Below are 57,671 nucleotides of genomic sequence, written 5' to 3' on the forward strand. Positions count from 1 at the left end.
CCTGTGATTATGCCGATAACATCCACCCGGAGGCCAGCAAAGACAAGGGCTCCACCGTCAACATCGGCATAATCCGGACATCGGAATAATGCCCCTTATGCCGATATCGGCATAAGCGGCACAAATGGGCAAGGTTGTAGTGCGCTGTCGGATGCTGGTGCTGCCACTGCAGGGTGTGGTCGATGTCGCACAGCTCGGCTTGCCGGGAGCAGCCCGGGAACCGGCATGTCTCATCACGCACCCGCAGGAACGCGCGCAGATCTGCGGGCACCCGGTACCGGTCCCGCCCGATCGAGAGGATTGCTCCGGTCTCCGGGTGGGTGAGCAGACGGATCATGCTCGGCGCACCGGCGGCGAGCAGCCTGGCGGTGTTCGCATCGATCGGTCCGTACCCGTCCAGGGACCCCGGCTCCTCACTGAGCCCGAGGAGCACCAGAGCGGGCACCGTCACACTCAGCCTCGGGCGCGTTTGGAAGTACCGGTCCCGCAGCGACCCGCCCCCGCGGATCCCGGACCACCCCGCACGGGTCAGCGCAACCCTGACCGCCCGATTCCGTCGGGTAGCAGCACGCCGAGCACGCCGGGTACGCCGCGTGCGGCGGGCCACCGTGTCCAGCGGGCGGTCGTCGGCGTTGCTCGTGCCGGCGCTACTGACCGTGTTGGTGCCGTCGAGCATGACCTCGCTGAAGATGTCCGCGCGCAGCTGCGCCAGAGTGCGCACCTCGGTGGGTCCTTGCAGGGCGGTCGCGGCATCGGTGAGGCGGTTGAAAATAGCGATGGCCTCCGGCGCCGGGAGCAGCTGGGAGAGCAGGGCAAGGCCGTCCTGCTGCGGATCCAGACGTACCTCCCGATCCTCCCGCGCCCGCGCGTGGCGCTGCGTGATCGACTCGGGATCAAGCAACTCGGTAAGGATCCGGGCCTTCTGCTTGAACTTCGCCACCGTCAACCGAGCCGCATGAGGCAGAGCCTGCCCCTCCAACACCGCACGGGCCTCGCCCGGCAGTCCGGAGGCGAAGTCGACCATCACCCTCGCATGCCCGAAGCTTATGGTCCCCGACCGCAGAGCCTCCAGCGTCGCCGGGAGCTCGTGGACCAGGATGTGGCTGACACCGAGGAAGGCGTCGATGGTGCGCTCCGGGATCCGCAGCGCCGCACCCAGTTCGGCCCGCAGACTCCGCAACGCCAACTGCCGGCTGCCTGCCCGGCTGCGCTCATCCCCGGTCAGCCCGAGTACCCGGGCCTGCTCGAACAACACCACCCGATCACCCATCAGCCCGGCAATGCCTCGCTCGACCCGCTCGAGGGCATCGATGACCCGCCCCATCGCCTCACCCGCACCACCCGGCCCCGCCGCGACCCCATACGGGTACCCACGACTGGCATCTAGCCCCGCACCGGGCCGGCCGGCCTCCTCGGGCGGGCCTGAATAGTCGGGCTGCCCTGAATGGTCGGGCAAGTCGTCCTCGTCAGCCCAGCGCGGATCATCCAGATCAGGATCATGCGGGAACAACTCCGCCGGCATCCCCTCGAACGGCAAACCAGCACCCGGACGGTACCCCTGGGCGGCCATCTCCGCATCCGCCTCAATATTGAACTGCAGCATCGACGCGGCCAAATCCGCCGCCTCCTCCACCGTCCACCGATAGCCGCTCATACCCATAGCGAACACCCACCCACCGACATCCGACGCACCCGAAAATGGCCGCGCGCAGAAGACCGGAGGCCCTGCACCGACACCCCGAATCCGTTCATGGACACAGTCGACACCCGACCACCGACATTGGTCCGACAATCCCGTTGTCGCCGTGAAACCAGCGGAGAACGAGCGCCGCGGCGGCCCGTGGGAGGACAGGATGAATCGCGGGCCCGCACCCTGTGGCCGGGAGCACGAAGTCAGCGCTCGGCGCTGGCCCTTCTCGCGGCGCGCGGCTAAGCCGAGTCGCGCACGACGAGCCGGGTCGGCAGGATGCTCTGACGCTCGACCTCTTCGCCGGCAAGGAGTGCGAGGAGGTTGTGTGCCATCCGCAGCCCCATCTCGGTCGAGGGCTGGTGCACCGTCGTGAGCTGCGGGTCGGTGCTCGTCGCGGCGGGACTGTCGTCGAAGCCGACGAGGCTGACCTGGTCGGGCACCGAGATGCCCCGTTCGCGGAGCACCGAGATGGCCCCCATGGCCATGAGGTCGCTCGCGACGAAGACGGCGTCGAGATTGGGGTCGCGATCGAGGAGGTCGCGCATGGCGCTCGCCCCGCTGGCCATGGTGAAGTCGCCGTGCGCGATGAGGTCGGTGGGCAGCCCGGCTTCGGCGAGGGTGCTGACCCAGCCCTTGGTGCGGTCGATTGCCGCCTGCATATCGACGGGACCGGAGATCGTCCCGATCCGGCGGCGCCCCTTTTCGAGGAGGTACTCGGTGGCGAGCGCGGCACCTGCGGCGTTGTCGACGTCGACGAAGTAGTTGCTGTGTTGCTCCGGGTGGAAAGGCCGGCCTCCGAAGACGACCGGTATCGTCGCGTCGAGCTCGGAGAAGAACTCGACGTCGGAGTGGTGCGAGACGACGATTGCCCCGTCCACGTTGCCGCCAAGCAGGTATTTCTTCGTCTTGAGCGACGTGGACGTGCGGCTCGCGAGCTGGAGGTTGAGAACGTAGTCGCTTGACTCGAGCCCGCGGGTGATTCCTTGGACGATCGCCGCGAAGAACGGGTCTCCGAAGAATCGCGCCGCCTCCTCGGGCACGATGAGCGCGATTGCCATCGTCTGCCGACTCGCGAGCGATCGAGCGGCGCGGTTCGGCACGTAGTCGAGGCGGGCAATGGCCGCGTTGACAGCATCCACCACGTCCGGGCGCACCTGGGTGGAACCGTTCACGACGCGCGACACGGTGGAGCGCGACACGCCCGCCGCGCTCGCAACGGCCTCGAGGGTCGGTGCGGCGCGACGGGTCGCCTGATGGGCAGCAATCATAAGGGAATTCTAGTTCAGCCGTCGGTCCCGAATGATGGCGCCGTACTCGAGCGCGCTGTCCTTGAGCGTGCGCAGTTGCGTGTCGTAGTCGACCCTCACGATGCCGAACCGCTTCTCGTAGCCCCAGGCCCACTCGAAGTTGTCCATGAGCGACCAGTAGAAGTAGCCGCCGACGGGCACGCCGTCGTCGATCGCGTCCAAGATCGCCGCGAGATGATCGCGGAGGAACTCGACGCGGTCGGCATCATGCACGCTGCCGTCGTCGGACACGACGTCGTTGTAGGCCGCGCCGTTCTCGGTCACGTAAATGCCTGTTCCGGTCGGCGACGTGTACTCGCGGTGCACCCGCCCCAGCAGGCGGGTCAGGCCCTCCGGCTGCACCTCCCAGTCCATCGCGGTCACAGGCAGGCCGCGCGGATGCCAGAAGACGCCGTCCGCGGCGGGGAACGGTGAGCGCTTCGGGCGCTCGGACGGCGCCGCCGCCCTCTCCCCCAGCGGTCCCGGATGGGCGCTCACCGATTCGCCGTGGTAGTAGTTCACCCCGAGGACGTCGATCGGGGTGGAGATGATCTCCAGGTCACCGGGCCGCACGACACCCTCGAAGCCGAGGCCCGCGACATCATCCAGCACATCAACCGGGTAGGAGCCGCGAAAGAGGGGATCGAGGAAGAAGCGGTTGAACTGGCCATCGATTCGGCGGGCCGCATCCAGATCGCCGGCATCGTCAGGGTCCACCGGGTCGGCGACGGTGAGGTTGAGCGTGATGCCCAGCTCGAGGTTCGAGTCGCGCGAGCGGAGTTCCTGCACCGCGAGGCCATGGCCGAGAAGCAGGTGATGGGCTGCCGCGAGGCCGGCCGCGGGATCCTGCAGGCCCGGCGCATGCTCGCCTGCGATGTAGCTCAGGAACGAGGAGCACCACGGTTCATTGAGAGTCGTCCACGAGTCGACCCGGTCGCCGAGCACATCGTGCACGGAGGCGGCGTACTCCGCGAAGAGGTACGCGGTGTCGCGGTTGGCCCAGCCGCCCCTGTCCTCGAGCGCCTGGGGGAGGTCCCAGTGGTAGAGGGTGAGCCAGGGCTTGATGTTCTTCTCGAGCAGCTCGTCGACGAGCCGCGAGTAAAACGCGAGGCCCTTCGCGTTGACGGGGCCGCCGTCGGGCCGCACCCGTGACCACGATGTCGAGAAGCGGTAAGTCTGCAGGCCGAGATCGGCCATCATCGCCACATCCTGCGCGTACCGGTGGTAGTGGTCGCAGGCGACGTCGCCGTTCTCCGCGCCGACGACCGCTCCCGGCACGCGGGCGAAGGCGTCCCAGATCGAGTCGGTGCGGCCGTCTTCGTGCGCCGCCCCCTCGATCTGGTAGGCAGCGGTCGCCGCGCCGAACAGGAAGGCCGGCGGGAACGTCCGCGTCTCGACCTGCCGTGTGAGGTTGGTTAGCTGAGTCATCCCTTGACCGCTCCCTGCATGATTCCGGAGACGAGCTGCTTGCCCGCGACCACGAAGAGGATCAACAGCGGGATGGTCGACAGCAGCACCCCGGCCAACACGATCGAGTAGTCGATGAAGAAGTTGTTCTGGAGAAGCGACAGCGCCACCGGGAGGGTGGGGTTGTTGCTGTCGAGGATGATGAACGGCCAGAAGAAGTTCGTCCACGTCGCGATGAAGATGAACAGCGCGAGCATCGCGGCGGCAGGGCGGGAGGCGGGCACGCCTACGTGCCAGAAGGTGCGGATCATGCTCGCGCCGTCGACTCTCGCGGCCTCGATGAGCTCATCCGGCAGCGTCTGGGTGAGGTATTGCGTCATCCAGAACACCCCGAAAGCCGAGACGAGCGCCGGCAGTATGACCGCCATGATGTTGCCGCTCAGTCCGAGCCACTGCGACATGGCGATGAACAGCGGCACGATGCCGAGCTGGGTTGGAACGGCCATTGTCGCGATCACGAAGATCAGCAGTCCCTTGTTGCCGCGGAACTTGAGCTTCGCGAACGCGTAGCCGGCGAGGGTCGAGAAGAAGACCACCGACGCGGAGACGACCGTCGAGACGATGATGCTGTTGGTGAGCGCCTTCCAGAAGTTGACGCTCGGGTCGTTCACGACCTTCGCGGCATTGCTGAGGAAATTGCCGCCCGGCAGCCAGTCGATGTCCTGCCTGTTGATGGTCGACGAGTCGCCGCTTCCGATGAGGAACGACCAGTAGAGCGGGAAGAGGGACGCGAGGATGACCAGGACAAGGAACACATAGCCGAGGGTGGATGGCTTATTGGACGCGATCGCCTTGGCGCGGCGCTTGGCGCTGCGGCTGGTCTTGTAGGCCTTCACCGGAGGGCCTGCGGGGGTGAGGGGAGCGGGACGCTCGGTTGTGGCGGTCATTTGCTGCTCCTGCTTCCGCTCGTCGCGATGGTGCGGGTTGCCGCGAGGTTGATGAGCCCCACGACGATGATGATGAGGAAGAGCAACCAGGCGGCGGCGGCGGCGCGGCCGAATTGGCCGCCTCCCGCTGGGCCGAACCCCAGGTTGTAGATGTACATCGTGATCGTGAGCCACTGGCTGCTCGCGCCGCCGGCTCCCGTCGTGTCGTACATGCGCGGCTCGTCGAAGATCTGCAGTCCGCCGATGGTCGAGGTGATGATCACAAAGATCAGCGTCGGGCGCAGCGAGGGAATGGTGATCGAGAAGAACTGCCGGATGCGGCCCGCGCCGTCGAGCATGGCCGCCTCGTAGTAATCGCGGGGCACGGCCTGCATGGCCGCGAGGAAGATGAGCGCGTTGTAGCCGGTCCAGCGGAAGTTCACCATCGTCGCGATCGCGAAATGGCTGGGCACGACCTGCGAGTGCCAGCCGACCGGGTCGACGCCGATGCGTCCGAGCGCATTGTTCACCAGACCGTACTGGTCGCCGAACATGTTGCTGAAGATGAGGGCGACGGCGACCGGGGCGACGACGTAGGGGACGAGAACGCCCATGCGCCAGAAGGTCTTGGCGCGGAGGTTCTGGTCGAGGATCGCCGCGATGATCAGCGCGAGGATGACCTGCGGAATCGCAGAGATCAGGAAGATGCTGAAGCTGTTCCGGAGGGCGACCCAGAACTTGTCCTGGGCGAGAACCCACTGAAAGTTGCCGGCGCCGGCGAAGTCACCCTGGCCGCCGATGATGTGCCAGTCGTAGACCGAGACGTACGCGGTGTAGAGCAGCGGGAACAGGCCGGTGAGGATGAAGAGGATGAAGAACGGGGAGATGTAGAGGTAGGGCGAGACCTTCACGTCCCAGCGGTTCAGCTTGTGACTGAACGTGATGCGCCGAATCTCTCGATCCTCGGCTAGCGACTGCGTTGTCATTACTGCTCCTCGCGGTAGAGGGGGTGGAACTCAGGGGAATGGGCCGGGTCGCGGTGAATCGCGACCCGGCCCATCGAGGAGGGTGTTAGCCGATCGCTTCGACGTCGGTCACGAACTGCTCCCATGACGCGTCCGCATCCTGGGTCTTGTCGACATCGACGCGGGTGATCGCGTTCTGCAGGGCGTCCATGACCGGGAAGTAGTTCACGCTCTTGAACGGTGCGACGGTGATCGCGGCGGAACGGTCGGAGAAGATCTCACCGGTCGGTGCCTCGTTGAAGTACGGACGAGTCACGCTGAGCAGTTCCTCTGCCTCGTAGAGGCTCGTCTGGCTCGGGAAGTTGCCGGTGGCGACGAAGGCCTTGAGCTGCTGCTCCGGGTCGGTCAGCCAGTCAGCGAAGGCCTTTGCGGCTTCTGCCTTCTTGCTCTGGGCGGGAACGGTCAGGTACGAACCGCCCCAGTTGCCGCCGCCGTTCGGGAAGACGTTCGCGACGTCCCAGCCCTCGACCTCGGGAGCGTTGCCCTCGATGACGCCGAGCATCCAGCTCGGGCAGAGCATCGTGGCGAAGGCGCCGTTGGCGAATCCAGCCGACCAGTCGTCGCTCCACTGCGCGAGGTGCGCGGAGAGCTCGGGGCTCGCATCGAGAACGGTGTTGTAGGCGTCTTCGACGACGGGGTTGGTCGTCGCGATGATCTCGCCGTCGGTGGACTCGAGGGTCTCCTCTTCCTGGTTCAGGATGCCCTGGAGGATCGCGCCGCTCGAGTCGAACCAGGCGGCGTCGCTGTTCGCGACGAACTCGTCGCCGGCGGCGAAGTAGGTGGCCCAGTCGCCGTCGATCATGGCGGCGACTTCCTCGCGGTCGGTCGGCAGGCCGGCCTCGGCGAACAGGTCGGAGCGGTAGCAGATGGCCTGCGGGCCGATGTCGGTTCCGTAGGCGATGAGGCGGCCGTCGGCGTCGGTGGCCGCGTCGGTCTTCCACTGCACCCAGCGATCGGCGACCTCGTCGTTCGAGAGGTCGTAGAGCTTGTCGGAGTACTGGAGCAGCTCGGCGAACCAGTCGATCTCGACCGCTTCGACATCGGCGAGGCCGGAGCCGGCGCCGAGCTTGGTGAAGTAGTTGGTGCGGGCGTCGCCGGACGTGGCGGCCTTGTTGTGCACGATCTTGATGCCGGTGAGCTCGGTGTACTCGGCGAGCATCTCGTCGGTGTACCCGAAGTCGTTGAAGGTCGCGAGGGTGAGCTCGGTCACCTCGTCGTCGGCGCCGGGGGCGCCGCCGCTGCTGCAGCCCGCTGCGAGTAGTGCGAATGCGGCCGCGCCGGCGATGGCTGCTGCAGCGGTTGTGCGTCGTGATTTGCTCACGGTCACTCCTTTGTGTGCGTGGGGATAGGGAGATCGTGGGAGCGCTCCTAGTTCTTGCCATGGGAGCGCTCTCAGTGGATCGTGGCCACACTAGCGCAGGGATCCCACCAGCTGTCAACCCTTTTTGGGAGCGCTCCCAAATTGATACCAAACGATCCCCCGCAGGTCGGCTTTCATCATTCAGGAGTGGACAGGTCGGTCGGGGCGTGGACACGCACGAATCTGCCGCAATCTGTACTTATTCCGCGATATTGCGGCGTTTGAGGCACGTGCGCGCGGAATTTTGGATGCCGCCACCGCCAGCCTCCTGAATAATGAAAGCAGTGGCAAGCAGTGGCCAGCAGTGGTGGTCAGTCCCGGTCGCGCGGCCGTGACATCGATGGCTCGATCAGGGCGCCGGTCTCGTTCGCCGCCTTCTGGGCCAGCACCGCGGCATCCGCTTCGGCCACCTCCTGCTGCGCCGACTTCTCACGCAGCGGCGTCGCCTTGAGGAAGAAGCTGAGCACAAAGGCGACGAGCACGACCGTGAGGCTGACCCAGAACACGGAGACGGATGCCGTCGCGAAGCCCTCGAGGAACGGGGCGGCGAGGCGCGGGTCGGCCGTGTTCAGGAACGAGGTGTCGCCGTCGAGCGCGGAGCCGACGCCGGAGGGGTCGGCCAGGAGCTCCAAAATCCGGGCGTTGGCCGGATCCGCCCGCACCGAAGGCTGGCTCGCGACCGCGCCGAGGGACTGCTGGGTGGCGGTGTTGGAGAAGATCTCCTGGAGCACAACGGGGATGCGGGTGAAGAGCACCGAGAAGATGACCGCAGTGCCGAGGGTGCCTCCGATCTGCCGGAAGAAGGTCGACGACGACGTGGCGACGCCGATGTCCCGCGGGCCCACGGCATTCTGGCTCGCGAGCGTGAGGGTCTGCATGAGCTGGCCGAGCCCGAGCCCGACGAGCAGCATCCCGATCATCATGAACCACACGGGCTTGTCGTAGGTCGCGAAGGTGAACCAGCCGAACCCGGCCGACATGAACGCGGTGCCGATGATCGGGAACGGCTTGTACTTGCCGGTGCGGCTGATGAGTTGGCCGCTGACGATCGACGAGACCATGAGGCCGAGGATCATCGGCAGCATCAGGAATCCGCTCTGGGTCGGGGTCGCCCCGTTCACGAGCTGCAGGTACAGCGGCACAGTCATCATCGCGCCGAACATGCCGAAGCCGACGAGCACGCCGAGCACTGTGGCCATCGAGAAGGTCGGCGACGAGAACAGCTTGAGGGGGATGAGTGCGTCGTCGCCCATAAGCTTCTCGGCCAGGATGAAGCCCGCAATGCCCAGCCCGCCGATGGCGTAGCAGGCGATGGCGATGCCGGAGCCCCAGCCCCACTCGCGGCCCTGCTCGGCGACGAGCAGCAGCGGAACGGCGGCGAGGATGACGGTGGCCGCCCCCCACCAGTCGATGCGAACCGGGCGCTTGGAGTGCGGAACGTGAAGGAAGCGCAGAACGATCGCGAGCGCGGCGATGCCGATGGGGAGGTTGATCAGGAACACCCAGCGCCATCCGGTGACGAACAGGATCTCGGTGGTGCCGGCGAAGAAGCCTCCGATGAGCGGTCCGATGACGCTCGAGATCCCGAACACGGCGAGGAAGTAGCCCTGGTATTTGGCTCGCTCGCGCGGCGCGAGCATATCGCCCATGATCGTGAGCGGCAGCGCCATCAGGCCGCCTGCGCCGAGGCCCTGGATTGCGCGGAAGATCGCGAGCTCGTACATGCTCGTGGAGAACCCGGCGAGCAGCGAGCCCAGGAGGAAGATCGTGATCGCGATGATGAACAGGGGCCTGCGGCCGAAGATGTCGCTGAGCTTGCCGTAGATCGGGGTGCTGATCGTCGCCACGATCAGGTAGGACGTCGTGACCCAGGCCTGCAGGCTCAAACCGTCGAGGTCGTCGCCGATGGTGCGCATCGAGGTGCCGACCACCGTCTGGTCCAGCGCCGAGAGGAACATGCCGGCCATCAGGCCGAAGATCACGAACAGGATCTGGCGGTGGCTCATGACCGCGCCGGGGTCGGCGACGGCGGACTTCCTCGCGCTGGAACTCGCCTGGGACTTGACGCGTGACATGGAACCTCGTTCTGGTGGCGTTGGTAAAATATGCTCAGGCAAGCGGCGCACGTCGTTGGCGCAAAACTTTGCGGAGACTGCAAAGTTACACCTTGTGCAAGCGTGCTGCAAGTGCGCTGCTGATACCGAAACCCCGGATGCGTCGCCTCGTGAGGAGCCGTGGAATGCACGATCGAGTGACACGCCGAGTGACTCGTCGGTTGGCCCGCGCACTCGTCGCGGCCGCCACGGTCACCGTCGTCTCGTTCGGCCTCACTGCCTGCGAGTCAGAGTTCCTCTCCGCGCAGGACGGTTGGCAGTATTCACTGTCGCGCTCGGCCTCGCCGACACCCTCGGTCACGCCCTCCCCGTCCCGTGCGCCGGCACCGTCGGCATCCGCCTCCCCGGTCGAGCCCACGCCGGCACCCACGCCCGCTCCCGTCGACCCGGGCTTCAACGCGGCGCTCCACTCGATCGACGACCCCGCGAGCCGGTGGGTCGTGAGCAACAAGCTCCGACCGCTCAGCCCGGTCGGGTTCGTGCCCCCCGACCTCGTTGCGGCCACGGTGCCGTTCGTCTCGAATCCGTACATGAGGCCGGATGCCGCCACCGCGATCGCCGTGATGTTCGCCGCGGCGGCGGCAGAGGGCGCCGGCGCTTTGCAGATCCAGAACGCGTATCGCTCCTACGACACGCAGGTGCGCGTCTACGGCGACTGGGTGTCGCGCGTCGGCCAGGCGAGCGCGGATGCCCAGAGCGCGCGCCCCGGGCATAGCGAGCACCAGACCGGCTTCGGCGTCGACATCACCTCGCTGCCGGCGCGCTGCTCCATCCAGGAGTGCTTCGGGCAGACGCCGGAGGGAGTCTGGCTCGCCGGCAACGCCTACCGGTTCGGCTTCATCCTGCGCTACCCGGCCGGAATGACGGATGTCACGGGCTTCATCTACGAGCCGTGGCACTTCCGCTACGTCGGCACCAAGCTGTCGACCGAGATGCGCGAGCGCGGCGTCGAGACGCTCGAGGAGTTCTTCGGCCTGCCCGCCGCCGCAAACTACGCCGGCTGACGTCGCTTTCATTATTCAGGAGTGACTGTCAGAAATCAGGACTGGCAGCGGAGGGGTAGCCAGGCGGTGGATCGCAGATGCCGAAATCACGGCGCAGGGTCGAGGCCGGTGACCTCAGCCCGGCCCCGGTACTCCTGAATTCTGCTGCCCACTCCTGAATAATGAAAGCAAGCGCTGCTAGCCGGCGAGGGCCGCGTCGACGATGAGCTTCGCCTCCGCCTGCACCTGCCGCAGGTGCTCGGTGCCCTTGAACGACTCGGCGTAGATCTTGTAGACGTCCTCGGTGCCGCTCGGCCTGGCCGCGAACCAGGCGTTCTCGGTCACCACCTTCACGCCTCCGACCGCCGCGCCGTTCCCGGGCGCTTCGCTCAGGCGCGCGAGGATCGGCTCGCCGGCGAGCTCGGTCGCGGTGATCGCGGCACCGGTGATCTTGCCGAGCGCTGTCTTCTGCGCCTTCGTCGCCGCGGCATCCACCCGCTCGTAGACGGGCGCGCCGAACTTCTCGGTCAGCTCCGCATAGAGCTGCGACGGGGTCTTGCCGGTCACCGCGAGGATCTCGCTCGCGACGAGGGCGAGGATGATGCCGTCCTTGTCGGTTGTCCAGGCGGTGCCGTCCATGCGCAGGAAGCTCGCACCGGCCGACTCCTCTCCGCCGAAGGCGACCGATCCGTCGATCAGGCCGGAGACGAACCACTTGAAGCCCACCGGGACCTCCCAGAGGCGGCGGCCGAGCGACTCGGCGACCCGGTCGATCATGGTGCTCGAGACGAGGGTCTTGCCGATCGCGGCGTCCTCGCTCCACTGCGGGCGGTGCGTGTAGAGGTACTGGATCGCCACCGCGAGGAAGTGGTTCGGGTTCATCAGCCCGCCGTCGGGCGTGACGATGCCGTGCCGGTCGGCATCCGCGTCGTTGCCGGTGAGAATGTCGAAGTCATCTTTGTGGGCGAGAACCGATGCCATTGCCGACGGCGACGACGGGTCCATCCGGATCTTCCCATCCCAGTCGAGCGTCATGAAGCCCCACGCGGGGTCGACGACGGGGTTCACGACGGTGAGGTCGATGCCGTAGGTGTCGGCAATGAGCTGCCAATAGTGCACGCTCGCCCCGCCGAGCGGGTCGGCGCCGATGCGGATGCCCGCCTTCTTGATGGCGTCAAAGTCGATGATTGTGGCGAGGTCGGCGACGTACTGTCCGCGGTAATCGTAGGTCTCGACTCCGCTCGGCTCTGCGGCCTTCACCTCGCGGTTCTCGTTCGCGATGAGCTCGTTCGCCCGGTTCGCGATCCAGCTTGTCGCGTCGCTGTCGGCCGGGCCGCCGTGCGGCGGGTTGTACTTGAAGCCGCCATCACGGGGCGGGTTGTGCGACGGGGTGATGACGATGCCGTCGGCCTGATCGTCGTGTCCAGCGCGGTTGTAGGCGATGATCGCGTGGCTCAGCGCCGGCGTCGGCACGAAGTCGTCGAACTCGTCGACGAGTGCGCGAACCCCGTTGGCGGTGAGCACCTCGAGCGCCGTCGTCTCGGCCGGGCGGGAGAGGGCGTGAGTGTCCTTGCCGATGAACAGCGGCCCGGTGATCCCCTGCGAGGCGCGGTACTCCAAAATCGCCTGGGTGATCGCGAAGATGTGCGTCTCGTTGAAGGCGCTGTCGAGCGACGAGCCGCGATGGCCGGATGTTCCGAACGCGACCTTCTGGTCGGGATTGGTGACGTCCGGGACGAGTGCATAGTACGCGGCGACGAGCGCCTTCACGTCGATGAGGTCTGATTCCTGGGCCTGCTGGCCTGCGCGAGCATTCATGCAGACAGTCTGGCACCGCCCCGCCCCGCCGCGCCCGGTTGCACGGCATTTATCCGACGAGGAGGGCCGTTGGCGTGGGCTGCCCTAGGCTCGACGCATGCCCGAGAGCGACCTGCCGACACGCGACCAGCCGACCAGCCGACCAGCGACCGCAGCATCCGACACCTACAGCTTCCTGGGCCCCGCCGGCACGTTCACCGAAGCCGCCCTCGCGCAGGTCCCCGAGGCTGCCGGCAAGCCGTGGCGCTCTGTCAACAACGTCGGCGAGGCCCTCGACGACGTGGTCTCCGGTCGCAGCGTCGCGGCGATGATCGCGATCGAGAACTCCGTCGAGGGCGGGGTAAGTGCGACCCAGGATGCCCTCGCCAACGTGCCCAACCTCCGCATCATCGGCGAGTACCTCGTGCCGGTCAACTTCGTGTTCGTGGCCAGGCCCGGAACGACCCTTGCCGACGTGAAAGTCGTGAACGCGCATCCGGTCGCCTACGCGCAGTGCCACCTGTGGCTCGACGCCGTTCTTCCGTCCCACGGGCACATCCCCGCCACGTCGAACGTCGCCGCAGCCGCATCGCTGTTCGAGAACGGGCTGGCAGACGCCGCGATCGCGCCGCGGAACATCACCAAGCACCACGACCTCGTCGTGCTCGCCGAGGATATCGGCGACAATCCGAGCGCGGTGACGAGGTTCGTGCTGGTGAGCCGCACCGTTCCGACCCCCGCGGCGACAGGGGCGGACAAGACGAGCCTCATCGCCGAGCTGCCGGACGACAGGGCAGGGGCGCTGCTCGAGATGCTCGAGCAGTTCGCCACCCGCGGCGTGAACATGAGCCTGCTCGAGTCGCGGCCGATCGGCGACGCACTCGGCCGGTACCGCTTCGTGATCGACCTCGACGGCCACATCCTCGACGAGCGGGTGGCCGACGCGCTGCTCGGGCTCAAGCGGTTCAGTCCCAACGTGATCTTCCTGGGCTCGTACCCGCGGGCCGACCGCATCCGCGTCGAGGTCACCGACCGCTACGGCGACGACGCCTTCGCGGACGCCCGCGACTGGCTGCGCGGGCTCATCGCCGGCGAGAGCGACTAGGGCGTGTCTCCCTATCCTTGGTCTGATCGTTTGGCATCATTTTCGGCATGACGCGTGATGCTGTGTTGTCGGATGACCAGTGGGCTCGAATCGAGTCGTTGATGCCTTCCTCGGGAGGTCGTGCCGGGCGGCCGTTCCGGGACCACCGGCGAGTGATGGAGGGCATCATCTACCGGTATCGGGCCGGGATTCCCTGGCGGGATCTGCCAGAGAGTTTCGGCCCGTGGCAGACAGTCTGGAAACGTCACCGTCGGTTCTCCGGCGACGGGACCTGGGACGAGATCCTCGCGAGACTGCTGGGCGATGCCGAATCTGCGGGCCTGATCGAGTGGGAGGTGTCGGTGGACTCGACGGTGAACCGGGCTCACCAGCACGCCACCAACCTCCCGCGCCACACAGGGGGGTCTGTCGAATTACAAGAATTATCAGCTCGAGCCTCCTGATCATGCAATTGGCCGGTCTCGCGGGGGTTTGACCACGAAGATCCACCAGTTGTGTGATGCGAGACTGCGCCCTCTGGTGGTGATCATCGCTCCAGGTCAGGGCGGTGACGCCCCGATGTTCCCGCACCTGCTGGACTGCTTGCGGGTTGCCGGAGCCGGTCGGGGGCGGCCGCGGACGACCCCGGACCGGACGTTGGGCGATAAAGCGTATTCCTCCAAGGCAATCCGCAAGTTACTCCGGGATCGCGGCATTCAGGCGGTCATTCCCGAGCCTGCGGACCAGATCGCGAACCGGAAGCGACGCGGCAGCAAAGGCGGCCGACCGCCGTCTCTCGACCGGGAGATCTACAAGCGCCGCAACGTCGTGGAACGGTCCTTCAACGACATCAAGCAGTGGCGCGGCATCGCGACCCGCTACGACAAACTCGCCATCACCTACCGCGGCGGAGTCGTCCTGCGCGCGATCATCATCTGGCTCAAGGCATTACGAGACACGCCCTAGCCGCGGCGCGGTCTACCCGGCGGGCACCTTCACGGTGAGGCCGAGGTGCTCGACAGTCGCCTTGACCGCGACGACCTTGCCGAAGCCGTCGCCGTCGAGCTCGAACTCCTCCGCCCGGTCGAGGCGCATCACGAGCTCCTTGCCCTGCAGGTAGCGCAGCGTGCGCACCTCCTTGGTCATGCCCATGAGCTTGCGGCCGACCTGGCTGCGCCGCAGCACGCCGTTCTCCCACACGATCTTCACCCAGATCTGCACCCAGCCAAAGAAACCCTCGGGACGCAGCGCCACAATGTCGAACATACCGTCGTCGACGGCGGCATCCGGCAGGAGCAGGATGTTGCCGGGCAGCGACCCGCAGTTGCCGATCATGACCGTGTGCACCCGGACCGTGCGGTTGCCCTGCCGGTCGAGGTTGTAGCGGATGTTGAGGCTGTTGTCGCCCCTGAGGGACTTGCGGATCGCGTCGACGTACGCGATCCAGCCGACCTTCTTCTTGAGGTCGGGGTCGGTGTTCGCGATCATCTGCGCGTCGAGCCCGAGCCCCGCCATAACGAGAAACACGAATCTCTCCTTGGTGGCGTCCTCGCGCTCGACCTCAACCAGTCCGAGGTCGATCGATCGATCGGTGCCCGCGAAGGCCGTGCTCACCGCGTGGTCGAGGCTGTCGAGGGTGAGCTTGAGGTTGCGGGCGAGCAGGTTGCCGGTTCCCGAGGGGATGAGCCCGACGGGAACATCGGACCCGCGCACCGCCTCGGCCACCGCGCGCACGGTACCGTCGCCGCCGGCGATCATGATCACGTCGACATCGTGGCTGAGGACCTCGGCGGCGACCTTCTGTCCCGGGTCCTCCTTCGAGGTCTCGAACCACAGGGTCTCACGCCAGCCCGCGGTCTTTTCGCCCGCGGCGACGGCCGCCTTGAGTAGCGGCAGGTCGACCTTGATCGGGTTGTAGATGACGGCCGCAACCTTCTCGAACGCCGCATGTCCGGTCTTCTGCGCCTCTGTCTTCACCGCCGTCCTCTTGGCGATCTTCTTCTCCGCTGGCCCGGCATCAGGGGCGAGCACCTCCTCGGCAACGTCGGCGGGGTCGGCGGGCTGAGCTGTCGAGTCGTTCTCGGGAGCGATGGTCACGAGTAAACGCTAACCCATGCTCCAACTAGAATCGGGGAGTGATCGATGCGCAGCTACTACGCGAAAATCCCGATATCGTCCGGTCCTCGCAGGCCGCGCGCGGAGCATCCGTCGAGCTGGTCGACGAGGCGCTCGTCGCGGATGCCGCCCGCCGAACGGCAATCAACGAGTTCGAGACCCTCCGTGCGAGCCAGAACCTGTTCGGCAAGCGCGTCGCGCAGGCGGCCAAGGACGAGAAGAAGCAGCTCGTGGCCGAGGCGCAGGACCTCGCCGCGCGGGTGAAGGCCGCGAGCGCGGCGGCGGCGGATGCCGATGCGGAGTTTGACCGGATCGTCGGCAGCATCGCGAACCCGATCCTCGACGGTGTGCCGGCCGGCGGCGAAGATGACTTCGTGCTGCTCAAGTCGGTCGGCGAGAAGCCGCGGTTCGACTTCGAGCCGCGCGATCACCTCGAACTCGGCGAGCTGCTCGGCGCGATCGACATGGGTCGCGGCGCGAAGGTGTCCGGGGCGCGCTTCTCGTTCCTCCGGGGAATCGGGGCGAGGCTCGAACTCGCGATCATGAACATGGGCCTCGACCGCGCGCTCGCGGGCGGCTTCATCCCGCTCATCACCCCGACCCTCGTCAAGCCGGAGATCATGCGCGGCACCGGGTTCCTTGGTGAGCATGCCGACGAGATCTACTACCTCCCGGCCGACGACCTCTACCTCACCGGCACGAGCGAGGTGGCCCTCGCCGGCTACCACTCCGACGAGATCCTCGACCTCACCGCGGGCCCGCTCCGCTACGCGGGCTGGTCCACGTGCTATCGCCGTGAAGCCGGCTCCGGCGGAAAGGACACCAGGGGGATCATCCGCGTGCACCAATTCAACAAGCTCGAGATGTTCAGCTACGTGCTGCCGGAGAATGCCGCGGCGGAGCACGAGCGCCTGCTCGCCTTCCAGGAGAACATGCTCGGCGCGCTCGGTCTCAGCTACCGCGTGATCGACACCGCCGCCGGCGATCTCGGGTCGAGCGCGGCGCGCAAATACGACGTCGAGGCGTGGGTTCCCACCCAGGGCGCGTACCGCGAGCTGACGAGCACGAGCAACTGCACGACGTACCAGGCCCGGCGCCTCGACATCCGCTACCGCACCGAGTCAGGCAAGACCGCCCCCGTCGCCACCCTCAACGGCACGCTCGCGACCACGAGGTGGATCGTGGCCCTCCTCGAGACGCACCAGTGTGCCGACGGCTCCGTTGTGGTTCCGGATGCCCTCCGCCCGTACCTGGGCGGCCTCGAGATCATCGAGCCGGACTCCCTATGACGTCCGACAGCACGACGTCCGACGGCACGACGTCCGACAGCTCCGTGCCCGAGAGCACGGCGTCGGCGAGCCACGACGGGCGCCTCCTCATCGCCCTCGATATCGACGGCACCGTGCTGCGCGAGGACGGGGTCATCAGCGATCACGTTCACGCGGAGGTGCGCCGCGTGCGCGACCTCGGGCACGAGGTCATGCTCGCGACCGGCCGGTCCGTCTCGATGACACTCCCGGTGCTGGACCGGCTCGAGCTCACCCCTGGCTTCGTGGTCTGCTCGAACGGCGCGATCACTCTCAAGCGCGATGAGAGCGAGCCGACGAACTACGTGCACCACCACGTCGAGACCTTCAACCCGGCCCGCGTGCTCACGACGATCAGGGGGAGCCTCGAGAAGGCCAGCTACGCCGTCGAGGACGCCGACGGGTTCTACCGGTACACCGGCTACTTCCCCGACACGACCCTCGGCGCCCTGAGCGAGAAGGTCGAATTCGAGCAGCTGCTCACCTACGAGGCCACCCGCGTTGTCGTGGTCTCCCCCGAGCACGACATGGAGGAGTTCCTCACCATCGTCGAGCAGATGGGACTCCACCGGGTCAGCTACAACGTGGGCTGGACGGCGTGGCTCGACATCGCCCCCGACGGCGTCAACAAGGCCACCGCCATGGAGCGGGTGCGTGCGAGCCTCGGCATCCCGCGCACGCACGTCATGGCCGTCGGCGACGGCCGCAACGACATCGACATGCTCGAGTGGGCTTCCCTGCGCGGCCGTGGCGTCGCGATGGGCCAGGCACCGGATGTCGTGCGCGAGGTAGCCAACGAGCACACCTCCAGCGACTGGGACGACGGCGTGGCCAAACTCTTCCGCAGCATCTAGATAATCGGCGTGCGCCTGACCGAAACATTAATCGGTTATGATCGGGCCTGAACTCCGGGGAGGGCTGTCCGAGCGGCCGATGGAGCCAGTCTTGAAAACTGGTGATGCGAAAGCATTCGTGGGTTCGAATCCCACGCCCTCCGCTCCAATTGCTGCCGTGATCACGTCGAGGGGATTTGCTTGAGCGACCTGCGCCCACGTATGCACGACCGTTCCCGCCGTGCTCATGCGGCAAGGCACGGCCGCGCAAGAAAGTCCCACGCCGCGGTCGCCGTGGCGAAGGTGGTCGCGGCGAGCCTTGCGGTGCTGCTTGTCAGCGGCACCTCCCTCGCCGCCATCGCGGTTGCGCAGCTGTCGGGGAACATCGAGTCGGTCACCCTCGCCGGAGACGATGACGATGTCACGCCGACGGCCGCGGCCCCCGCCCTCGGCAAGTTCGACGGCGGGTTCAACATCCTCGTCGTCGGCAGCGACGTCTGTGACGTGGTGGGCGGCTGTGCCGACCGCCAGAGCGAGCTCAACGACGTGACCATGCTCATCCGCATCGCCGCGGACCAGTCGAGCGCGGTGGGCGTCAGCTTTCCCCGCGACCTCGTGGTGCCCATCCCGTCCTGCCCACAGGAGGACGGAGAGGGGTACTACAACGCCATGTCGGCCCAGCCGATCAACAACACCCTCGCCTACGGGGGGCTCGCCTGCACCGTCCTCACGGTCGAGGCGCTCACCGGGCTCGACATCCCGTACGCCGGACTCATCACCTTCAACGGCGTGATCGGCATGAGCAACGCCGTCGGCGGCGTGCCGGTGTGCATCGACGGTCCGATCAACGACCGCTACTCGGGCTTCAGGCGTGACGAGGCAGGCGAGTACACGCTCCAGGGCCAGGACGCGCTCAACTTCCTCCGTACGAGGCACGGGGTCGGCGACGGCAGCGACCTCGGCCGGATCAGCTCCCAGCAGGTGTTCCTCTCCTCGCTCGTCCGCACGATCAAGAGCGACAGCACGCTGAACGATCCGTCGAAGCTGTTCGGCATCGCCACGGCGGCCACGAGCAACATGAAGCTGTCGACACAGCTGGCGAACCTCAACACGATGGTGTCGATGTCGCTGGTGCTCAAGGACATCCCGCTCGAGCGGATCACGTTCGTGCAGTACCCCGGAACCACGGGCCAGGGCGGCGTCTATTCCGGCAAGGTCGCGCCGATCAAGGCGCAGGCGGACGCGCTGTTCGCGAAGATCGTCTCCGATGAGCCCTTCACGCTCGCGGCGGGGACCGGGCGCGGGTCGATCCTGAACCCGGATGCGCCGTCCACGGCATCCGTCGATCCCGCAGCGCCCGTCGACCCGGCGCCTCCCGTCGACCCCGCAGCACCGGCGGATCCGGCGGAGGCTCCGGATGCGGTCGATGCGGCTGCACCGACCGCCGAGGTACTCTCCGGGGTTCTGGGCCAGACCGCCGCCGACTACACCTGTTCCAAGTCGAACAACTGATCTCGTGCCGCCTCGAATGGGCGGTGGCGCGTCGTGCCGCTATGATTGCTGACGAGCGCTGAGCTCATCACTGGAGACGTCGCATAGTTCGGCCTAGTGCACCACCCTGCTAAGGTGGAGAGCCCTTAATGGGCTCCGTGGGTTCAAATCCCACCGTCTCCGCTCATTTTGCCTGGTCAGCCATGATTTTCATCTGACGACCCGAGACTCCTTTCGATGCCGTTCGTGTTCTCGGGAATGGGGCGAGGGTCCCGTGAGGGTCCCGAGGCCAGTTCGTTGAGACGGGCCAGTCCCTCGATGGTCTGTCGCTCGCCCAAGACATGCGCGTAGACCTTGAGTGCCGTGCGCGGGTCGTCGCCCAGCCACTCGGCGACCTGGTTGATCGGGATTCCCGCGCGGAGCCAATTAGAGGCGCAGTAATGCCGCAGCATGTGCGGACGCTTGCGCGGGGCTGTGGCCGACCACCGCGTGATGCGCCGATAGAGAGTCATGCGCAGTTGCCGACCCTTCGGGCTTGTGAACAGGTAGGCCTCGGATCGCTTACCCGCTGCCGCTTCGCGCGCGATCTCGCGCGCCCTATCGGTGAGTGGCACGGCGCGTTCGCCGTTGTCGGTCTTGGGAGCCTTCTCGTCGTATCCCTCCGATTGTGCCCTTCGCACCCATGCGGCCGGGAAGGGCGCGTCTTGGAGGTCGGAGACCCGCAGTGCGCGAGTCTCCGACCAGCGCAGCCCTGTCAGGGAGGTCCATTCCGTGACGGTGGCGTAGTGGGCGGAGAGCGCGCGCTGGGCTTCCAGAGTCGCGGCAAGACTCTCGGTTGTGAACCACTCATCGGCCGGCTTCTGCTTCGCGCCGGGCGGCAGCTCGACGCTACGCACGGGATGCGTCGCCACGTACTTCTCGCGTAACGCATACGTGAAGAGGGCGCTGAGCGAAGTGCGCATTCTGGCGACGGTGGACCGCTCCTTGATCTTGAGCTGGTCGGTGAGGAAGTCGAGCACGTCCGCCTCGCTCACGGTGCCGATGGGTCGTGCTCGGAGTTTCGGGGGAATGGCGGCGAGGTTGTCGCGGTCGGTGCGATGCGAGTGCGCCGCAACCTGGGATACACGTGCATCGAGGAACGCTGCGATCACCTCGTCAAGTGGGGTTCGTGCTTTGCGGGGTGGCAGGAACGTGCCGAGCTCGAGCGCGCGCTTCTGCTCGCGTTCCCAGGTCTCAGCGTCGCCCTTGAGACGGAACGTCTGCTGAGCGACGATCTCGCCGCCGCTCTTGATGCGTGCTTTCCAGCGCGCCGATCCGTCCTTGAGGGTGCGCTTCTCGATCACCTGTTGCTCCTCGGATGTGCGAGCGCCTCGATTGCGGCGACGGGGTAGAGTCGTCGGCTACCAGTCACGACGGGTTCCACCGGCGAACGCCCTGTCTTCGCCAGCCTCCCCAACGTCGACGGATGGACCCGCAACGCATTCGCGGCCTCTGCTTCGGTGAAGAACAGCCGCTCCTGCGGTGCGGATCCCTCAGTTCTCTTAGTGTCCACGAGCGCCTCCCATGCTCAAACGTGTGTATGCGCCAATACACGCGATTAGACCATATATCGCGTGTATGCGCAAGACCATCAGTTTGTAGTGCATGCCGATACAATCTGGAGCATGAGGGAATCGAGTTCGCCGTATGCGCGTCAGGACGCGGACGGCATGATCTTGCAGGAAGACCTGCCGGACGGGTGGCACCTGCCTACCCGGTTCCCAGGCGAACGCAGCGACGATGCCAGCACGCAGATCGACGCGATCCTCGGCTACGACGACTCGAATACTGCGGGCCCGAACGCGGATGAGTCCGATGGCTCGACGCAGGACGAGACCACCGACGGACGGTGGCGCTATGTCGAGCACTCAGTAACAGGCACTCGCGTATTCCTTCGCTTGCAACGTCAGATGTTCGCTGTGCCGGAGGAGGTGCGCATCACCGGAGTCGTCTACCTGCCCTGGCGCCCCGGCGACCCCATAACTAGCCGACTCCTACGTGAACTACCGACCGCGCAGATCGAGGCCGCGATCAACAAGCGCCTGTTCGCCATGAAGCGGAAGCACACGATCACGGGTGGGAAGATCACCTTGCCCAGTGGACGGAAGATCGCCGAGCGCGACCTGCTCAAACCCCTCGGCGGCACCGCAAAACAGGACCCCGATTTCTACCAGCGAGTCGCCCTTCAGCATGGGCGTCTGGTGCAGCAGGACGACAAGAACCCGAGCGCCACCATGGCGCAGATCAACGGCGTCGCCCTCACCACCGCACAGGGCTGGGTTGCCAAGGCACGGACGCGAAGGTTGCTGCCGCCTGGGCGCCGCGGACGTGCCGGGTAGGGTTCCGGGCCGACCACGATAGATCCGGTTTCGTGGCCATAAGTGGTCGGCGCACTGAGAGCCTCGCACTTAAGGGCGAGATTCGCGATCCCAAGGCAGAATACTGGAAGTCGAAACAGGTCAGCTTGCGATTCTGAGCACCTTTGCTGGCAATCGGTGGCCCTGCCTCTGGAACATTCGTTCACGGGACGTGAAAGATTGGGCCGCGCCGGTGCCACTTCGCGTGCTTGTTGCCGAGGTCTGTGGCTGCCAGCGAAAGAATGCGGCCGGAGGCACCGAAGTGCGCCAAGAGCGCAAGGACCAACATAATCCGGTTGGCGCGTCGTGTTGCGCGGAGCAGCGTGTCATCTGTCCAGATTCCCGTACTTCCGGAACCGTGGGCGATGGCATTTCGGACCTCCATGAAGACGGGAACCCACTTGTCGGCCTGGAGGAAGGCGTTGCCAAGGACGATCGGGCCCAGATGACGGACCATCTCGCCGACCTTGGCGCGGAGTGGTGTCGCGTTCAGAGTGCCTTTCACCGCCTGAAGCAACGCTGTCTTCACAGCAGGGTCGATCTCGGTCGCCTCGATCGCGTTCGTGGCGGTGTTGACGTCTGCTTTACTGAACCGTCGGGGCAAGTTGATAGACAAGCTGAGCAGCCGGTCCAAAGCAGCAGCGCTCATCGCGAGGTCCGCCTCCACCAAACTCGGTGGTGCATAGCTCAACGCGGCGGCGATCTCAGTGACGGGTCGCAGCATTCTTCGTGCTTCCCACCAGCGCTCGATCACTAGGACAGCGCCAGGCCCTATCAGGGAGACGAACGGCCGACTGATGCGATGGCCCGGCGGCACTGCGCGTGGGAAACGGACGCGACCGTGGACAACGGCGATCTCCCCAGAGGAGGTCTTGACGTTCAGCGCGCCACGTCCGCTCGGCTCGTCCACAAGGAAGGTCAAAAGGTCCTGAAACACAGCGAAATGCACCTCAAATTCGTCGAGCGGGGCGCATTCTTCGGTGGCGATCGTCAGGGATGCTCCGTCGACCGCGATGGAAAGACTCATTGGGCGTGTGCGGTCAAAGCCAGGGATCGTGATTGGCCCAACAGCGGCGTGCAGGGCGGCTATATTCACCGGTGTGCAAGCGATCGCGAGGTGCTCAAACGTCGTGGACACCTCGGCGACAAGTTCAGGGATATCGTCGACGCCAACCCAGATTTGGTCGACCCGAAATTCCGTTGGGCCCATCGCTTGACCGCTCAGGACCGATTTCTGTCCGTTCAGTTCCGTGCGCAACTTCACCCATGGGCTCGCCGAATTGTATGGGAAGCCGTTTGCTATGCGAAGCATCAGGCGGTCACCAACCACAAGCGTCTCGGCCAGCTCAGCGTTCGCTCGGCCCTCAGCGGTGATCATGAGACTCGGCACTGGCCAGGGAAAGTCGGAGGCGAACAGTGTCATGTGCTTGTTCTACGGTTCCACCGTGACAACCGTGTCGTACAGCCCGACCCGTCGCAGACCGTCGTGTGACGCAATCCCGGTGTACGAGAGAGAAGCATCCTCGTACCGCCGAAAGGCGAATACCGCCTGGTTCATGTGTGCTGCGTTGAAGACGCCGAGCGAGACGAGTAGGTCGAAATCCTCGACGGTGAGACCAGTGACGGCCTTGAAGAGGCCGGGCTCGAGCTTGGTGATGACGTCCTTGAGCGTGTTCTCTCGGTAGTCGGTCAAGTACATAAACGCGGGGATGCGCGTGGCGAACTTGATCAGCTTCTCCTGGATCTGCTTGCGCTTGGACTTGTATTCCTTCTCCTCGTCAGAGAGTTCTTTCTTCTCCTTCGGGGTTAGGGTCTCACCTTTCTGCTTCTTTGTGTTCTTGACCAGCTCGGATTTGTTGACGACCGTCTCGAAGACGTGATCCCCCAGTGCCCGGAACCCCTCGATATTCATCACCGCGGCCATCGCAGCGGCGTTGCCCATGATTTTCCTCAAGGTGTCATTGTCGACATTGACGAGGATCGCTGATTCCCACTTGCGAGCGAGCAGTGTTGCCGAGGTGCCGGCCATCGCGATGTCGAGTATGCCGCCGGCATCGACCTGTGTCATATTCGCGCCGTCATACGCGAGGACTGGCAGGAACGATACGAGTTCCTCGACTGCGCGTTCCGGGTTCGGCTCATCGGGTGATAGGCCTATGCCGTAGTCGGAGAGCTGCTGCAGCGCGCGGGTCGGTGCGAAGTCGAAGACGAAGCAGACCGGCTTCAGCACCTCCTCGGCATTCGGGTCGTCGCCGTTCGGGTTCTTGATCGACCATGTCGACTGCACGCGGAATGCAGCCTGGAAGTAGGTCTCGGGTGACTTGAGGTTGCGGAGCATGAGGATCGACGCCCACTGCGCGACGGTGACCCCTGTCGTCAACTTTCCGCAGGATAGCGTGATCGTTTTCGTGTCGACCCCATTGCCGATCGCCTGTCGCACCGGCGGGAGCGCCTCAAGTCCAATGCCTGCGCCGGGGCCAGCGACGTTGAGTACTCTGTACTGGCCCCAATAGGGCGCGTTCTGCTTCTCCGCGAGGAGGTTCGCCATTGCGTGACAGGCGGCGACGTTCGGCAGGAACCAGAACGAGTGCTGGAGGTACGGCAGTAGCCGCGCATCGGAGTATGGGAACGGCGGCCGTGTGCCGCCCTTGAACGCGTCGACTTGGGTGGGGAGATGTTGGCCCCGAATGATGTCGAGCCACTTCTGTACGTCATCTTTGTGCTTAAAGGCAGAGTTCGAGCCGACGCCTGTCGCGGCGAAGAAAGCATTGAGGTCGAACTCATCGAACTCACCTGAGCTTGCAACCTTCACCAGTTCGTCCGGCATCTGATAGGTAAACAGTCGCATCTCAGGGAGCGCCCCATAGGGGTTGAGCTTGTTTGGGTGCTGCTTCACATACTCGGCCTTGGCCCGCTGCTCGTCGGTATAGGTCCAGTTGAAGATCTGCTCCTCGATGAATTCCCCGGTCGCCAGCGCTTTGAACGGCGTGCCCGAAAGGTAGAGGTAGGCGCGGGTCGTGATCGGCAGAAAATCGTTCTCGTCGCTTCCGAGCTCTTCGAGCTCCTCGTCGAAGGTCTCCAGCGCCTCGCCATACTCCCCAGCGAGCTCCTTCTTCGCCTCTTTCTCGTCCTCGCCCTCGAAGAGCTCTTTCGCGCTGTCGCGCCAGGCGCCGTAGTGGTACTCATCGAAGATGACGAGATCCCACTTGATGGCGTGAATCCACTCGTTCTTCGCCTTCATAAGCCCGGTCGCCTTATCGCGACCGAGCAGGTCCTGAAATGATCCGAAGTAGACGAGCGGCTTCTTATTGTCGACGGTTTTCGGATCGATGCCGGAGGACTTGGAGACGTATTGCCAACCGTCGAAATCCCGGTGCGAAAGCAGATCAGTCGCCCAGGCGTCCTCGACCGCCGGCTTGAAGGTGACGACGAGCACCCGTGTCGCGCCGAGCGACTTCGCGAGCTGGTAGCTGGTAAAGGTCTTCCCGAAGCGCATCTTCGCGTTCCAGAGGAACCGCGGCACACCGTGCATATCCTCCTTCCAGATCGAGTGGAAGTAATCGTGTGTCTTCTCCACCGCGCGCTTTTGCTCCGGACGCATCGGAAACGTCTCGTGGTGCGTGCCGCTGACAGACTGTCCGGTTCGCAGCTCGGTGATCGCCGTCCGCACATCGGCGACAGAGCACTTCATCCATTCCAGCGTCGGGTTCGCAAAACCCTTCGCCTTCAGTCGCGCTCGCACATCGAAATCACGGAGAAACGTGCCATCATCGCGCACCGCCGACTCATCGATCTCTATCGAGTAGTTAGTGACCGCCGCTGTCTTCACCTGTTGTGCCACACGAGTCTTTACGTCCTGTGCCGTCTGCCCGACCTTCAGCCAGCCCTCGTGCTGCTCGTCATGGATCGTGTAGGCATAGATACGGAGCTGCCCCTTGGGGCGCTCCGGCATCAGTTCATCAAGGTGCTTAATCATTGTCCTCATCGTTCGACGTGACTAACTCGTTGCTGGGTCGCTCTGCGATCATCGACTCGATGAAGCTGATCTCTGATTGTTCGATCCCATATCGCTGATACAAAGCCTCGTCAGTCCATACCCGGTCGAAGGGCAGTACAGGAACAAAATGATACGAGTCGCGCGTGATGTTTTGAGTGATCTTCCGAAGTGATACCAGGAAGCGCACAAATCGCGTTCGCATGAAGGCAGCCAGGTTCTTGGCCTGCTCCTCCGAATCGCAGACACCGATCACGAGATAGGTTTCCGTGCATGCCGAACTTGGGCCAGCGACCACCGGCTCGCCGAGAATCGTCACATCGTCCCGACCGCTCGTTCCATGAGCCTTGACGAGCAAGACCTTCCATCGATCGATCCACTCCACATTGCTGGAGATGACGCTGCGCTCCATATAGGAGGTCTGCTGATTCCCGTAAACCAGCACCGAATCCTTCATTCCAGCAGGACTAGTCTTGCCTCGCTGGTTCGTAAGGCCGAACGGCTTCCTTGCCGAAACCTGATCACCGAGGCTCGGCTCGACGGCGCCTCCGAGTCGAAAGCCTGCCACCTTGTCCAGAATCTTCACGGCTTCGTTCCGCCGAACCAGGACGTCGTACGCATCGAGCCGCCTGGTAACCGGGGTTCCGACGACCTCGTTGCCGATCATGGTGACTACTTCGCAGCCCGCAAGGTGATCGCGCCCCCATAGCCAGTACGAGACCCCTCCACGGATCTTCACACCAGGGAAAACATCATAGAGCTGCGGGAAGTCGACCAGTTTGACGAAGCGGTGGTCATGGAGCATTTTGTCGCGGAACTCGTCCAGACCCTTACCGCCCGAGAACCAACGGGATGGCGTAATCATCGAGACATATTGGGGCTCAAGCGCGAGGGCTGCCTTGACAAACAGGTTGTAAATCGGAGTCGCGGAAGCGCCGTTTCCGCCGCCTCCGTCGCCCAATTGGTAGGGCGGATTGCCGATTACGACGTCGAAATGCATGTTGGCTCCAAACAGTTGCGCGATTCGCGTCTTGATGTCCGTGGTGTGGATGAAGGCGTAGGCGTGAGACTCGAGTCCGCCGCCTCGTGCGTACTCGGCCTCGTTCGCCCCGCAAAACTCGCAGCGCCCCGTATCGATGAGCTCGACGATGATCTCACCGCCCTGGGTTGGGTCAATCTGCCGCTCGCGCTTACGTCCGCCCCACGTGTGCTCGGTGCGTGCGAACCAGATGTTGCCGTCCTCGGAAGTGAACGACTTTGCGATGGAGTGCTTGCCGTTCGCCCGCTTCGAGCAGTAAAGACTGCGGCGGGCGAGCATCGAGGTGAGCTGCGTGATCCCGATTCCGAAGACCTGCTTCGTCAGAATGTGGTCAACACGCTCCCGGAGGTCCGGGATCGTCGTCGCGAGCCCATCAGTCAGCCGTGAGGCGATCTCTCGGAGAAACACCCCCGACTTCGTGAACGGGTCGAGAAACGTCAGGGTCGAATCGGCCCAGATGCTCGCGCCGTGGTGTTCCTCGGCCCACGCGATTTCCAGCGAGTCGAGCATCTGGTTGGCGAGCTCTGGTGGAGTGAACACTTCATCGTTCGATAGGTTCGCGATGCAGGTGAGCACGTCCGGATTCCGGCTTCGGAGTGTGAAGGTCGCCTGGTTCATGACGCGATCTGCTCGACGGTCATAGCCGGATACTCCTTCGTCGGCCTAAAGATCTCGGTCTCCTCAAGGTGGTCCCAGAGCGTGCCCTGGAACGAGGCGCGCTGAGTGAGGTTGTCGTATCGGAAGTCGCGGCGCTGGAATTTACCCTTCCCGAGGTAGCCCCATTCAGGGAAGACGATGGGTTCGCCTTCGGCGGTTGTCATACTGAGGGCGTCGCCCCGAATGATGTTCGCGGCGAGGACGCGCTCCGCAGCCCGGTGCCAGTCATCACTCGGCTTCGCATTGAGGTAGCTGGCAAACACATCAACGAGGTTCTCGCGACATTCGACAGCGTTGTCCGTGAGTAGCTCGATCCCGTAGATGCACATCAGGGCCAGGAGAGCTTGGTGCCGCCGTTCGAAATCCGACTTGCCGTATCGCGCTTCGACAGTGGCAAGCTTTCGCCGGAGAACTGGTACGAGGAAGTTGCCCGAACCACACGCGGGCTCCAACACGCGCGAATCGATGCGCTCGGACTCAGCTTTGACGAGGTCGAGCATGTCGTCGACCATCCAGTTGGGCGTGAAGACCTCGCCGTGGTCTGCGACACGCTGCTTCGACTTGACGAGGCGCGCGGAGGATTGGTTGGTTGTCATCGATCCCCCTCTTATCTTCCTGTGCTCTTCGAGTGTAGTGACGGGCTCGGACAGCACCGGAGACAAGGTCGCATGTTGGCGCAGTACCGCTGCCTTGTTCTCTCATCGTTCCGACTGCCCTGACGTATTTGTCCTACTCCGCAGACCTGCTGATCCCTCTAACTCAGTTGAATGTACGTATGCTACCGTAGGTAGTGGCAAATACACGCGATAATTAAGGGGTGACGATGCAGGGCGGCGTGATCCTATTCAGGGGCTCCGGCACAGACGCGCGTCGCTACTTGGAATCAGACCGTTCCCGCGCTGACGAGTATTACTTGGAGGGCCGTATAGCCCTGGCGGAGTTCTCCGTGGTCGGCGGTAAGGGTGCCGTGGTCGGTGAGGGCGTGCTGACACCCGACCAGTACGCCCAATGGGTCGATTGGATCAACCCGATCACGCGGGAGTCGATGGGTAAGCCACGTCTGCCAGGGAATGGGCGGCGGGGTTCTCCGCGGTTTGCGGAGATTGTGGTGAACGCCCCCAAATCCCTGTCGATCGCCGCTGCCCTGCACCCGGAAGTGTCCGAGGCCTTGGATGCGGCACAGCGCGACGCGATGGGGGAAATCCGGCGTTGGCTCGGTCAGCACTCGATCACCAGGATCGGCCCGCGGGGGAATCAGGAGGTGGTGCCGGTCGAGCAACTCGAAACCGTTTCCGTGGTGCACAAGACCTCCCGCGCTGGTGACCCACACCGACACATCCACTTCCAGATCGGCGCGCGCGTCTGGGCGGCCGGCGCCTGGCGGGGTTTGGACACGGGAGCGTTGTTCAAACAACAGGGCGCGATTCGTGCGTTGGGTACGGCGGTGATCGCCGCGCACCCGCGACTCGCGGCAGTTCTCGACGCTCACGGCCTGACCCTCGATCCTGTCACCGGCGAGGTCGCGGAGTTGCAGCCCTACAACGCGGTCATGTCGAAGCGAGGCAAGCAGGTTGCGCGGAACCTGGCGCGGTTCGAGGAGGAATGGCGGGCATCGCATCCAGAGCGAGGGCCCGGCCCGGTAGCCAGGTCGAGGCTGACCGCGATGGCGTGGGGGCATGAACGGCCGCACAAAAGGCCGGCTGCGTTTGGCCACGAGGACGCCTGGCGCGCTGAGCTGCATCACGCCGGCTACCGGCCGAACCCACAGCGCATGATCGTGCAACCGGCGGTGTCGCTGGATGACCTGAGCCTGCAACAGGTCGCGTCGCGGGCGCTGGACCGCTGCGCCGCCGCAGCATCGACCTGGACCGTGCACAACATCCAAGAGCACGCCACACGCATCATCACGGAGACCGGCGTGCAATCCGATCCGAAAGCACTGAGCCGCTTTGTTGCGATCACCACTCGCCTCGCGTACGAAGATTGCCTCTCCGTGCTTCCCCCCGGCGCGGCCCAACCCGAGCACGTCGCGCACCTCACATCGCTGCATGTGGTTGCGGTCGAGACGAGCCTGCGTGACATGCTCCAAGCACGCGCGAACGCTGGCACGAGCCGTGTATCGGACTCGACCCACTTGGTGGCCGAGCAAGCGTTGGACGACGGACAAGTGCAAGCCGCTACTGCCATTGCTTCTGCTGACCCCCTCGTGGTGGTCGAAGGCGCGGCGGGAGCGGGGAAGACCAAGATGCTCGGTGCCGCTATCGAAGCCGCAGCAGAGCATGGGCGCTGGGTGCGGGTCGCGACACCGACCAAGAAGGCTGCCGAGGTTGCCCGCCATGAACTCGGCGTTCCCGCCGACAGTGTGGCGAAGCTTGTTCACGAGCACGGTTGGCGGTGGAACAGCGACGGCGTCTGGACCCGTCTCGCGCCCGGTGACATCGACCCCAGCACAGGTGTCACCTATAGCGGTCCAACGAATGCGGCACAGTTAGCGCGAGGTGAGCGGATCGTGGTGGACGAAGCTGGAATTCTCGACCAGGACACTGCCCTTGCCCTGCTCGCTGTTGCAGACGAGTACGGGGCAACCCTCGCCCTCGTCGGTGACCGAGCGCAGCTCGCTGCCGTGGGTCGCGGCGGGGTGCTCGACATGGCTGCGCAGATCAGTAGTCGTGTGTTCGGCATTAAGACTGTGCATCGCTTCACTGACCCGGTGTACGCCGAACTCACCCTGGCAATGCGGGAAGGTCGGAACCCTTCGCTCGTGTTCGACCGGTTGCACGCTCTCGGCCTGGTCGTCGTGCACAACAGCAGCGAAGATGTGCACGACGTGATCGCCCGTGATGCTAGCGAGGGGGATGCGATCATCGTCTCGACCAACGAAGAGGCGCGAGAACTGAACGCACGCATCCGTGAGGAGCGGGTGCGTGTCGGGCTGATCGATGACGTCCGCACGGTGGCTGGCAACGACGGTCTGTTGTTTGGTCGCGGTGACGTGATCCAGACCCGTCGCAACGATGCCGACGTGCAGGTCGCGAATCGGCAGACCTGGACTGTGAAGGATGTCGGTGATGATGGGGCTGTCTGGGTGGCAGAGAACGGCAGCGGGCGGAAGCATCAACGCACTGTTCGACTTCCGGCTGAGTATGTCGCTGAGCACACGCACCTCGCCTACGCATCCACCGCCTATGGCGTGCAAGGCACGACCGTGCCCGAAGCGCATACCGTTTTGAGCGATGCGCTCGACGCCTCCGGCGTCTACGTCGGAATGACCCGCGGCCGCGAGAGCAACCGCCTGCATATCGTCGCGACCGATCTGGACGACGCTCGTGAGCATTTCACGGCCGCACTCGAGCGAGTCCGTGCCGACCGGGGACTTGTCGCGGCAACCCGGACCGCTAGTTCGGCTGTGGCCGGACTCGCGGCCGGCGGTCCGGTTCGCTTGGTGAACGACGAACGCGCCCGCCTTGTCAAAGAGATCGAACGTGCCGATGCGCAGGCGGGCAAGTGGAAGCGAGCAGCAGCCGCACTGGAGGTGCAGAAGCGCAAGCACCAGGCAGAAGTTGACGAACAGCGGACACTCCTTGATTCGGCAGAAGGCAACGCGGAGAGGATCCGCGCCGAAGTCGCCACCTCGCTGATGACGCAGGCGGCAGACGATGGGGTGGCCTTTCTCGTGGCTCGGGAACGCATGTGGGACGCGTCGAACACTCGCCCTTCACCCATCCTGCGCCGATCCGCCGACCGCAGGCGGACTCAGGCGGTCCGCGAATACGACGATCAGGAGGCGGCCGTACGTCGCCGTTGGGGATCGACGCCTGTGACCCCCAGAGCGGTGCAGGCGTGGGCAGAGACTGCCGTCGGCCGCCTCGTCGAGGACGACTCACGCATGCTCGATGCGCAGCGGCACGTCGCGCAGGTAAAGGAAGAGTCGCAAGACCTTCACGCGCGGCAGGGGAGTGATCGCGACGCGCTCCGCATTGGTATCTGCGCCCGCACCCGTATCTCGGGTAGCGTCACGACCCACGCCGTTGAATGGGCCAAGCGGGCCGAGCAGGCGCGCAGTCTTCTCGCGCAGATCGATGCGCTACCTATCGACCAAGTGGCGACCCTCATCCGTGAACAAGCGGAAGCGCAGGTGGCGGCTGACCACGCTGCTGTGGATCGTGCTGCTCGCGGCCGAGCATCAGGGTACGAATCGCTGCATCAAGTTCAACATAGACAAGAGCTGGACCATGGAATCGTAAGGTAGTTTGAGCCTTCGGTAGACTGGGCCGAGTCGTGTGAAGTACAGTGTGAAGTATGAGTACGGACGACAAAAATGCTGGCACGCACTCTGCCATTCTTATGAATTCACCGCTTGCACGAGTTCTTGTTCAGATCCGATGGCCGATGCTTACAAGCTTCAATCTCGATGGTGTCGCATCCGCGATGAGCCGTGCTCTTGGCGCACCTTATCCGCTCATGTCGCGCCAAGCGGAGATGCAAGTCACCTTCACGTCAACGGGACTACAAGAACAACAGACTGGTCATATCATCCGCTTCACATCCGTCGATGAAGCCTGGAATATCTCGTTGGGGAACAATTTTCTGGCTCTCGATACAAACCAGTACGAAGGTCACACCGACTTCATTGAACGGCTCCGCGTCGTGTTAGATGCGCTGACCGAGGTGGCCAGCATTCCGTTGACTGAACGCATCGGATATCGCTACACAAATCGTGTTACGGGAAAAGCCGATATCGATAGTGTTCCGGCTCGTTTTGCGCCAAGTGTGCTTGGCGGAATGGGGGCGGCAGTGTCGGATCACACTCTCCTTCACACCATTACCGAGACTGTATTCAGTGCTGAGGACGCGCTACTACTGATTCGATCCGCCAGGGTTCGCGCGAATGAGTCAATCGACCCGTCGCTACCGCCTGTCGATGAAGACAGTTGGATTCTTGATCTTGACGCATACGAGGAACAGCGCACGCCCTTCGATGTTGCCCGGATAGCAGATCGTTGCGAAAAACTCGCGGGTATCGCGCATCAGCATTTCAATGAAGTGGTTACCGAAAAATTCTACGAAAGGTACGCATGACAACCGCACAGCGTATCGACTCCCGAAAACTCATCTGGACCACAGCCGCTGGCGTTGCTGCGTTCGTTTTTCTCGGTACATCGATCCCACTCGCGCGGCCTTCCGAGCCGCAAATCATCCGACCGTCGTTCATCGCATCGCCACATACAAGCCTGGCATCAACCGCCGTATCCTCAACGGCCGAGGTTGACCTACCCGCAACTATCCCAGCGGCGATTGCAGAACTCCGCGCAAGTACGACGTTCACCTGGGACCAGGTAGCGAAGCTTTTCGGAGTTTCTCGGCGTACCGTCCATCTTTGGGCTGCTGGCGGCAACATGGCCTCCCGCAATGAAGAACACCTTGCGGCACTTATACAGGAAGTGCGCGCAATCAAGGTGGCTGCCCCTGCTGATGAACGCATGCAATTCTTTGCGATGCTTGACCGGCATCGAATGAACCTGGCGTCTACGACGAGTGATATCAGCAGGCCCGCAGAAATCTACGCTGCGGACGTGTGATCGGACGGTATGGACCACCCGTTTTTTCGATCGCTGCGCCAAGCGCAAGTAATCAAGCTCACTGGGGAGGCTGGCCTTCATGGAGACTTTATTGTCGTTTCACAGAGCTGCGATGTAGTTCAGCCCAAGCGGGAGTTACTTCAACTCGCGCCACTCGTTTCTATTCCGGACGCTGAAGTTCGACGTGGTGCGTTGAAGAAGGTGAACCCCCGATACCCCTTGGTATCCGCCGTAAACGAGGGCCTGTTTGCCGATCTTGCGAGGCTCACCAGCGTTGAGAAGCGGGCCATAGTAGACGCCAGCATCGTTTCAAAACTCGAGATCGCAGATGCTCGTGACGCACGTGAATTTGGGCTCGCCGTGGGTCGCTGGTTCAGCAGATTCGCATTCCCCGACGAGGTGCAGCCATGGCTCGCACCTGTCCAAGAACTTATTCGTAAGAAGTACGACAGCTCGCAGAGCGCTCTCGGTCGCTTGCTCCAAGACGTCACAGAGATTCGAGTGGAGGCTCCCTCCTGGGACTCGCTACCAGTGGCGATCAAACTGCACGTGATTGTCAAAGCGGGTGTTGTTCCGACGATTCCAGAGGATCAAGATCTGTCAGGACTTGGACACCTCCCGAATGATCTCGATGCACTTTGCCAGGCGATCCTCAACGAAGAAGATGTGATTCGCCGCGCCGTGCTTTGGAGCGCATTCCCTGACGCCCTCGCACAACGATGTTCTCCAAAGGGACGGGACGCGGAGAACCCTGCGGTTCGTGATGCGGTCGACTCAGTTGAAGGTGAACTGAGCTCCGATGACACCTTCTCATTGTCGAGCTTTCGTCGTTCCGAACAACTCGATATCGATTTCCTTTCCGATCCGATGCCGTAGTGATCGTCGTTTCCCGAGGCCGTCCTCACTAGGTGATTTCGGTCACAGCAACGACCTGCTCGTCTGAGGCTTGGATGTCCCTGAACAGGGTGGGGCCGACCTACATCGTCACGCCCAAGGGCCCCGTGAGGGTCCCGGCACTCGGCGACAACCCCGAATCCAACGCGTTTCACGTGCAGGATCATACGATTTCTGCATCATCTGCATACGTCGCTGACCCTGCTAAGATGGAGAGCCCTTGATGGGCTCCGTGGGTTCAAATCCCACCGTCTCCGCCATCAAGCCCTCGAAGCCATTCGGGGGCTTGTTTTGTCTCGTCCCTGCGGAGCCGAACGAATGCCATGCGGGCAACTACGATGAGAGGCAGGGCTCCACTGCCACCCGCTTGAGGTGCCCAGCCGCGCTGACGCGGCGACGAAGTGAATTGATGGAGGCGTTATCCTCGTGCCGTCTGAACCGACCCGTCTGACCGCTGAGGCTCCGGGAGGGGACCAGCTCGAGGATTTCATAGCTGCCTACTACCAGCACTTGGCGAGCGACGACGCGCAGGCGTACGAGCCGAACGTGCTGCGGGCGCGAGCGGTCGACCACTGGCGGGTCGCCCACACCCGCACCCCGAAGACCGCCAACGTGCAGATTCTCAACGAGCGCGGCTGCAGCGTGGTCTACGTCGTCACGGATGACATGCCGTTCCTCGTCGACTCGGTCACCGCCGAGCTCGTGCGGCAGAGCTCCGCCATCCACCTCGTCGTCCACCCGCTTCTGGTCGTGGCGCGCAGCCGGCAGACGAACGACATCGTCAGCGTGCGGCGGATGCCGACCGAGATCGGCATCTCCAGCGGAGACACCTCGTCGATGCCGGACATCTCCCACCTGCTCGCCTCCGAGGATGACGCCTCCCACATGGAGTCGTGGATCGCAATCGAGATCGATCGCGCGAGCGATGAGGCCGTGGCCCTGCTCATCGAGGGGCTGAAGAGGGTTCTCTACGACGTGCGCGCCGCGGTCGAGGACTGGCAATTCATGCGCGCGAAGGCGGTGCTCATCGCTGACGCGCTCGGCAGGGTGGCCGGGGCGGAGGAGATACCCGACCTCAGGCAGACCCAGGAGTTGCTGCGGTGGCTCGATCGTGACAACTTCACCTTCCTGGGGTATCGCGAATACGACCTCGAGACGGTGGAGGGGGAGGATGTCCTCACGATCCGAGACGGGAGCGGGTTGGGCCTTCTGCGCTCCGTCGACGACGGGCACCAGCTCCAGCACCTGACCGAGGCCGGACGGAAGATGGCGCGCGAGCGGCGCGCTCTCGTGATCACCAAGGCGAACTCCCGGTCGAGCGTGCACCGTCCCGCCTACTTTGACTACATCGGCATCAAGAGCTTCGACGAGCACGGCAACGTCAACGGCGAGCAGCGGTTCATCGGGCTGTTCGCCGCCACCGCCTACACGAGTTCGGTGCGGGCAGTGCCCATCCTCCGCGAGAAGGTGGATGCCGTCATGGCGCAGGTCGGCTTCCCGCCGGGGTCGCACAGCGGCAAGGACCTGCTGGGCATCATGGAGACCTACCCCAGGGACGAGCTGTTCCAGATGGAAGTGTCCGACCTCGTCGCGACGGCGCTCGCGATCCAGCGGCTGCAGGAGCGTCGCCGCACCCGCCTCTTCCTCCGCCCCGACATCTATGGGCGCTTCATGTCCGCCCTGGTCTACCTCCCGCGCGACCGGTACACCACGGCCGTGCGACTGCGCATCGAGAAGGAGCTTCGCGAGACGTTCCACGCCGAGTCCCTCGACTTCGAGGCACGGATGACCGAGTCCGCCCTCGCGCGCCTCTTCTTCCGCATCCGGCTGCCGCGCGACGCCCACCTCGAGCTCGTCGACGCCGCGCACCTTGAGCGCCGGCTTGTGCTGGCGGTGCGGTCGTGGTCAGAGGGCATCAGCGAGGAGCTGCGCGAGAACTACCCGCCGGAGCAAGCCGATAACCTCGTCGATCTCTGGGCCGACGCGTTCCCCGCCAGCTACCGCGTCGACTACGAGGTCGAGGATGCCCTCGAGGACATCGCCCGATTCGAGGCGAGCGCCGCCGCGGCGACCGAGGCGGAGGCATCCGGCGGGGGCCCCGCGCACCCGGGGCTCCACGTCTACCTCCCGCAGGCGACCGAGGCAGGGGAGGATGCCCGGATCAAGCTCTACATGATGGAGTCCAAGAGCCTGACCCAGATCCTGCCGTTCTTCCACAACCTCGGAATCGAGGTGCTCGACGAGGTGCCGTTCGATATCGAGACCTCCGACGGACGCGCCTTCTACCTCTACGACCTGGGCCTGCACTATCCGGCCGGTGTCGACCCCGTCTCGACGGGCGAGCTCCTGGCCGATTCCTTCGGTGCCGCTGTCAGCGGCTCGATCGAGTCGGACGGCCTCGACCGGCTCGTGCTCCGCGAGGGGATGCCCTGGCACCGGGTCGTGATCCTGCGCAGCTACGCCAAATACATGCGCCAGATGGGCAACGCCAACTCGTACGGGTTCATCTCCGACACCCTGCTCGCGAACCCCCGCGTCACGCGCGGCCTCGTGTCGCTCTTCGAAGCACGATTCGATCCGGACCTCGCAGCCGACGAGCGCGAACGCCGCACCCTCCAAGTGCGGACCGAGCTCGCCTCGGACATGGAACGGGTCGCCACCCTCGACGCCGACCGGGTGCTGCGCACCTTCATCACCCTCATCGAGGCCTCGCTGCGCACGAACTTCTTCCAGTACAAGCCCTACCTGAGCATCAAGCTCGACCCGACCGCGATCGACCTGCTGCCGTTCCCGCGGCCGATGTTCGAGACGTGGGTCTACTCCCCTCAGGTCGAAGGCGTGCACCTCCGGTTCGGGAAGGTCGCCCGCGGCGGGCTGCGCTGGTCCGACCGGCGGGAGGACTTCCGCACCGAGGTACTCGGACTGGTCAAGGCGCAGACGGTCAAGAACGCGGTGATCGTGCCGACCGGAGCCAAGGGCGGATTCTTCGCCAAGAAGCTCCCCGACCCCGCCGACGACCGTGCCGCCTGGATGGCGGAGGGCGTCGACGCGTACCGCACCTTCATCCGTGGGCTGCTCGACCTGACCGACAACCTCGTGACGACGGCCGACGGCGAGCAGGTGGTGCCGCCCACGAGAGTGGTCCGCCACGACAACACAGACACCTACCTCGTGGTCGCCGCAGACAAGGGAACGGCGACGTTCTCGGACATCGCCAACTCCCTGGCCGGCGAGTACGGCTTCTGGCTCGGTGACGCGTTCGCCTCCGGCGGCTCCATCGGCTACGACCACAAGGCGATGGGCATCACCGCCAGGGGCGCGTGGGAGTCGGTCAAGCGACACTTCAGCGAGCTCGGCGTCGACACGCAGGCCGACGACTTCACGGTCGTCGGGGTCGGCGACATGTCGGGGGATGTGTTCGGCAACGGGATGCTCCTGTCGAGGCACATCCGTCTCATCGCCGCCTTCGACCACCGCCACATCTTCCTCGACCCGAGCCCGGATGCCGCGGTGTCGTTCGCCGAGCGGCGGCGGCTGTTCGACATGCCGCGCTCCTCGTGGGCCGACTACGACGCTGGCCTGATCAGCGCCGGCGGTGGCATCCACCCGCGCCAGGCGAAGGCCGTTCCGATCTCGGCCGAGGTGCGCTCCGCGCTCGGCCTGCCGGAGGGCACGACCCAGCTGAGCCCGCCGGAGCTGCTCCGCGCCATACTTCGGGCTCCTGCCGACCTGCTCTACAACGGCGGCATCGGCACCTACGTCAAGGCGAGCACGGAGACGTCCGCGGACGTCGGCGACAAGGCCAACGACGTCATCCGCGTCGACGGTCGGGACCTCCGCGTGCGGGTCGTCGGCGAGGGCGGCAACCTCGGGCTGACCCAGCGCGGCCGCATCGAGGCCGCTCTCGGCGGCGTCATCCTCAACACCGACGCGATCGACAACTCCGCCGGCGTCGACTGCTCCGACCATGAAGTCAACATCAAGATCTTCGTCGACCGCATGGTCGCCTCCGGGCGGCTGGCGGAGGCGGACCGGTCCGAATTCCTGGCCGGGATGACCGATGAGGTCGCGCGGCTCGTGCTCGATGACAACATCGATCAGAACATCCTCCTGCTCAACGACCGCGCCAAGGTGATCAACTGGAGCCCGAGCTACGAGCGGCTGATGGACTGGCTCGAGGCGTCCGGCGACCTGGGGCGCGACCTCGAGGCACTGCCGACGACGGCCGTGCTGCGGGAGCGGCTCGACCAGGGCCAAGGGCTCACCTCGCCCGAGCTCTCCGTGCTCGGCGCGTACGCCAAGATCGAGCTCGCCACCGCACTGCGCGAAAGCGACCTGGCCGACGATCCGTGGTTCGGGCAGACCCTGCGCGGCTACTTCCCCCGACAGCTGTCCGAGCGGTTCGACGCCGAACTCGACACGCACCCGCTGCGCCGCGAGATCATCACGACCGTCATCGCAAACGACATGATCAACCTCGGCGGGGTGACGTTCGCGTTCCGCGCGATCGAGGAGACCTCCGCCGACCAGGCCGCGGTCGCCCGTGCCTTCGTCACCCTGCGCCACGTCTTCGAGCTGGGCACGATGGTCGACGAGCTGAACGAGCTGCCGTCGTCGTTCCCGACCGAGCACTGGACGGCCGTCCACCTCGACATCCGCCGGCTGCTCGACCGCGCGGTGCGCTGGCTCGTCAACCAGGGCGGCGCATCCCTTCCCATCGACGAGGTCGTCGCCCAGTACAAGCCGCAGATCGACCTGATCCGCGCCCAACTGGTCGACTACCTTCACGGCTCTGACCTGGCACGCGTGCGGTCGCTGCTCGAGAAGGGGCGGGAATGGGGTCTCCCGGAAGGCCTCAGCCGTCGCTGGGCCGAACTCTTCGAGGCCTTCGCGCTGCTCGATGTCGCGAAGATCGCGGCGGGCACGGACGCTCCGATGGTCGATGTCGCCGCGGTCTACTACCTCGTCTACGACCGCTTCGGCGTCGACGACCTCCTCGAGCGCATCACATCGCTGCCGCGCAAGGACCGGTGGCAGGCACTCGCCCGCGCTGCGCTGCGCGACGACCTCTACTCGGCCGTGGCCGACATGACGACGGCCATCCTGCAGGAGACCGACCCCGGCCCGGCCGCGGAGCGCCTGCTCGTCTGGGAGGCGCTCAACGCCGACCAGTTGGGGCGAGCCAGGAGCGTGTTCGAAGAGGTCAATGCGCTCGGCCAGGACGACATGGCGTCGCTGTCGGTTGCGCTCCGACTGCTCCGCTCCATCGTGCGCCGCTGAGACGTCGTTGACGCGTCCGGCCCTTCGGCGCACTGAAAACTGGCCAGCGCGGCGTGCGCTCGGCGCACGGACGCTACCGTTCGTCGCCGCGCGCCTGCCGCTCGGCGCACCGTCGCTCTGACCGCGCCGCCGCCCTCCTACGCTCGACTCACGCAATGACGCGAGTGACGAGGAGTGCACACATGTCCGACAAGCCCACAACAGCGCCGACGGCATCGGAGGGCGCCTCGTCGCCCCGGTCTGTCGCGCTGCCACCGACCGCGGTGCCTGCGGACGACCTCGCTCCGAAATGGACACCGATGAAGGTCGCGATCTGGGTCGCGATCGCGCTCCTCGGCGGAGTCAGCTGGACGATGCTCGCCATCGTCCGCGGCGAGACGGTCAACGCCATGTGGTTCGTCTTCGCGGCCGTGTGCACCTACCTGATCGCCTACCGCTTCTACTCCAAGCTCATCGAGCGCAAGCTCGTGATGCCGGATGACACTAGGGCCACCCCCGCCGAGTACAAGGCCGACGGCAAGGACTACGTCCCCACCGACCGCCGGGTGCTCTACGGTCACCACTTCGCCGCCATCGCCGGCGCCGGCCCGCTTGTCGGCCCGGTGCTCGCCGTGCAGATGGGCTACCTTCCGGGAACCATCTGGATCATCATCGGGGTGATCTTCGCCGGTGCGGTGCAGGACTACCTCGTGCTCTTCTTCTCCATGCGCCGCGGCGGACGCTCGCTCGGCCAGATGGCCCGCGAAGAACTCGGCCTCATCGGCGGCACCGCCGCGCTCATCGCCACGCTCGCCATCATGGTCATCATCGTCGCGATCCTCGCGCTCGTCGTGGTGAACGCACTCGGTGAAAGCCCCTGGGGCGTCTTCTCTGTCGCGATGACAATTCCGATCGCGCTGTTCATGGGGGTCTACCTCCGCTACATACGACCCGGCCGGGTCACCGAGGTCTCGATCATCGGTTTCGTGCTGCTGATGGCCGCGATCATTGGCGGCGGGGTCATCGCCGAGACCGACTGGGGCGTTGCGCTGTTCTCGCTCGAGCGGACCACGATCGCCATCGGCATCATCGTCTACGGCTTCATCGCCGCGGTGCTGCCCGTCTGGCTGCTCCTCGCCCCGCGCGACTACCTCTCGACGTTCATGAAGATCGGCACGATGGTGATGCTCGCCGCCGCGATCGTCGTCGTTCGCCCCGAGATCACCGTTCCCGCGTTCAGCGAGTTCGCGGGCCGCTCCGACGGACCGATCGTGTCGGGCTCGCTCTTCCCGTTCCTCTTCGTCACGATCGCCTGTGGCGCGCTGTCCGGGTTCCACGCGCTCATCGCATCCGGAACCACACCGAAGCTCGTGCAGAAGGAGCGCCAGACGCGCTTCATCGGCTACGGCGGCATGCTCATGGAGTCCTTCGTCGCGATCATGGCGCTCGTCGCCGCACTGTCGATCGACCGGGGCATCTACTTCGCCATGAACTCGTCCGCCGCCGCAACGGGCGGAACGATCGAGGGCGCTGTTGCCTTCGTCAACGGCCTCGGGCTGGCGGGGGTCAACCTCACCGGCGAGATGCTGTCGACGATGGCCGCGAACGTGGGTGAGGAGAGCATCGTCTCCCGCACCGGCGGCGCGCCCACCCTCGCCGTCGGTCTCGCGCAGATCATGCAGGGCGTATTCGGCGGGGCCGGGATGATGGCCTTCTGGTACCACTTCGCGATCATGTTCGAGGCGCTGTTCATCCTCACCGCGGTGGATGCCGGCACACGGGTCGCCCGGTTCATGCTGCAGGACACGATCGGCAACTTCATCCCCAAGTTCAAGGACACCGGATGGCGGACGGGAGCCTGGATCTGCACTGCGATCATGGTGCTCGCCTGGGGGGCGATCCTCATCATGGGAGTCACAGACCCCCTCGGCGGCATCAATACCCTGTTCCCGCTGTTCGGCATCGCCAACCAGCTGCTCGCGGCAATCGCGCTCGCGGTGTGCATGGCCATCATCGCCAAGAAGGGCCTGTTCCGCTGGCTGTGGATCCCCGCGCTCCCGCTCGCCTTCGCGGCGGTGGTGACGATCACCGCGTCGTTCCTGAAGATCTTCTCGACGGTTCCCGCGGTCGGCTACTGGGCCAACCACACCGCATTCAAGAATGCGCTGGATGCCGGCGAGCAGAGCTTCGGCGCGGCGAAGACACCCGAGGCCATGGAGGCGGTGGTGCGCAACACCTTCGTGCAGGGCACCCTGTCGATCGTGTTCGTCACCCTCGCCATCATCGTCATCGCCACCGCGATCGCCGCGACGGTGAAGTCCTTCCAGACGCGCGGCGCCGCCAGCACCGAAGACCCGGCGACCCCGTCGCGGATCTACGCTCCATCGGGATTTATCGCGACCCCGGCGGAGAAGGCACTCGAGGCGGAGTGGGAGGCGCTGCCCGCCGACCGCAAGCCGACCGTGCGCGGGCACTGAGGCATCTGATGTCCGCAGTCTCGGCAACACTCAACCGCGCGGTGCGCGGCGTCCGCTGGTACGTCACATCCCTCATGGGAGACAGGGCGTACGGCAACTACGTCGCGCACCACCGGAGCACGCATGACGGACAGCCGCCGCTGAACGAACGCGAGTTCTGGAAGGAACGGTACCGCGAGCAGGACCTCACTCCCGGGTCGCGGTGCTGCTGACCACGGTGCTGCTGACCACACCGGGCTAGGCTCGCCAGATGAACGAATCGACGCTGATCGCGCTGCTCTCGGGCAGCGCGATCGGCGCCGTCCTCACTCTCGGCGTGCTTCTCGCCTGGCGGTACGCCCGCGGATCACGCGAACTTGGCAGTGACGGGGAGCACGCCACCTATCGCACGCTCCACCTCGCGTCGCAGGCGGCCGAGAACCTGCGGGGCGGGCTCGACGCCGACGAGGTGAGCCGCGCGGCGCGGCACCTCCGCGCGCTGCTCGGCTGCGACATCCTCGCCATCGCCGACGCGGGAGGCTCAATCGTGATCGATGGCCCCGGGGAGCCCCTCCGCGAGGTCGCGGCTTCGATCGCGGAGCGGATGTCGGAGGCCTCCCGAACCCAGGTCGTGTCGGTGCCCGCGGCATCGGGCCGCGACAGCACCTATGCAATCGCTGCTCCCATCGTCACCGACGGGCACGTCGCCGGCATGGTCATCGTCTTCGCCCCGTCGCGGCGGGCGCCACTGATCCGTGCCACGGGGGAGGTCGCGGCATGGGTGTCAGCCCAGCTCCGCCTCGGCGAGCTCGACGCCTCCCGGGCCGCCCTCGCCGAGGCGGAGCTGCGGGCCCTCCGGGCTCAGATCAGCCCGCACTTCATCTACAACGCGCTCAACGCGATCGCCTCGTTCATCACCACCGATCCGAGCAAGGCACGCGAGCTCGTGCTCGAGTTCGCTGACTTCACCCGGTACTCCTTCCGCCGGCACGGCGACTTCACGACGCTCGCCGAGGAGCTGCGCAGCATCCACTCCTACCTCCTGCTCGAACGCGCGCGGTTCGGCGACCGGCTCGAGGTGACGCTGCAGATCGCCCCCGAGACACTCTCGACGGTGATCCCGTTCCTCAGCCTTCAGCCGCTCGTCGAGAACTCCGTGCGGCACGGCCTCGAGCGCAAGGAGGGCGGCGGGCGGATCACGATCAGCGCCGAGGCGGCGGGCATGAACGTGCAGATCACGGTCGAGGACGACGGCGCCGGCGTCGATCCGGATGCCGTGGAGGCGCTGCTCAGCGGGTCCGGGGGCGCGGATCACATCGGGCTGCGCAACGTGGACTCGCGGATGCGCCAGGTGTACGGCGACGCCTACGGGCTCGTCGTCGAGACGAATCTGGGCGCGGGCACACTGGTGCGGCTGCTCGTTCCCCAGTCCCAGCCGATGAACGACACGGACACCGTGGAGGCCAACGCCGACGACCGGCTGCGAATGCCGGATCGGTCCGGCTCATGATCGACGTGCTCGTCGCAGACGACGAGATACCGGCGCTCGACGAGCTCGAGTTCCTTCTGCGGAGGGACCCGCGCATCGGGACCATCCACCGCGCGGCATCCGGTGCCGAGGCGATCCAGCTGCTCACGACGGTGCGCGTGGACGCCGCGTTCCTCGACATCCACATGCCCGGGCTGTCGGGCTTCGACCTCGCCAGGGCGATCAAGCGGTTCGCCACGCAGCCCGCGATCGTGTTCGTCACGGCAGACGAGGAGCAGGCCCTCGAGGCGTTCGATCTCGCGGCCGTCGACTACCTTCTCAAGCCCGTGCGCGAGGCGCGGCTCGAGAGCTCCATCTCGCGCGTTGTCGGAGCGGTCGCGGCCGGCGCCGCGCCCGTCGAGGCGCGCCCCGACGAGATGATCACGGTCATGGTGGGCGCGACACTCCGGCGGGTGCGCCGTGGCGACGTGCGCTACGCCCAGGCCCAGGGCGACTACGCCCGGCTGCACACCGACGGCGCCAGCTACCTCGTGCGCATCCCCATCTCCGACCTTGAGGAGCAGTGGTCCGGTTCCGGCTACCTGCGCGTGCACCGCTCGTTCCTCGTCGCGCTCGCCAGCGTCACGCGGCTGAAGCTGGGGCCGCACCCCGTGGTCACCGTCGCGGGGGTGGACGTGCCGGTCAGCCGGCGACTGCTCCCCGCTGTGCGTGACGCGCTCGCCGCCCAGGGGATGAGACCCGGCCGATGAGCGGGCGCGACGTGACGCCTCCGCCGAGGCGGCGGATCACCGGCCCCCGGAGCCGGGCCCCGGCTCCGGGCATCCGCAGACCGGCGGAGGCCCAGGCGACGTCGCGTGACGTCGGCGCGATCTACCTGCGGTCGCTCATCCGCGCCCAACTGCGGCTCGCCGTCGCCTGTTGCATCGGGTTCGTGCTCACCCTCACCTCCGTGGCGGTGATCCTCGCCACCGTGCCCACGCTGCACGAGAGCTACGTGTTCGGGGTGCCGTGGTCGTGGGCGCTGCAGGCGTACGGGATGTACCCCCTCATTCTCGCGTTCGCGGTCATCTATGCCCGCGGCGCGGCCCGTAACGAACAGCGCTATCGCTTGCTTGAGGGGCGCCAGTGAGCGCCGCGCTGGCGATCGCCGCGATCGTGCTCGTGCTCGTCGCGACCGTCGTCATCGGGTTCTACGGGCTGCGCATTTCACGCACCACCGACGATCTGCTCGTGGCATCCAGAACCGTCAGGCCGTGGATGAACGCGTCGGCGATCAGCGGCGAATACCTCTCGGCGGCGACCTTCCTCGGCCTCGCCGGGCTCGTGCTGCTGTCGGGCACCGACGCGTTCTGGTTTCCGATCGGCTATAGCGCCGGGTACCTGCTCCTGCTGCTGTTCGTGGCCGCGCCGCTGCGCCGGAGCGGCGCCCGCACCATCCCCGACTTCATCGAGGCCAGGCTCGACTCCGTCGGCGCCCGGCGGGTGACCAGCCTGTTCGTGCTGATCATCGGCTGGCTCTACATCGTGCCGCAGTTTCACGGCGCCGCCATCACCGTCAACGTCGTCACGGGCCTCCCGCCCTGGGTCGGCTCAGTCGCCATCGCGGTGATCGTCGGGGTGATCGTCGCGGCCGGCGGGATGCGCTCCATCACCTTCGTGCAGGCGTTCCACTACTGGCTCAAGCTCACCGCGATGGGGGTGCCCGTCGTCGTGCTGCTCCTCGCCGCCGGAACGGTGCCCGCGGCCATCGACCCGGCCCTGGTCTTCCCGCTGGAGTCCGGGCCCGGCGGCCAGGACCTCTACCGCACCACGTCGCTTCTGCTCGCGCTCCTGCTCGGCACGATGGGGCTCCCGCACGTCCTCGTGCGGTTCTATACGAACCCCGACGGGGCCTCGGCCCGCCGCACCACCGTCATCGTGATTGTCATGATCAGCGCTTTCTACATGCTCTCGAGCACGATGGGCATGATCGGGAGGGTCTTCGCACCGGATCTGGCCGATCCCGCCACGGCCGACTCGGTGGTGCTGCTCCTGCCGTCGCGGCTGCTGCCGGGCCTTCTCGGCGACCTCGTCACCGCGCTCATCGTGGCGGGCGCCTTCGCGGCGTTCCTCGCGACCTCGTCGGGCCTGGTCGTCTCCCTCGCGGGCGTGGTCAGCCAGGACCTCCTCGGTGGGAGTGTGCGGGCGTTCCGGATCTCGGCGGTCGCGTGCGCCACCGTCCCGCTCCTCGTCACCTTCCTCACGGTGCCGGGTGGCCTCGCCAACAGCGTCGGGTTCGTGTTCGTCGTCGCCGCATCGAGCCTGTCGCCCGTACTGCTGCTCGGTGTCTGGTGGCGGGGGCTGACCGCGAGCGGAGCGGGCGCCGGGATGATCACCGGCGGGGTCGCCGCCGCTGTCTCGCTCGTCGTCAGCGGCTTCGGTCTGGTGCAGCATCCGATCGCCGTCGCGGCCTTCGATCAGCCCGCCGCATGGACCGTGCCGCTCGCGATCGCGACGACCGTGCTCGTGTCCCTCGCGAACCGCCGGCGGGTGCCCGCCCGCGCGGATCGGTACATCTCGCGCTTGCACGCCCCGGAGCGGTAGCGCGAGGGGCGAGACCTCACGTCAGGCGACTCAGGCGATCACGTCGAGCGCCGCCCGCACGATGCTGTCGATGTCGATTCCGTGGTACCGGTAGACGTCCTGCACGTCCCCGGCCTGGCCGAAGCGGCTGACGCCGAGGTTGCGACTCTTCACCTGGTTGACCCCGGCGAGGAACGCGAGGGTGTGTGGGTGGCCGTCGAGCAGGGTCACCATCGGGGCGGCGCGGTCCTGCGGGAGAATCTGGTCGAGGATCCAGCTCGGTGCCTCGCCCTGGCCGTTGCGCCCCTGGACGGCCTCGTAGAGGAGCCCCGGGCTCGTGACGCACACGACGTCGACATCGGTGCCGAGCCCCGCAAGCCGGTCGGCCGCCGCGAGGGCGTCGGGCACGAGCGCGCCCATCGTCACGATGGTCGCCCGCGGCGTGCCGGCGCTCCGCAGCCGATAGCCGCCCGCGACGGACTGGCGGCGGCGTCGCTCGCGCGCGGCCGGGTCGGCGGGCACGCCCGCGAGCTTCTGGTCGACGGGCTTGGTCGACAGCCGCAGGTAGGCGGACGTGCCGTCGGGGCGCCCCAGTTGCGACATCGCCGCCAGCAGAGTCCACTCGACGTCGATGGCGAACGCCGGCTCGTAGCTCGTGCAGCCCGGCTGTTCGAGGCCGATCGACGGGGTCTTGATCGACTGGTGGGCGCCGCCCTCCGGAGCGAGCGTGACGCCAGAGGGGGTACCGACGAGGATCGACTGCCCCCCGGCGTAGATGCCGTACGACCACGGCTCCAGTGCCCGTTCGACAAACGGGTCGTAGAGCACGCCGATCGGAAAGAGGGGCTGCCCCCACCGGCTCCAGGTCGCGCCGAGTTCACCGATGAGCCCCACGAGGTTGACCTCGGCGATGCCGAGCTCGATGTGCTGCCCGGTCGGTTTCTCCCGCCAGTGCATGATCGTCTCCGAGTCGTCGCTGAACCAGTCCCGGCGCTCCTCGGTCGACCAAACGCCGACCTTGTTCACCCAGCCGGCCAGGTTGGTGCTCGAGCTCACGTCGGGGCTCACTGTGACAACCCGGCGGGCGGCCTCCGGCGCCGCGCGCGTGAGGTCGAGCAGCGCGCGACCGAGTGCGGCCTGGGTGGTCGCGATCCCCGATGGTGTGCGCCCGAAATCGGCGGGCACGTGCGGCGGCGCGAGGGCCGGCTCCTCCTCCCGGCGCAGTCGCTCTGCCGCCCCGGCGCACACCCGCCCGGCGGCGCTGCGCCCTCCGAACCGCGACCATGGGGCATCCGCGTTCTCGCCCAGCTCTGTCGCGAGGTCGCGGTACTGCTCGACGGTGAGAAGTGAGGAGTGGTTCTGGGGGTGTCCCTCGGTCGGCAACCCGTGCCCCTTGACCGTATACGCGATGATGACCGTCGGCCTCGAGTCGTCGATCTGCGCGTACGCCTCGCGCAGGGCGCCGAGGTCGTGGCCGCCGAGGTTGCGGATGGCCTGCAGCAGGGTCGCGTCGTCGACGGATGCGACGAGCCCGACAATCGCCTCACTGCCATCTGCCGCCCCGGGAAGGCGGTCGCGCAGCTCGGCGGCGGTGCAGCGCAGCAGGCGCTGGTATTCGGGGTTGGACATGGACAGGATGCGCTCGCGCAGCGCATCGCCGCCCTCGCGCTGCAGCAGGCTCTCGAGCAGGTGACCGAACCGCACCGGGATGACCTGCCATCCGGCGGCGGTGAACAGCTGCTCGATTCGCCGCGCGGCGATATTCGGCACCACCCTGTCGAGCGACTGCCGGTTGAGATCGACGATCCACACGATCTCGCCGAGATCGACGACGCTCGAATCGAGCACTGCCTCCCAGATTGCGCCCTCGTCGAGCTCGGCGTCGCCGACGAGCGAGTACTGCCGGCCGCGGCTGGGCGTGCCCGTGACCGTCTCGGTGTACCGGCGCGAGATCGCGCCCCAGATCGGAGCCGTGGCCCCGATCCCCACGGACCCGGTCGAGTAGTCGACCGGGTCGGGGTCCTTCGACCGGCTCGGGTAGCTCTGCAGGCCGCCGAACTCGCGCAGCGTCTCGAGGTACCTCTCCTCGAGGCTGCCGAGGAGGTAGTTGATGGCGTGCAGCACCGGCGACGCGTGCGGCTTGACCGAGACGCGGTCCTCCGACCGCAGCTGCCCGAACCAGAGCGAGGTCATGATCGAGACCATCGATGCGCTCGAGGCCTGGTGCCCGCCGACCTTGATGCCCGACGTGTTCGGGCGCACCCGGTTGGCGTGGTGCACGATCGAGGTCGCGAGCCAGAGAACCCGCCGCTCGATCTCAGCGAGCGTGTCGAGGTGGGCGTCGCCGTAGCGGCACACCGGCGCGGCCGGGCTGTCGCCCTGTGCGCGGATCGGTTCCATGGTGGTCCTAGCGTTCGTGGTGGCGCGGCTCTGCGCGGCATGGATGCGGGCATCCTGCACATTTCTCGCTCCGAGTCGACCACTCAAGTCACTCCTGCGCAATAGTGGAACTGCTCGGTGATCATTCTGATTACGCGGTGAAGGAGAAGGGCGGTGTGGCGTGGTCACGATGCACACGGATCGAACGGCCGACGCGATCGACGCGGCAATACTGGCGGCCCTCATCAGGGACCCGGATGCGACGAATATTGCGGTGGCGGAGCAGACAGGCCTGGCCCGCAACACCGTGCGCACGAGGCTCGCCCGCTACGCGCGCGAGCGAATGCTGCGCTCGTTCGAGCGCCGGATCGACCCCGCGTTCCTCGGCTACCCGCTGCGGGCGTACGTGGTGACCAAGGTGACCCAGCGCAAGCTCACCGCCATCGGCGGTGCGCTCGCCGATATTCCCGAGGTGCTCGAGGTGCACGGCCTGACCGGGGTCACCGACCTGCTGATCCACGTCGTGGGGCGCGACGCCGACGACCTCTACCGGATAGCCGGCCGCATCCTCTCGATCGACGGCGTCAAACGCACGAGTACCGGGCTCGTCATGCAGGAGTTGATGGGCTACCGCATCGCGCAGCTCATCGGCGCGGACGGGCGCGCGACCCTAAGCTGAGCGCATAACGAAGGGTCGCCCCATGGCACGCAAAGTCCGAGATCAGGAATCCCAGATCGCACGCCTGAGGGCCTACAACATCGTGGCCGGAACCGCCCACGCACTGCAGGCGGCGTTCTTCGGCATCGCACTCACGTTCCTCGACTCGCAGGTGCTGTTCGGGGTTTCCGCCGACTACCCGACCGGACCTCCCGGCTTCGACAGCCCGCCCGAGACGGTCACCCTGTTCGACATCAACATCGGCGCCGGAATTGTAGCCTTCCTCGCCCTCTCGGCGTTCTTCCACTTCCTCATCTCGACCCCTTGGTTCTTCCCCCGCTACTCGAGGGGCGTGAAGGCAAACCACAACTACTTCCGCTGGGTCGAGTACTCGCTGAGCTCCTCCATCATGATCTGGCTGATTGCCCAGCTCGCCGGCATCTCCGACATCGGCGCCCTCGTCGCGATCTTCGCGGTCAACGCCGCGATGATCATGTTCGGCGCCCTGCAGGAGAAGTACGAGACCCCCGGCAATGGGCAGTTCCTGCCCTTCATCTTCGGCTCGATGGTCGGCATCGTGCCGTGGCTGCTGGTCTTCCTCTACCTCCTGCAGCCGGGATCGGAGACCGCCGCCGAGGTTCCCGGTTTCGTGATTGGCATCATCTTCTCGCTGTTCGTCTTCTTCAACACCTTCGCGGTCAACCAGGTGCTTCAGTATCGCCGGGTCGGCAGGTGGTCCAACTACCTCCAGGGGGAGCGCACCTACATCACCCTGAGCCTGGTGGCGAAGAGCTTCCTCTCGTGGCAGGTCTTCTCCGGGGCGATCATCCCTGCCCTGACGGCCTGACGGCCTGACGCGAGGCGTGGGCGCGAGAGGCTCCCGCGCGCTGGTATAGTCTCTAAGTCGGCTTCGAAGCCGAAGATGCGCCCGTAGCTCAGCGGATAGAGCAATTGACTACGGATCAATAGGCCGGGGGTTCAAATCCCTCCGGGCGCACACCGGAAAAGCCCCGCAAACGTCATGTTTGCGGGGCTTTTTGTTGTCCCGGTCGCGCGGGCCGCCCTTCTCCGGTTGGGCGCGCCCGAGCGAAATCCGCTCGCACGGCCGTGCGGATCAGTTCACCTGTTCGGCGTCCGCAATCACGTCGGCGATCTCGTCGGCGGGGTGGCGGCCTTTGCGGCTGAAGCGAGAACGGCCCGCCTTCGTGAGCTCGATGAGGATCGGGATGCCCGACAGCAGGACGATCGCGATGATGAAGTACTCCGCGTTCGCGGCCACAAAGGGAATCTGTCCGAGGAAGAAGCCCACGCAGGTCAGCCCGACGCCCCAGAGGAAGGCGCCGATCAGGTTGAAGATCACGAAGGTGCGGTACTTCATCTTGCCGACGCCCGCCGCCACCGGCACGAAGGCGCGGAACACCGGCAGGAAGCGCGCCAGGATGATCGCCTTGCCGCCGTGCTTGGCGAAGAACGCGTTGGTTCGCTCGACGTTCTCCGGGTTGAAGAGACGGCTCTCCTTGCGCTTGAAGATCGCCGGGCCGGCCTTGCGCCCGATCGCATACGCGAGTTGGTCGCCAGCGAAGGCGGCGACGAAGATCACCGACACCGTGACCCAGAGCGGAAAGTTCACGAAGCCCGTTGCCGTCAGCAGGCCGACGGTGAACAGGAGCGAGTCGCCGGGCAGGAACGAGAGCACGATGAAGCCGGTCTCGATGAAGACGATGGCGGCGACGCCCAGGAGTACGAATGGGCCGAACCAGCGGATCAGCCAGTCGGCGTCGAGGAATTCGATCCCGAAGAGCAAAGCAGTCATGGGGATTGATCCTAACAGCCGCCCCGTCGATGCCCGGCTGAGAGGTGGGGCACGGCCAGCCCCTGCAGAGCCTAGCCCGCCTCTTCCCGGTCGTCGTCGAGAGGCGGGGTTTCCTCCTCGTCCTCCTCGACCCGTTCGTCGGGGTCGATGGTCGCCGGCGCGGGAGGCGGGTCGGTTTCGTCCGCCAGGTCGACCACGCGCTCGTCATCGAGATTCGGTTCGTATTCTCTGCTCATGGCTCGAGTTCCTCTCCCTGCGCGGTTGCTGCTGACCTACTCCGACACGCTACGCCGCCTCGATGCCGCACTCAACGGCTCTGCCCCCGGTCGCGCCGCGCAGCACGAAGGCCCCGCCGCGGGGTGCTCGACGGGGCCTTCGTGGAGGTGGCAGTGCTTAGTCGCCCAGGACCGACGTGAGGTCGGTGTCGCCGAGGATGCCGTCCACGAGGGCATCCGTGTCGACCGTTCCGTCGACCACGTCGGTGACGACGTCGCCGGAGTCGCTGCTCGTCGAGGTCTCGTTGCCGGAGGCAACGGGCGCGGTGACGGGGGCATTAACCGGGGTGGTGACGGGGATGTCGTTACCCGAGGCGACGGGCGCGGTCACGTCGTTACCCGACGCGACAGCGTTGCCCGAGAGGTTGTCGCCGCTGAGAACGTCGCCGGTGGACACGTCTCCGGTCTCGACGTCGCCGGTGGTGACCTCGGGGGAGAAGACGAGCGGCGAGGAGTTGGAGAGCTCGCCACCGGTCAGACCGAAGTTGCTCGTGAGGTCGCCGACCGAAAGGTTCTCCAGCAGGCCGGCCTGTGCTGCGCGGTCGCTCGAGCTCGTGAGCGAGCCGACCTGCTCGCTGGAGGTGGAGGCCATGGCGGGGGCGGCGGCGCCCGCAATGATGAGTCCTGCTCCTGCAACTGCGATGGCACCAAATGCGGACTTCTTCGTGAAGATGTTCATAGTGGCTATTTCCTTACGTTGTGACCGGAGGAGACCCCCGGTCGATCGGGTCCAGGTATTCCCTGGCCCGGTTGGTGCTCCGGAGGCGAGTGGAATTCGGTTTGGTCGGACCGCCCGCCGGCGCACCTCCACGGGCGGCATGCCCAGGTTCCCCGCCCCGCCGATGCCCGCCGGGGCGGCGACTGACCGGTTGGTCGGCACGAAACTGGCAAGACGCTGGCAAGCCCCATTCGTGTCGACGCCCGCGCGGATCCGATGGCGCTAGGTTGAGAATCTATGAGCCTTCCATTCGCTGTCTCGGAGCCCGTCGCCACCGCACTCGCTGAGGGACGCCCCGTCGTGGCGCTCGAGTCGACGATCATCTCGCACGGGCTCCCGCGGCCCCGCAATCATGAGGCGGCGCTCGAGTTCGAGCGGATGCTGTCAGGCGCGGGCGTCACCCCCGCCACGATCGCCGTGCTCGACGGTGTGCCCCGCATCGGGCTGGATGCCGAGGGCGTGCGCCGGATCGCGGAGGACGACCTCGCGAAGGCGAGCGTGCGCGACCTGCCCATCCTCGCCGCGAACGGTGCATCGGGCGCCACGACCGTCGCGGCCACGGCGCACCTGGCGGCGCTCGCCGGAATCCGCGTCTTCGCCACGGGCGGACTCGGCGGTGTGCACCGCGGCGCATCCGACACGTTCGACGAGTCCGCCGACCTCGGCACCCTGGCGCGCACCCCCGTCACCGTGGTGAGCGCAGGGGTCAAGTCGGTGCTCGACATCGCCGCGACCCTCGAGCGGCTCGAGACCCTCAGCGTGCCCGTCGTGGGCTATCGCACGACGACGTTTCCGAGCTTCTGGCTCAGCGAGTCGCCGTACAGCCTTGACTGGTCGGTCGAGGATGCAGGGCAGGTCGCGGCGATCATGCGCAGCCAGGACGCCCTCGGCCACGGGCAGGGCATCGTCGTGGCCAACCCCATCCCGCGCGAGCAGCAGTGGGACCCGGCCGAGCACGACCGGGTACTCGAACTCGCCTTCGCCGCCGCCGCCGAGGCGGGAGTGACGGGCAAGGCCGTCACTCCGTTCCTTCTCGGATTCATCGTCGACGCGTCGGGCGGCCGCAGCCTCGAGGTGAACCTCGACCTCGCGCGAAACAACGTGCGTCTCGCGGGAGAGATCGCGCTCGCCTTTTCCGCCCGTGGACGCGATGTCGGCGCCTGACCCGGCCAGCGCAGGGCTGCCCGGCCGCATCGTCGTGTTCGGCGATGTCATCGATGACATCGTCGTGGTCCCACAGGAGCCGGTCCGGCCGGACACCGATACGTCGTCGTCGATCCGGCACCGTGCCGGGGGGTCGGCGGCGAACGTCGCGGCCTGGCTCGGATCGCTCGGTGCGCCCGTCGACCTGGTCGGCATGGTCGGCGTGGACGACGTCGACCGGCACACGGCGGGGCTCGCGGCGTTCGGCGTGCGCGCGCTCATCGACGGGCATCCGGAGCTGCCGACCGGCACGATCGTCGTGATCGTCGATGGCGAACGCCGCACCATGCTGACCGAGCGCGGGGCCAATTCGCTGCTCGACCCGCGCCGCGTCACCGACGAGCTCCTCGACGACGCCGTCGTGCTTCACCTGACCGGCTACAGCATGGTCGACGCGCCCGACGCTGCCGCGCTCGAGGATCTGGTGCGCCGCGCCACCCTGCGCGGGGTGGCCGTCTCGGTCGACCCCGCCTCCGCGGGCTACATCGTCGATTTCGGCGTGCCGCGATTCCTCGACGCGATGTCCGGCGCGACGCTCGTGTTCCCCAACCTCGACGAGGGCCGCGCGCTCACCGGTGAGAGCGACCCGCTGGAGGTCGCCGCATCCCTCGGCCGGAGATTCCGCGTTGTCGCCCTCACGCTCGGCCCAGACGGTGCCATCGTTGTGCAGGACGGCGGCGCTCCGGTCTGCATCCCCGCGGTACGCTCCCGCATCCTCGATCCCACCGGGGCCGGCGACGCGTTCTGCGCCGGGTTCCTCGCGGCGTGGGCGATGGTGCCGGATGCCGTCGCGGCGGCGACCGCGGGCGTGCAGGTCGCCGAGCGAGCGGTGACCTCCATCGGAGGCCGCCCGCGTGCTCAGGTGCGCTGAGGGCAAATCGCTGCGCGCTACTTCTTTTCGGCGCGCCGGAGCTTGTCGGTAAGGATCTGGAGTTGGAGCAGCTCCTCGTCGGTGAGCGCCGCCCCGACCCGGTCGGAGATCGACTTCATGTGGGTCACGGCGACCCGGCGGAAGAGGTCGAAGCCGGCCGGCGTCATCTCGACGATGATCCCGCGCGCGTCGCTCGGGTCGCTCGACTTGGTCACGAGGGCCCGCGCGGCCAGACGGTCGATCAACCGGCTCACGCTCGGCTGGGTCAGTAGGAGGTACTTGTTGAGCTCCTTGATGCGCAGCCTCCACCCGGGGTGTTGCGAGAGGTTGAACAGCACGTCGTACTCGTTGAGTGACAGCTCGCTCGTCGGAAACTCGGCGTTGAGGTGCCGCATGACCGAGACCTGGGCGCGAAACAGCGATTCCCACGCGGATACCGCGACGCGCTTGTCGCTCATGGCCGGCTCATTCTCACGAACCCCACTCTACGGACATCCGTGGCAGCTCATAGCGGCTGTCGTCACACGATGCAGGTTTCGCAGAATTGCCCGCTAAGGGGTGCGTTAAACAGGATTGAGGGTCGGTCTCAGAGGCGAGAAACCGACCCTCTCCCTTGCACCAAGAGTGTCCTGCAATCACATTCCGCTTCAGTTGCCACAGCAAACAACTTCCGCTCTATGAATGTATAACAGGTCGGTAACGAGCGCCAGTTATCCAAACGTTATTTTTTGGATTTTTTCTGCTGGCCCACAGAAACGGCCTCGATCGAGAACAGCGTCGTCGTGCCCGAGACCTCGTTGCCGACGGCGAGCATCGGCTGACCGGTCGCAGATTCCTTGGCTGTGATGAACGCCAGCCCCTCGGGTCCGAGGTCGCCGGCGGCCGTCAGCGCGGCGCCCTGGTCGTCGGCATCCGCGACGGAAACGGAGAAGTCTCGGTTGTTGATGTAGGTCACGAAGCGGCTCTCGGCGGGAGCGGTAATGTCATAGACGACGATTCCGCCCACCCGCTCGAGGCCGATGAACGCGTAGGTGTGCCCGCGGACCTTGCCGATCGCGAGGTTCTCCGGTTCCGGTCCCTTGTCGTCGCTGCGGCCCTCGAGGTTCGACTCGGAGTGGTTGGAGTTGAAGAAGGCCGGCTGCGCGGCGGCGGTGATCTCTTCGAGCGCGTCGCCGGAGTCGAACACCTGATCGCCGTCGGGCGTCCAAATCGAGAAGGACCTGGCGCCGAAGGCGTACAGCTCCTCGTAGCAGCCCAGCACCGCGTTGAAGCCGTTCTCGGTCGTCACGTTGAGGCGGCCGAGGTCTGCGTCTCCGGTTAAGGCGGCGAGGGGGCTCGACGCGCACACCTCGAGATCCCCGGCCCGCGCGCCCTCCTCGTAGTCGCCCCACTCGCGGGCGTCGCCCTCGTTGGCCGTGACCAGGTAGTCCCGTCCGCGCGTCGTGTAGGCGGTGATTCCGTCGGGCATGTACATGCCGAACAGGCCTGGGAAGGTGCGGATGTCGACCTCAGGCGCGCCGCGCGGGTCCCGGTCGGACGGATCGAGGCCGGCCCCAGCGACACCATGGTCCTTGAATCCGAACGACCGGATGTCGGTGACCTCGGCGTCGGGCAGGTTGACCTCGGCGACGGCGTTCGCTTCCTGCAACACGACGTAGGCGGTCGACTTGATCACTGTGACGTATTCGGGCTCCAGCGACCGGGAGACCGGATTCGTGTCGCCGGCGATGCCCGCGAACACGCGCACCCGCTCGTCGAGAACGCGGCTGCCGCCCTGCTCGAACTCGGTGAACCCGGCGGCGCGAACGGCAGACTGGCCGGGTGCCGTGCGCGTCGTCGGCAGTGTGACGATGCTGACGGAGCCCTCCGGATCGATCGTGTAGTCGTCATTCGGTTCGCCCTCGTTGGCGACGACGGCGAAGCGTCCGTCGGGAGAGAAGGTGACCATGTCGGGGAGCGCGCCGACCGTGACCGCGCCGAGAGCGGCATCCGCCTCGTCCGCGGCCGCATCGAAAAACGCGAGAGTTCCGTTGTCGGTCTTCGTGGGCGCCTCGAGGGCAATAGCCCCCAGCCCGTCGGCACGCACGGCGACGGAGTTGGCGACGCCGTCGTTCGCGAGGCTGAACAGCTTGAGGGGCTCCGCGGGGTTGGAGACGTCGAGCACATCGACCGTTCCCGCGAGGGCGTTCACGACGAAGAGCCGGTCGCCGAAGTACGCGACAATCTCGGCCGCCGACTCGTCGAAGACGCCGGTCTCGTAGCTCCCGATCGGCGAGAGGGTCAGCGCGGCGTCGTCAGCCGAGAGGACGACCGGGGCGGTGACCGGCTCGGCGTTCGCGGCGGGTGCGGACAGCCCCAGCAGGGCGAGAGCGAGGGCAGTGGCGAGGGGTGCGGCGCCGATTCTGGGCATGGTGTCTCCGATACGGGGGGCGAGCAGGGAAGCCCCTGTTTATCGACCGCCCGTGGCGACGAGGTGAACGGTGGGTGACCAGAAATCGATGCGGTGGGCAGCGCCGGAGGCCTAGAAGAAGTCGGGGCTCGGCGTGGAGGCGTAGCGAATCGACACGTCGGCGTGCCGGTCGAAGCGGTAGCCGACACCGCGCACCGTTCGCACGACGTCCTCATAGGCGCCCAGCTTGGAGCGCAGGCGCCGCACGTGCACGTCGATCGTGCGCTCGTTGGGGGCGTCCTCGTCGTCGCCGTCGGACCAGAGCGCGGAGATGAGCTCCGCGCGCTCGATCGTGCGCCCCTCACGCAGCACGAGGTACTGCAGCAGCTCGAACTCCTTATAGGTGACACCGGCGGTCTCCTCATCGAGCACCAGGCGCTTGCGCGACAGGTCGATGACGACGCCGGCGCGCTTCTCCGGCTCCGGCTCGGGGGCCTGGCGGTGCTTCGCGAGCGCCGACGGGTCCTGCAGGGCGAGACGCACGACGTCCACGTCGCGCCCGCCGGCGCCGGCAGGGGCCAGTGCCACGGCGGCGTAGGTCTCCGCGGTGGGAACGAGCTGCGCGGTGAGCTTCTTGAGCTGTTCGACTATGGCGCCGAGATCGGTGCCGGCCGCGGCGGCCTTCGCGTCGTCGATGCCGACGTAGAGCACGAAGCCGCGCGGCTCGGTGCCGGCCGGCACGGCGCGAAGGTGGCGCGTGGGAGCCGGTTCGGTAGTCTCGGCGGCCGGGGTTGTGTGGGAGCGGGTCAGGTTTGCGGGTGCGAGTGACATCGTTAACGGATCCTTGAGGGGTGTGAAGGGCCTCTGATGACGAGGGTGTGATCCTTCGGGGAAGTGCGGGTCGTGCAGTGCGGGTCGCATCCGTTATGAAGGAGGCGGCCCGGGGAGCTCACTCGTCGAGAAGAGATTCGACGACGGTGCGGCTCGGCAAGGATTTGGCCGTTAGGCGCACATTCGACAACACATCACGCCAGCGGTCCCACGAGCCTCAAAGGAGGTCAGGGCGTGCAGGCGAATGGTCATAGTGCAAGTGTCTTGCACGAGGGCGTGTCGTGTCAAGTTGCCGGTTCCGCTCCGTTGCGCGGCCACGGGGCGTCGATGGTCGCACCGAGGGACTCGGCGATCTGCATCGCGAGCTGCCCATCGACGCGCGTGCGCCGCCAGTCGAGGCCGGCGAGCTGCACCCCGGACAGGTCGGCGCCCGTGAACACCGCGCCGTCGATCGAGGCGCCGCGGAGGGTGGCCTTCACGAGGTTCGCCCCGCGGAAGGTCGCTTTGTCGAAGCGCGTCGTGTCGTGCACCGAGGCGTGAAAGGCGGCGCCGAGGAACTCGCACCGGTCGAAGACGGCGCCCGACGTTGTGGCCTCGGTCAGGTCACAGTCGGTGAACACGCACGCCTCGAACCGCACCGCACCGCGCCGAGCTCGCGGCCGTGCCAGTCCTCGCCGGTGAAGCGCTGGCCGCTAGACGGTGCCATAGAGCCGGTCGCCCGCGTCGCCGAGGCCGGGCACAATGTACCCGTGCTCGTTGAGGCGTTCGTCGAGGGACCCGAGCACGATGGT

General features: G+C 66.0%; 45 protein-coding genes and 3 tRNA genes (1 of these 48 running past the window's edge). 25 read left to right on the forward strand and 23 right to left on the reverse strand.

The window, feature by feature from the left end:
• Window positions 1-7: 7 nt before the first annotated feature.
• The 7 genes from ABIB15_RS10100 to ABIB15_RS10130 form a co-directional block, all read right to left on the reverse strand.
• Entirely contained in the window at window positions 8-1,654 is a 1,647-nt protein-coding gene (locus ABIB15_RS10100; protein WP_354477792.1) for an HNH endonuclease, read from the reverse strand.
• A 275-nt stretch (window positions 1,655-1,929) separates the two neighbouring features.
• On the reverse strand, window positions 1,930-2,958 hold the full coding sequence (locus ABIB15_RS10105) for a LacI family DNA-binding transcriptional regulator (RefSeq protein ID WP_354477795.1): 1,029 nt from the start codon (window positions 2,956-2,958) through the stop codon (window positions 1,930-1,932).
• 9 nt (window positions 2,959-2,967) lie between these two features.
• A complete protein-coding gene (locus tag ABIB15_RS10110; RefSeq protein WP_354477798.1) occupies window positions 2,968-4,404 on the reverse strand; it encodes a GH1 family beta-glucosidase in 1,437 nt (478 codons plus the stop codon).
• A complete protein-coding gene (locus ABIB15_RS10115; protein WP_354477801.1) occupies window positions 4,401-5,330 on the reverse strand; it encodes a carbohydrate ABC transporter permease in 930 nt (309 codons plus the stop codon). Before ABIB15_RS10115 ends, ABIB15_RS10110 begins: the two co-directional genes overlap by 4 nt.
• Complete coding sequence (locus ABIB15_RS10120; protein WP_354477804.1) at window positions 5,327-6,295, reverse strand: carbohydrate ABC transporter permease; 969 nt, start codon at window positions 6,293-6,295, stop codon at window positions 5,327-5,329. Before ABIB15_RS10120 ends, ABIB15_RS10115 begins: the two co-directional genes overlap by 4 nt.
• A gap of 85 nt (window positions 6,296-6,380) precedes the next feature.
• The gene (locus ABIB15_RS10125; protein WP_354477807.1) at window positions 6,381-7,655 is read right to left on the reverse strand and encodes an extracellular solute-binding protein; all 1,275 of its coding nucleotides are present in this window, start codon (window positions 7,653-7,655) and stop codon (window positions 6,381-6,383) included.
• 350 nt (window positions 7,656-8,005) lie between these two features.
• Window positions 8,006-9,700, reverse strand: coding sequence for an MDR family MFS transporter (locus ABIB15_RS10130; RefSeq protein ID WP_354478064.1), 1,695 nt, complete (start codon window positions 9,698-9,700; stop codon window positions 8,006-8,008).
• Between the two features lie 257 nt (window positions 9,701-9,957).
• On the opposite strand from ABIB15_RS10130, the gene ABIB15_RS10135 reads away from it, so the two are divergent.
• On the forward strand, window positions 9,958-10,812 hold the full coding sequence (locus ABIB15_RS10135) for a M15 family metallopeptidase (protein WP_354477809.1): 855 nt from the start codon (window positions 9,958-9,960) through the stop codon (window positions 10,810-10,812).
• A 177-nt stretch (window positions 10,813-10,989) separates the two neighbouring features.
• On the opposite strand, the gene pgm is transcribed toward ABIB15_RS10135, so the two are convergent.
• Entirely contained in the window at window positions 10,990-12,609 is a 1,620-nt protein-coding gene (pgm, locus tag ABIB15_RS10140; protein WP_354477812.1) for a phosphoglucomutase (alpha-D-glucose-1,6-bisphosphate-dependent), read from the reverse strand.
• Window positions 12,610-12,706: 97 nt separating this feature from the next.
• Between pgm and pheA the strand changes: the two genes are divergently transcribed.
• Together pheA and ABIB15_RS10150 are read left to right on the forward strand one after the other, a co-directional pair.
• A complete protein-coding gene (pheA, locus tag ABIB15_RS10145) occupies window positions 12,707-13,693 on the forward strand; it encodes a prephenate dehydratase (RefSeq protein ID WP_354477814.1) in 987 nt (328 codons plus the stop codon).
• Between the two features lie 47 nt (window positions 13,694-13,740).
• A protein-coding gene (locus ABIB15_RS10150; RefSeq protein WP_502908943.1) for an IS5 family transposase occupies window positions 13,741-14,638 on the forward strand; the annotation gives its coding sequence in 2 pieces (ribosomal slippage) (window positions 13,741-14,078 and window positions 14,077-14,638; 900 coding nt in all).
• Between the two features lie 12 nt (window positions 14,639-14,650).
• On the opposite strand, the gene ABIB15_RS10155 is transcribed toward ABIB15_RS10150, so the two are convergent.
• Entirely contained in the window at window positions 14,651-15,769 is a 1,119-nt protein-coding gene (locus tag ABIB15_RS10155) for a diacylglycerol/lipid kinase family protein (protein WP_354477817.1), read from the reverse strand.
• A gap of 38 nt (window positions 15,770-15,807) precedes the next feature.
• Between ABIB15_RS10155 and serS the strand changes: the two genes are divergently transcribed.
• From serS to ABIB15_RS10180, 5 genes are all read left to right on the forward strand, one after another.
• Complete coding sequence (gene serS / locus ABIB15_RS10160) at window positions 15,808-17,076, forward strand: serine--tRNA ligase (protein ID WP_354477820.1); 1,269 nt, start codon at window positions 15,808-15,810, stop codon at window positions 17,074-17,076.
• Window positions 17,073-17,948, forward strand: a complete 876-nt coding sequence (locus ABIB15_RS10165) for an HAD family hydrolase (protein WP_354477823.1) — start codon at window positions 17,073-17,075, stop codon at window positions 17,946-17,948. The genes serS and ABIB15_RS10165 overlap by 4 nt, the downstream gene beginning before the upstream one ends.
• A 58-nt stretch (window positions 17,949-18,006) precedes the next feature.
• Window positions 18,007-18,091: transfer RNA gene (locus ABIB15_RS10170), tRNA-Ser, on the forward strand.
• A gap of 37 nt (window positions 18,092-18,128) precedes the next feature.
• Window positions 18,129-19,439 (forward strand): LCP family protein, encoded by a 1,311-nt coding sequence (locus ABIB15_RS10175; RefSeq protein WP_354477826.1) that lies wholly within the window; start codon window positions 18,129-18,131, stop codon window positions 19,437-19,439.
• A gap of 72 nt (window positions 19,440-19,511) precedes the next feature.
• Window positions 19,512-19,601: transfer RNA gene (locus ABIB15_RS10180), tRNA-Ser, on the forward strand.
• 14 nt (window positions 19,602-19,615) lie between these two features.
• On the opposite strand, the gene ABIB15_RS10185 is transcribed toward ABIB15_RS10180, so the two are convergent.
• Window positions 19,616-20,761 carry a tyrosine-type recombinase/integrase gene (locus ABIB15_RS10185; protein WP_354477829.1) on the reverse strand — a complete coding sequence of 382 codons (1,146 nt, stop codon included), beginning with the start codon at window positions 20,759-20,761 and terminating at the stop codon, window positions 19,616-19,618.
• A 321-nt stretch (window positions 20,762-21,082) separates the two neighbouring features.
• Here ABIB15_RS10185 and ABIB15_RS10190 point away from each other — a divergent pair, with 321 nt between their 5' ends.
• Window positions 21,083-21,796: a hypothetical protein gene (locus ABIB15_RS10190; protein ID WP_354477832.1), complete on the forward strand. Its 714-nt coding sequence runs from the start codon at window positions 21,083-21,085 to the stop codon at window positions 21,794-21,796.
• A gap of 181 nt (window positions 21,797-21,977) precedes the next feature.
• On the opposite strand, the gene ABIB15_RS10195 is transcribed toward ABIB15_RS10190, so the two are convergent.
• Genes ABIB15_RS10195 through ABIB15_RS10210 form a run of 4 tightly spaced genes read right to left on the reverse strand, consistent with a single transcriptional unit; the run spans window position 21,978 to window position 28,157 of the window.
• Entirely contained in the window at window positions 21,978-23,237 is a 1,260-nt protein-coding gene (locus ABIB15_RS10195; protein WP_354477835.1) for a hypothetical protein, read from the reverse strand.
• 9 nt (window positions 23,238-23,246) lie between these two features.
• Entirely contained in the window at window positions 23,247-25,790 is a 2,544-nt protein-coding gene (locus ABIB15_RS10200) for a DEAD/DEAH box helicase family protein (RefSeq protein ID WP_354477838.1), read from the reverse strand.
• Window positions 25,783-27,465, reverse strand: coding sequence for an Eco57I restriction-modification methylase domain-containing protein (locus tag ABIB15_RS10205; RefSeq protein WP_354477841.1), 1,683 nt, complete (start codon window positions 27,463-27,465; stop codon window positions 25,783-25,785). Before ABIB15_RS10205 ends, ABIB15_RS10200 begins: the two co-directional genes overlap by 8 nt.
• Window positions 27,462-28,157: an N-6 DNA methylase gene (locus ABIB15_RS10210; RefSeq protein WP_354478067.1), complete on the reverse strand. Its 696-nt coding sequence runs from the start codon at window positions 28,155-28,157 to the stop codon at window positions 27,462-27,464. Before ABIB15_RS10210 ends, ABIB15_RS10205 begins: the two co-directional genes overlap by 4 nt.
• A 170-nt stretch (window positions 28,158-28,327) precedes the next feature.
• On the opposite strand from ABIB15_RS10210, the gene mobF reads away from it, so the two are divergent.
• The 11 genes from mobF (at window position 28,328) to ABIB15_RS10265 (ending at window position 45,764) form a co-directional block, all read left to right on the forward strand.
• A complete protein-coding gene (mobF, locus tag ABIB15_RS10215; RefSeq protein WP_354478070.1) occupies window positions 28,328-31,753 on the forward strand; it encodes a MobF family relaxase in 3,426 nt (1,141 codons plus the stop codon).
• Window positions 31,754-31,803: 50 nt separating this feature from the next.
• Window positions 31,804-32,583, forward strand: a complete 780-nt coding sequence (locus ABIB15_RS10220) for a TIGR04255 family protein (protein ID WP_354477844.1) — start codon at window positions 31,804-31,806, stop codon at window positions 32,581-32,583.
• Window positions 32,580-33,083, forward strand: a complete 504-nt coding sequence (locus ABIB15_RS10225) for a hypothetical protein (protein WP_354477846.1) — start codon at window positions 32,580-32,582, stop codon at window positions 33,081-33,083. Before ABIB15_RS10220 ends, ABIB15_RS10225 begins: the two co-directional genes overlap by 4 nt.
• 9 nt (window positions 33,084-33,092) lie before the next feature.
• Entirely contained in the window at window positions 33,093-33,959 is an 867-nt protein-coding gene (locus tag ABIB15_RS10230) for a hypothetical protein (protein ID WP_354477849.1), read from the forward strand.
• A gap of 444 nt (window positions 33,960-34,403) precedes the next feature.
• Window positions 34,404-39,257 (forward strand): NAD-glutamate dehydrogenase, encoded by a 4,854-nt coding sequence (locus ABIB15_RS10235; protein WP_502908944.1) that lies wholly within the window; start codon window positions 34,404-34,406, stop codon window positions 39,255-39,257.
• Between the two features lie 182 nt (window positions 39,258-39,439).
• Window positions 39,440-41,713, forward strand: coding sequence for a carbon starvation CstA family protein (locus tag ABIB15_RS10240; RefSeq protein WP_354477852.1), 2,274 nt, complete (start codon window positions 39,440-39,442; stop codon window positions 41,711-41,713).
• An 8-nt stretch (window positions 41,714-41,721) separates the two neighbouring features.
• Window positions 41,722-41,925, forward strand: a complete 204-nt coding sequence (locus ABIB15_RS10245) for a YbdD/YjiX family protein (RefSeq protein ID WP_354477855.1) — start codon at window positions 41,722-41,724, stop codon at window positions 41,923-41,925.
• Window positions 41,926-41,963: 38 nt separating this feature from the next.
• Window positions 41,964-43,202, forward strand: coding sequence for a sensor histidine kinase (locus ABIB15_RS10250; protein WP_354477858.1), 1,239 nt, complete (start codon window positions 41,964-41,966; stop codon window positions 43,200-43,202).
• Complete coding sequence (locus tag ABIB15_RS10255) at window positions 43,199-43,930, forward strand: LytR/AlgR family response regulator transcription factor (protein ID WP_354477861.1); 732 nt, start codon at window positions 43,199-43,201, stop codon at window positions 43,928-43,930. Before ABIB15_RS10250 ends, ABIB15_RS10255 begins: the two co-directional genes overlap by 4 nt.
• Window positions 43,927-44,310 carry a heavy metal transporter gene (locus ABIB15_RS10260; protein WP_354477863.1) on the forward strand — a complete coding sequence of 128 codons (384 nt, stop codon included), beginning with the start codon at window positions 43,927-43,929 and terminating at the stop codon, window positions 44,308-44,310. The genes ABIB15_RS10255 and ABIB15_RS10260 overlap by 4 nt, the downstream gene beginning before the upstream one ends.
• Window positions 44,307-45,764 (forward strand): sodium/solute symporter, encoded by a 1,458-nt coding sequence (locus ABIB15_RS10265; RefSeq protein WP_354477866.1) that lies wholly within the window; start codon window positions 44,307-44,309, stop codon window positions 45,762-45,764. Before ABIB15_RS10260 ends, ABIB15_RS10265 begins: the two co-directional genes overlap by 4 nt.
• A gap of 30 nt (window positions 45,765-45,794) precedes the next feature.
• Here ABIB15_RS10265 and ABIB15_RS10270 read toward each other — a convergent pair whose 3' ends face one another.
• The gene (locus tag ABIB15_RS10270) at window positions 45,795-48,143 is read right to left on the reverse strand and encodes a thiamine pyrophosphate-binding protein (RefSeq protein ID WP_354477869.1); all 2,349 of its coding nucleotides are present in this window, start codon (window positions 48,141-48,143) and stop codon (window positions 45,795-45,797) included.
• A gap of 169 nt (window positions 48,144-48,312) precedes the next feature.
• On the opposite strand from ABIB15_RS10270, the gene ABIB15_RS10275 reads away from it, so the two are divergent.
• From ABIB15_RS10275 to ABIB15_RS10285, 3 genes are all read left to right on the forward strand, one after another.
• A complete protein-coding gene (locus ABIB15_RS10275; RefSeq protein ID WP_354477872.1) occupies window positions 48,313-48,801 on the forward strand; it encodes an Lrp/AsnC family transcriptional regulator in 489 nt (162 codons plus the stop codon).
• A 22-nt stretch (window positions 48,802-48,823) separates the two neighbouring features.
• Entirely contained in the window at window positions 48,824-49,627 is an 804-nt protein-coding gene (gene heR, locus ABIB15_RS10280; RefSeq protein ID WP_354477875.1) for a heliorhodopsin HeR, read from the forward strand.
• A gap of 77 nt (window positions 49,628-49,704) precedes the next feature.
• Window positions 49,705-49,777, forward strand: a tRNA-Arg gene (locus ABIB15_RS10285).
• A 117-nt stretch (window positions 49,778-49,894) separates the two neighbouring features.
• Here ABIB15_RS10285 and ABIB15_RS10290 read toward each other — a convergent pair.
• The 3 genes from ABIB15_RS10290 to ABIB15_RS10300 form a co-directional block, all read right to left on the reverse strand.
• The gene (locus ABIB15_RS10290; RefSeq protein WP_354477878.1) at window positions 49,895-50,593 is read right to left on the reverse strand and encodes a DedA family protein; all 699 of its coding nucleotides are present in this window, start codon (window positions 50,591-50,593) and stop codon (window positions 49,895-49,897) included.
• A 71-nt stretch (window positions 50,594-50,664) separates the two neighbouring features.
• Window positions 50,665-50,829, reverse strand: a complete 165-nt coding sequence (locus ABIB15_RS10295; RefSeq protein WP_354477881.1) for a hypothetical protein — start codon at window positions 50,827-50,829, stop codon at window positions 50,665-50,667.
• 157 nt (window positions 50,830-50,986) lie between these two features.
• The gene (locus ABIB15_RS10300; protein WP_354477884.1) at window positions 50,987-51,547 is read right to left on the reverse strand and encodes a hypothetical protein; all 561 of its coding nucleotides are present in this window, start codon (window positions 51,545-51,547) and stop codon (window positions 50,987-50,989) included.
• 276 nt (window positions 51,548-51,823) lie between these two features.
• Between ABIB15_RS10300 and ABIB15_RS10305 the strand changes: the two genes are divergently transcribed.
• Together ABIB15_RS10305 and ABIB15_RS10310 are read left to right on the forward strand one after the other, a co-directional pair.
• A complete protein-coding gene (locus ABIB15_RS10305) occupies window positions 51,824-52,750 on the forward strand; it encodes a pseudouridine-5'-phosphate glycosidase (RefSeq protein ID WP_354477887.1) in 927 nt (308 codons plus the stop codon).
• Complete coding sequence (locus ABIB15_RS10310) at window positions 52,737-53,660, forward strand: carbohydrate kinase family protein (protein WP_354478076.1); 924 nt, start codon at window positions 52,737-52,739, stop codon at window positions 53,658-53,660. Before ABIB15_RS10305 ends, ABIB15_RS10310 begins: the two co-directional genes overlap by 14 nt.
• 17 nt (window positions 53,661-53,677) lie before the next feature.
• Here ABIB15_RS10310 and ABIB15_RS10315 read toward each other — a convergent pair whose 3' ends face one another.
• The 5 genes from ABIB15_RS10315 to upp all read right to left on the reverse strand — a co-directional run.
• On the reverse strand, window positions 53,678-54,118 hold the full coding sequence (locus ABIB15_RS10315; protein ID WP_354477890.1) for a MarR family winged helix-turn-helix transcriptional regulator: 441 nt from the start codon (window positions 54,116-54,118) through the stop codon (window positions 53,678-53,680).
• Window positions 54,119-54,381: 263 nt separating this feature from the next.
• Window positions 54,382-56,070 carry a choice-of-anchor I family protein gene (locus ABIB15_RS10320; RefSeq protein ID WP_354477893.1) on the reverse strand — a complete coding sequence of 563 codons (1,689 nt, stop codon included), beginning with the start codon at window positions 56,068-56,070 and terminating at the stop codon, window positions 54,382-54,384.
• Between the two features lie 111 nt (window positions 56,071-56,181).
• Entirely contained in the window at window positions 56,182-56,880 is a 699-nt protein-coding gene (locus ABIB15_RS10325; RefSeq protein ID WP_354477896.1) for a winged helix-turn-helix domain-containing protein, read from the reverse strand.
• Window positions 56,881-57,164: 284 nt separating this feature from the next.
• Complete coding sequence (locus ABIB15_RS10330; protein WP_354477899.1) at window positions 57,165-57,500, reverse strand: pentapeptide repeat-containing protein; 336 nt, start codon at window positions 57,498-57,500, stop codon at window positions 57,165-57,167.
• Between the two features lie 72 nt (window positions 57,501-57,572).
• Window positions 57,573-57,671, reverse strand: the 3' portion of a protein-coding gene (upp, locus tag ABIB15_RS10335; RefSeq protein ID WP_354477902.1) for a uracil phosphoribosyltransferase. The gene runs 534 nt beyond the window's last position; the window shows 99 of its 633 coding nt (coding positions 535-633); the start codon falls outside the window, past its right edge; the stop codon is at window positions 57,573-57,575.

The sequence above is a fragment of the Marisediminicola sp. UYEF4 genome, from assembly GCF_040546025.1.
Taxonomy (GTDB): domain Bacteria; phylum Actinomycetota; class Actinomycetes; order Actinomycetales; family Microbacteriaceae; genus Marisediminicola.

Coding starts and splice junctions, on each gene's coding strand:
- ABIB15_RS10200 (WP_354477838.1), bottom strand. CDS start 25,790: ATGATTAAGCACCTTGATGAACTGATGCCGGAGCGCCCCAAGGGGCAG.
- ABIB15_RS10100 (WP_354477792.1), bottom strand. CDS start 1,654: ATGAGCGGCTATCGGTGGACGGTGGAGGAGGCGGCGGATTTGGCCGCG.
- ABIB15_RS10240 (WP_354477852.1), top strand. CDS start 39,440: ATGTCCGACAAGCCCACAACAGCGCCGACGGCATCGGAGGGCGCCTCG.
- ABIB15_RS10110 (WP_354477798.1), bottom strand. CDS start 4,404: ATGACTCAGCTAACCAACCTCACACGGCAGGTCGAGACGCGGACGTTC.
- ABIB15_RS10195 (WP_354477835.1), bottom strand. CDS start 23,237: ATGACACTGTTCGCCTCCGACTTTCCCTGGCCAGTGCCGAGTCTCATG.
- ABIB15_RS10315 (WP_354477890.1), bottom strand. CDS start 54,118: ATGAGCGACAAGCGCGTCGCGGTATCCGCGTGGGAATCGCTGTTTCGC.
- ABIB15_RS10270 (WP_354477869.1), bottom strand. CDS start 48,143: ATGGAACCGATCCGCGCACAGGGCGACAGCCCGGCCGCGCCGGTGTGC.
- ABIB15_RS10130 (WP_354478064.1), bottom strand. CDS start 9,700: ATGAGCCACCGCCAGATCCTGTTCGTGATCTTCGGCCTGATGGCCGGC.
- pheA (WP_354477814.1), top strand. CDS start 12,707: ATGCCCGAGAGCGACCTGCCGACACGCGACCAGCCGACCAGCCGACCA.
- pgm (WP_354477812.1), bottom strand. CDS start 12,609: ATGAATGCTCGCGCAGGCCAGCAGGCCCAGGAATCAGACCTCATCGAC.
- ABIB15_RS10245 (WP_354477855.1), top strand. CDS start 41,722: ATGTCCGCAGTCTCGGCAACACTCAACCGCGCGGTGCGCGGCGTCCGC.
- heR (WP_354477875.1), top strand. CDS start 48,824: ATGGCACGCAAAGTCCGAGATCAGGAATCCCAGATCGCACGCCTGAGG.
- ABIB15_RS10275 (WP_354477872.1), top strand. CDS start 48,313: ATGCACACGGATCGAACGGCCGACGCGATCGACGCGGCAATACTGGCG.
- ABIB15_RS10305 (WP_354477887.1), top strand. CDS start 51,824: ATGAGCCTTCCATTCGCTGTCTCGGAGCCCGTCGCCACCGCACTCGCT.
- ABIB15_RS10120 (WP_354477804.1), bottom strand. CDS start 6,295: ATGACAACGCAGTCGCTAGCCGAGGATCGAGAGATTCGGCGCATCACG.
- ABIB15_RS10325 (WP_354477896.1), bottom strand. CDS start 56,880: ATGTCACTCGCACCCGCAAACCTGACCCGCTCCCACACAACCCCGGCC.
- ABIB15_RS10230 (WP_354477849.1), top strand. CDS start 33,093: ATGGACCACCCGTTTTTTCGATCGCTGCGCCAAGCGCAAGTAATCAAG.
- ABIB15_RS10290 (WP_354477878.1), bottom strand. CDS start 50,593: ATGACTGCTTTGCTCTTCGGGATCGAATTCCTCGACGCCGACTGGCTG.
- ABIB15_RS10260 (WP_354477863.1), top strand. CDS start 43,927: ATGAGCGGGCGCGACGTGACGCCTCCGCCGAGGCGGCGGATCACCGGC.
- ABIB15_RS10320 (WP_354477893.1), bottom strand. CDS start 56,070: ATGCCCAGAATCGGCGCCGCACCCCTCGCCACTGCCCTCGCTCTCGCC.
- ABIB15_RS10205 (WP_354477841.1), bottom strand. CDS start 27,465: ATGAACCAGGCGACCTTCACACTCCGAAGCCGGAATCCGGACGTGCTC.
- ABIB15_RS10220 (WP_354477844.1), top strand. CDS start 31,804: ATGAGTACGGACGACAAAAATGCTGGCACGCACTCTGCCATTCTTATG.
- ABIB15_RS10250 (WP_354477858.1), top strand. CDS start 41,964: ATGAACGAATCGACGCTGATCGCGCTGCTCTCGGGCAGCGCGATCGGC.
- ABIB15_RS10310 (WP_354478076.1), top strand. CDS start 52,737: ATGTCGGCGCCTGACCCGGCCAGCGCAGGGCTGCCCGGCCGCATCGTC.
- ABIB15_RS10105 (WP_354477795.1), bottom strand. CDS start 2,958: ATGATTGCTGCCCATCAGGCGACCCGTCGCGCCGCACCGACCCTCGAG.
- mobF (WP_354478070.1), top strand. CDS start 28,328: ATGCAGGGCGGCGTGATCCTATTCAGGGGCTCCGGCACAGACGCGCGT.
- ABIB15_RS10295 (WP_354477881.1), bottom strand. CDS start 50,829: ATGAGCAGAGAATACGAACCGAATCTCGATGACGAGCGCGTGGTCGAC.
- ABIB15_RS10300 (WP_354477884.1), bottom strand. CDS start 51,547: ATGAACATCTTCACGAAGAAGTCCGCATTTGGTGCCATCGCAGTTGCA.
- ABIB15_RS10115 (WP_354477801.1), bottom strand. CDS start 5,330: ATGACCGCCACAACCGAGCGTCCCGCTCCCCTCACCCCCGCAGGCCCT.
- ABIB15_RS10225 (WP_354477846.1), top strand. CDS start 32,580: ATGACAACCGCACAGCGTATCGACTCCCGAAAACTCATCTGGACCACA.
- ABIB15_RS10190 (WP_354477832.1), top strand. CDS start 21,083: ATGAGGGAATCGAGTTCGCCGTATGCGCGTCAGGACGCGGACGGCATG.
- ABIB15_RS10255 (WP_354477861.1), top strand. CDS start 43,199: ATGATCGACGTGCTCGTCGCAGACGACGAGATACCGGCGCTCGACGAG.
- ABIB15_RS10165 (WP_354477823.1), top strand. CDS start 17,073: ATGACGTCCGACAGCACGACGTCCGACGGCACGACGTCCGACAGCTCC.